Genomic DNA, 48,192 nt, shown 5'->3' on the forward strand with positions numbered 1-48,192 from the left:
CGAAAAACTTAGCGCCAGCGTCGGGGCGCCAGGACCACACGACTTCGCCGTCCGCTGATGTCACGCTCGTCAGTCGCGACACCCGCGTCCACCGCATCTCACCGCAACGTTCGTGACGATCGCGACCCGCCCCTCATTCGCGCTGAGACGCGCGGAGTTAAATCACTGATTTGCCCGACGGCGAAAGCGGTTTATTTTTCGCTGCAAGGATGGACAGACTTTTGCTGATTTGCCCGACGGGTTGTTATGTCGCACCCAAAGCATCCAGATCGTCATTGCGAGCCAACGGGTCGCGCGAACGCGCGCGCGATGACAGGCTCCGCGAAGCAATCCATAGCGCCGCAAGCGGAGGCATAGATTGCTTCGCTCCGCTCGCAATGACGGGGGGTGTCATTCCGGGGCGTCCGAAGGACGAGCCCGGAATCCATTTCGCCGCTTGCGCCCGTGGATAAATGGATTCCGGGCTCGCGCCAAAAGGCGCGCCCCGGAATGACGGAGAGGTTGGCGGGCTCACGCCGGGAGGCGATCCCTGGAATGACGACCGGGGTGAGTGGCGAAATTACTAGTGGCTTGTGCGCAACGATGGGTTACTGGCAAGCTCCTGAGAAAATGAAGCGGACATGAACGAAACGGACGTCGTCATCATCGGTGCGGGGCACAATGGCCTCACCTGCGCGGCCTATCTCGCGATGGCGGGATTGCGCGTGAAAGTGGTCGAGCGCCGCAAGGTGGTTGGCGGTGCTGCGGTGACGGAGGAATTCCATCCCGGGTTCCGCAACTCGGTCGCGGCCTATACGGTGAGCCTGCTCAACCCCAAGGTCATTGCCGATCTCAGGCTCGCCGGGCACGGCCTGCGAATCGTCGAACGCCGCGCGCAGAATTTTCTGCCCTCCCCCGACGGCAGCCATCTCCTCACCGGCGAAGGCCGCACCACGCAATCCGTCGCCAGGCTCAGCGCGCATGATGCGGAGGAGATCGGCATCTTCTCGCGCCAACTCGAGGCGATCGCCGATGTGCTGCGCCAGTTCGTGCTGCGCGCGCCGCCGAACATCGTCGAGGGGTTTGGCGCGGACGCGCTCCGCGAGGCCTTCAACGCGCTCGGATCCGCCAACCTCTTGCGCAAGCTTTCGCTGGAGCAGCAGCGCGACCTGCTCGACCTCTTCACCCGCTCGGCCGGCGAGATGCTGGACGAGCGGTTCGAGAACGATTTGGTGAAAGCGCTGTTCGGCTTTGACGCCATCGTCGGCAATTATGCGAGCCCCTATGCCGCGGGCTCAGCTTACGTGATGCTGCACCACGCCTTCGGTGAGGTGAATGGCAAGAAGGGCGTCTGGGGCCACGCAGTCGGCGGCATGGGCGCGATCACGCAGGCGATGGCGGCCGCGGCACGCGCGCATGGCGCCGAGATCGAACTGGATGCCGGCGTGCGCGAGGTGATGGTCGAGAACGCCCGCGCCGCCGGTGTCGTGCTCGACAACGGCACCACCATCCGCGCCAGATATGTCGCCGCCAACGTCAATCCGAAACTGCTCTACACGCGGCTGATGCCGGCGGGCGCGCTGGCGCCGGAATTCTTGCAGCGCATGTCGCGCTGGCGCAACGGCTCCGGCACCTTTCGCATGAATGTCGCGTTGAGCGCCCTGCCCTCCTTCACCGCGTTGCCGGGCGCAGGCGACCACCTCACCGCCGGCATCATCATCGCGCCGAGCCTCTCCTATATGGACCGCGCGTGGCTTGATGCGCGCAGCTTTGGCTGGAGCCGCGAGCCGATCGTCGAAATGCTGATCCCCTCGACGCTGGACGACTCGCTGGCGCCGGCTGGGCAGCATGTCGCGAGCCTGTTCTGCCAGCACGTCGCGCCGGAACTGCCCGACGGCAAATCCTGGGACGACCATCGCGATGAGGTCGCCGACCTCATGATCGCGACTGTCGACAGATACGCCCCCGGCTTTGCCGCAAGCGTGATCGGCCGGCAGGTGCTCTCCCCGCTCGACCTGGAGCGGCAATTCGGCCTATTGGGCGGCGATATCTTCCACGGCGCACTGACGCTGAACCAGCTCTTCTCCGCCCGTCCGATGCTCGGCCATGCCGACTACCGCGGCCCCGTGAGGGGGCTCTATCACTGCGGCTCCGGCGCCCATCCCGGCGGCGGCGTCACCGGCGCACCCGGTCACAACGCCGCGCAGGCAATCCTGGGCGATCATCGCTCCCTGTTCGCAAGGCGTTGAAAAGCCTGTGGACGGCCTGTGGATATCAGGTGGAAGCCGATGTGCATCCACCACCCGGTCAGGCTGCCGCGGGCCGCGACATGTCGCGATCGCCGGCAAACAGTGTTTCGAGCAGCCTCACAAGCTGCTCCCGCGCGTGGCCCCCTTGGCTCGGCTGCTCCAGGAATTCCGCGAGCTCGACCTCGTCGGTCTCAATGGCATACCCGGCACCGCGGAAGTCACCCCGCTTCTTTTCGTGCTCGACGAACAGCCGGCGGGTTTCGGTATCGAATGCCAGGCGCCAGCGGTCCTCGTCGACACCTTCAGAGCGCTGATAGAGCGGCCGTCTTAACAGGGACATGGGACCCTCCTTTTTTTGGCAGCCTATCACGACGTCGCTTGCTTCACCTCCTCCCGCTTGCTTGCGAGAGATGGAGCGCAGCATCCATCGCGGCAGCATTTCAACCTGATCGGATCATGCTCTAAGTCTAGGTGGAGAACCCTGTTGAAAACCCCGGTATTCTCGGCTGGCAACTTCTCCATGACGGCCGTGCGACGCTCCAGAAAGCAAAAGCGTCGCGAACTGCGATGACCGATCTGGTTTAGCGCCGCTTGCGGCCGGGGCGATCGATGAGGAAATCGTCCAGCTTGGAGCCGGCACCAAGTCGCTTTGTCAGCCATAGAGGACGTTTGCCGCGACCCGACCACGTCTCTCCAGGGTTTTTCGGGTTCCGATATTTGGGGAGGACTTTTGGATAAGGACGGCGGCTGCGATCGGGTTTCGCAGCTTCGTCAGACGACCGAAGCTTGCGTAGCCGGTCCTCAAGCGTGGCTTTCTCGCTGACTATTCGTTGCGTCAGCTCAGCCGCTACTTGTTCATGGAGCGCCCACAATTGGTCTGTGGACATGGATCGGAAGCCGTTACGTTTCATCGAGTCGCGCCCAGGAATAAATACAGAGCGCACTTACCAATCACGCCGGACGCAAACAAGCGTCTCGGTACCATTTGGCGCATCACTTACAGGGAGAAGTTCCGCTTCCGGTTCTCAAGACATCGGACTCGCGCATTCAAGCGGCTACGATGAAGTCCTGTCCTGATGCTTCGAGGCCGTCCGGACGATGTTTGCCGTCGCCTGGCAAGCGCCCTCGCTTCCGCCTCTCGCACCTGTCGTCGAAGATCGTGAAGTTCAGCAATGCGTTGCGCCATCAGCTTCAAGGTCTTGCGAAGAATTTCGGCCCACGTCCTTTTGCAACCACTCATGATCACTCCCGGACAAAACTACTATAAATTTAATTAAAACAACGGGTTACGATCATGCATTGTTTGGGTGAACTTTCAATTACGGGACAAATACGGAGTTTTGGGCGCACAGGCCCGCCCGCGCAGCCATCTCGGGCCCTTCCGCTCAAGCCGCGGCTGCGCCAATGGAGGTTCGCCTTTTCAGCCGCCCGCGGCTGAGCCGAGCAGAGAGTTCCTCGAAGTTTCGGCTCCCTGCTGATAATGCGATCGTGGTTAATGCTGATGTTCCAGATGAAGTCGAAACGGTCACCCTAAATGCTTCCGAAACCCACCCATCGCGCGAGCCTCGCGCTTCCCGACGAGCAGACCGCCAGGCGGCTGGTCGACGCGCTGACCGAGATATTCTTCGAGGGCGAGACAGCGATTGCCGCGTTCGAGCGGCCGGACGGGCGCTGGGAGGTCACCGCGCATTTTGCCGATGCGCCCGATCAGGCGCTGATGCGCGAGCTCGTCGCCAATGCGGCCGGCGATGACCTTGCCAAGACCATCGCCTTCGACACCGTCGAGGCCAAGGACTGGGTCAAGGCCAGCCTCGAGGACCTCGTCCCCGTCCCCGCCGGGCGCTTCGTCGTGCACGGCCAGCACGACCGCACCCGCGTGCCGCCGAACAAACTCGGCATCGAGATCGAGGCGGCGCTGGCCTTCGGCACCGGCCACCACGGCACCACGCGCGGCTGCCTGCTGCTGCTCGATCACGTGCTGAAGACGCACCATCCGCGCCGCGTGCTCGACCTCGGCACCGGCACCGGTGTGCTGGCGATCGCCGCGGCGAAGGCGCTGCACGGCGCCGTGCTGGCAAGCGACATCGATCCGCCATCGGTCAACGTTGCGCGCGAGAATGCCGAGTTGAACGAGACCGGCCACCTCGTGACGATGATCCGCGCCACCGGCTTCTCGGCGCCGCAATTTTCCGAGCACGGTCCGTTCGACCTCGTGCTCGCAAACATCCTCGCCAATCCGCTGCGGCAATTGGCGGGCCCGATGGCGCGGCATCTCGCGCCTTCCGCGCGCGTGATCCTGTCGGGGCTTTTGACGCATCAGGCGCCAAGCGTGATCGCCGCCTACCGCGCGCGCGGGCTGGTGCCGTTACGGCACCTGAGAATCGAGGGATGGAGCAGCCTGCTGCTGCGCTCGGTTAAGTGAGCCCTCTGGCAAGGGAATGCGGCGATTGCACGCTTTGCTGCAAGGTCATGGCGATCGAGATGCTCGCGAAGCCGGCAGGAGCGTGGTGCCCCGAATGCAAGCCTGGGCGCGGATGCCAGAGCTATGAGAACCGACCGGCCGAGTGCCGATCCTTCAATTGCCTGTGGCTGATCGATCAACGATTCGGACCGCACTGGAAACCGAACAAGTCGAAGCTTGTGCTGACGACCTCGCAGGACGGGATCGAAATCCGGTGCGATCCTGGCTTTCCTGACGCTTGGCGACGGGAGCCGATCCGAAGCGAGATCACAAGGCTCGCTGTTTCCGGCGAGGAGCATGACGTCACGGTGCTGGTTATCATCGGAGCGAAGATGATGCTCGTAGCGCCCGATCGCGAGTTCGATCTGGGTGTCGTCGGACCGCACCAGAGGATCGTTCGGGAACTGGAAGGAAAGCGGGTGATCGGCGCAACCGTGGTGACGGCTTCCGATCTGGACGAACGGATGTGAAATGAACCTCGCGGTCGGTCGCAACAAACGCCTATTCGGCTGCCTTGTTCTTGCCGAGGGCGGTCTCGCTCTTCTCCGCCTTCAGCCGGCGCCTGACGCGCCGTTCGACAAAGCGATCCAGGATCTGGACGATGACACCGCGCTGCTTCTGTTCGATGGGAGCAATCGGGCCGCGGCGGACCGGCGGCGAAATCTTCTCAAAGCTGAAAGCAGGCATCGTGTATCCCCTCGCCGTTGAGTTGAGACACTCCTGGAAGCCTCCCGACATCGTTGTCGAACGGCTTGCCTTGAAAACCGTTCCGTCTTTTCTAGAGCTTCGGTTCTGATTGAATCAGAACCGAAGCTCTAGATTCTTGTTTTGACCCGTTTTCTTCACGCGAACCGGTACCCACTTCGCTCGAAAACGCTCTAAACCTGCATGACGGTATTGAAGCATAACTTATGCCAAATTGTGGCGATATCCGCTTACATTGCGGACCTGTCCACGCAATCATAAAGTGACCAACGATGTCCGAGGCCCATTTCCAGACGTTCGAAGAACCCGAAGGCGGCGTGGCGCTGACGGCGCGGCTGGCCGCGTTCCGCGAGGAATTGGCGCGGCGGAAGCTGACCGGCTTCGTCATTCCCCGCGCCGACCAGCAGCAGAATGAATATGTTGCGCCATCCGAGGAGCGGCTGGCGTGGCTGACCGGTTTTACCGGATCGGCGGGACTTGCGATCGTGCTGATGCAGGAAGCCGCCCTCTTCGTGGATGGACGCTACACGCTGCAGGCGGGCAAGCAGGTCGACCAGAAGGCCTGGCAAATCCAGCCGCTGGTCGATCCGCCGCCGGAACACTGGCTGACAAAACATCTTTCCGCCGGCGACCGCCTAGGATTTGACCCGTGGCTGCACACTTCTGCGGCAGCCGAGCGTCTCGCGGCGGCGTGCGCCAAGGCCGGCGCCGATCTGGTTGCGGTCGACAGCAACCCCGTCGATGCGATCTGGACCGAGCGCCCGCGCCCGCCACTCGGGCCGGTCACCATCCACGGCCTGCGATTCGCCGGCGAGGCCGAGGCCATAAAGCTGGAGCGGATCAGGGACGAGATCAACAAGCTCGGCGTCGACGCGCTGGTGCTGTCGGACAGCCACGCAGTGGCCTGGACGTTCAATATCCGCGGCGCCGACGTCTCGCATACGCCGCTGCCGCTCTCCTACGCGCTGGTGCCGAGAGAGGGCCGGCCGACGGTGTTCATCGATCACCGCAAGCTTTCGAACCTCACGCGCGACCATCTCGAGCAATCCGCCGATGTCGACGAGCCGGACCGGCTCACCATGAAGCTGACCGAGCTCGCGCAGCGCGGCGCCGCGATCGCGCTCGACAATGCTACCGCGGCCGAGGCGCTGAACCGCCTGATCACCACCGCGGGCGGCAAGCCGGTGCGCGGCAGCGATCCGGTGAGCCTGTTGAAGGCCGTGAAGAACGCCGCGGAGATCCAGGGCACGCGAACTGCGCATCAGCGCGACGCGGTGGCGCTGGCGCGCTTCCTGGCCTGGATCGACCGCGAGGCGCCCTCGGGCGGGCTCACCGAGATCGACACCGTCGAGGCGCTGGAGACCTTCCGCCGCGAGACCGGCGCGCTGAAGGATGTTTCATTCCCGACCATCGCCGGCACCGGGCCGAACGGCGCCATCGTGCACTACCGCGTCACCCGCAAGAGCAACCGCCGGATCGCATCCGGCGATCTGCTCTTGATCGATTCCGGCGCGCAATACGAGGACGGCACCACTGACGTCACCCGCACCATCGCGATCGGTGAGCCGACAGCGGAGATGCGCGACCGCTTCACCCGTGTGCTGCGCGGCCATATCGCGATTGCGCGCGCGGCGTTCCCCGACGGCACCACCGGCGCGCAGCTCGACACGCTGGCGCGGCAATATCTCTGGCAGGCCGGCATCGATTTCGAGCACGGCACCGGCCATGGCGTCGGCAGCTATCTTTCCGTGCATGAGGGGCCGGCGAGAATCTCAAAGCTCGGCACCACGCCGCTGAAGCGCGGCATGATCCTCTCCAACGAGCCCGGCTACTACAAGACCGATGCCTACGGCATCCGGATCGAGAACCTCGAGCTCGTGATCGGCATCGACATATCAGGCGCCGAAAAGCCGATGAACGCATTCGAAACGCTGACGCTGGCGCCGATCGACCGCCGGCTGATCGACGTGACGTTGCTGGGCGAGGCCGAGCTGAAATGGCTCAACGACTACCATGCCCGCGTCAAGGCCGAGGTACGCCCGCAGCTCGGCGATGACGCCACGCAACAGTGGCTCGACCGGGCAACAGCGCCGCTGACGTAAGCGCCCGCTATCTTCCCCGTCATTCCCCGCCTTCGGCGAGTCCGATGACAGGCTCCGGCAGGGAATCCAGTACGCCGCGGCGTCGCGGGTCTAATTTCAATCTCCGAAATACTGCATCATTCGCCTTCACGGATGATGACAGTGGAGGCAGGTGCTTGCAGCAAAGGCACCGCTTCATCACCGCCTCCCGGAATCGGCATAGCCGCATGCCGAAACATCCGTATTCGCATCTGCGCATCTCGTTACATTCGCCCCACGAAAGGATGCGTAGCTGAATGCATGGCGTGATGGGCAAGCCGCCCGACGCGGCAACGAAGGACATCGCGACATCGAAGCTCATGCTGCTGTTGCTCGTCGCGATGACGGGCGTGGCGCCGATCTCGCTCTATATGCTGGTGCCGGCGCTGCCGGTGCTGGCGACGACGTTCGGCCGCGACATTTCGATCGCGCAGATGACGGTGTCGCTATTCATGGTCGGCATCGCCTGCTCGCAGCTCATCATGGGCCCGCTGTCGGACAAGTTCGGGCGGCGGCCGGTGCTGCTTGCCGGCCTCGGCCTGATGGTGGTGGCTGGTATCGGAAGCATTTTCGCGGAAACCCTCCCGCAACTGATCGCGGCACGCTTCTTCCAGGCGCTCGGCGGCGCCAGCGGCATGGTGGTGAGCCGCGCCATCATCCGCGATCTCTATAGCCGCGACCGCGTCGGCGCCATGATCAGCCTGGTGATCGCGGTGATGATGATCGCGCAGATGCTGAGCCCCTTGACCGGCGGCCTCTTGGAGACTGCGTTCGGCTGGCGTGCGATCTTCTATGCCATCACCGCGGGCGCGCTGAGCGTTGCCGTCGGCATCGCGCTGGCGCTGCCGGAGACGCGCCGCGTCCGCAGCGACGACAGCAACTTCCGCCGCGATGTCGGCAGCCTGATCAAGAGCCGCGCCTTCATCGGCTATGTGCTGTGCCAGGTGCTGGCCTCGCAGATCATCTTCACCTTCGCCGGCGGCGGCCCCTACATCGTGGTGACCCAGATGGGACGCACCAGCGCCGAATATGGCGCGTGGTTCGCGACCACGGGCTTTGCTTATCTCGTCGGCAATTTGCTCTGCGTGCGCTTCGCGCCGCGTCACTCGCTGGAACAACTGATCTGGTTCGGGCTTGCGCTGCAGCTCGGCGGCAGCCTCCTGAACCTCATCTTTAGCTTCACCGGGGTCAACCAGGCCCCGCTCTGGCTGTTCGGCACCCAGATGATCGTGATGGCCGGCAACGCCTTCGTGATGGCGAACTCGGCGGCCGGCGCGATCAGCGTCCGCCCCGAAGCCGCCGGCACCGCCTCCGGCGCGATGGGATTCCTGCAGCGGGGCGTCGGCTCGCTGGTATCGCAGTTCGGCGCCTATCTCGGTGGCCATTCCACCACCACGCTGCCGCTGACGACCGCGATCCTCATCATCTCGATCGCCTGCGCATCGAGCATGATTTTTCTCGTGCCGAAGCGGAACGTGGTGGTGACCGAGGCACTGATCGAGCGGGCGGAGGAGGACGAAGCGGGGATGATGTAGCCTGGGCGCCCGCCTCAATCACCGCTCGTCATACCCGCGCAGGCGGGTATCCAGTACGCTGCGGCCTCTCCGTATCCCACCGCCTTCTCTGGAATACTGGGTCACCCGCCTTCGCGGGTGACGACGGCAGTGCGTGCGGACCGGGCCTACTCCCCGATCAGCTTCAGCCACTCGTCTTCGGTCAGCACGGCCACGCCGTGCTTCTTCGCTTCCGCGAGCTTCGATCCCGCGCCGGGACCTGCGACCACGTAGTCCGTCTTCTTCGACACTGAGCTTGCCGCCTTCGCGCCCAATCGCTCGGCGGTCGCCTTGGCCTCGTCGCGCGTCATCTTCTCCAGCGAGCCGGTGAACACGACGGTCTTGCCGGCGACCGCCGAATTGCTCTTCGGCTTTTCGGTATCGATGATCTCGTCGAGCTCCTTGACCAGCCGCTCGACGATGCCGCGGTTGTGGCTCTCGCCGAAATAGGCGGCGACGCTCTTGATCACGGTGTCGCCGATCTGGTCGAGCGCATCCATCTCCGCGATCGCTTCCTCGTCACCCTTCGCAACCCGCAGGCAGGCATCGTGGAACGCCTCCCATGAGCCGTAGCCGCGCGCCAGCGCCAGCGCCGTGGTCTCGCCGACATGGCGCATGCCGAGCGCGTAGATGAAGCGCTCCAGCGCGATCCGGCGCCGGCTCTCGATCGCTGCGAACAGGTTGCGCACCGAGGTTTCGCCGTAACCCTCGATCTCTTCGAGCTTGAGCTTCTGGTTGCGCTTGGGCAGCGTGAAGATATCGGCGGGCTCCCGCACCCATTCCTTATCGAAGAAGAATTCGAGCTGCTTCTCGCCGAGCCCATCGATGTCGAAGGCACGGCGCGAGACGAACAGTTTCAGGTGCTCGATCTTCTGGAACGGACAGGCGAACTCGCCGGTGCAGCGGGCGCGCGCACCCTCCTCGCCGGTCGCGGTCTCCTCGCGCACGACGTCGGTATGCAGCGGGCACGGGCACTTCTTCGGGAAGTGAAACTCTTTGGCGTTCTTCGGCCGCTTGTCGATGACGACGTCGACCACTTGCGGGATCACGTCGCCGGCGCGCTGGACCACGACTGTATCGCCGATCCGGATGTCGCGCCCCTCGCGCAACTGCTCGCCGTGACCGCCGATGCCCTTGATGTAATCCTCGTTGTGCAGCGTGACGTTCTGCACGATGACGCCGCCGACGCCGACCGGCTCGAGCTTGCCGACCGGCGTGAACGAGCCGGTGCGCCCGACCTGGATCTCGATATCGCGCAGCACGGTCATCGCCCGTTCGGCCGGGAATTTATGCGCGATCGCCCAGCGCGGCGTGCGCGAGATAAAACCGAGCCGCTCCTCCCAGTCGATGCGGTCGACCTTGTAGACAACGCCATCAATATCGTAGTCGAGCTCGGCGCGCTGCTCCTCGATCTTGTGATGGAAGGCAAGCAGCTCATCGACCGAGTGACAGAGCTTGGTCAGCGGATTGGTCTTGAAGCCGCAGCGCTCGAACCAATGGATCATGCCGGTCTGCGTGTCCTCCGGCATCGCGCTCATCTGGCCCCAGGCATAGGCGAAGAAGCCGAGCGGCCGCGAAGCGGTGATGCCAGGGTCCTTCTGACGCAACGAGCCCGCGGCCGAATTACGCGGATTGGCGAAGACGGTATCGCCGGCGGCCTTCTGGCGTTCGTTGAGCGCAAGGAAGGCCTTCTTGGTCATGTAGACTTCGCCGCGCACCTCGCAGATCTCGGGCACGTTGCGGCCCTTCAGCCTCTCGGGGACATCCTCGAGCGTCCGGATGTTGGCGGTGACGTCTTCGCCCTCGGCGCCATCGCCGCGGGTCGCGGCTGTGACGAGCTCGCCGCCCTCATAGCGCAGCGACATCGACAATCCGTCGATCTTCGGTTCGGCGGAGAAATCGATCTTGTCGTCACCGAGCCGCAGGAAGCGCACGATACGATCGACGAAGTCGCGCACGTCGCTCTCGGCAAAGGCGTTGTCGAGCGACAGCATCGGCAGCGAATGCCGCACTTTCTTGAAGCGTCCCGACGGTGCGGCGCCGACCTTCTGCGATGGCGAATCAGGGGTGACGAAGTCGGGAAAGCGTTTCTCGATCGCGTTGTAGCGCTGGCGCAGCGCGTCATACTCGGCGTCGGTGACGGTGGGCGCGTCTTCCTGGTAATAGCGCCGGTCGTGCGCCTCCAGTTCGAGCGCGAGCCGCGTATGCTCGACCTTGGCCTGCGCCTTGGTGAGCTTGTCGACGTCGGGAAGTGCGCGCGCTTTTGCTGCCTTGGCCATGGCGCGAGATCAGGCGGTGGCCGCGCGCAACAGGCGCTCCGCGGCCGCGCGCGCTTCGGCGGTGATCTCGGCGCCGGCGAGCATGCGGGCGATTTCCTCGCGGCGGTGGTCGGCGGCGAGCGCGTTGACGCGGGTGGCGACGCGCTTGCCCTTGTCGAGCGCGTCCTTGGAAATGAGCAAATGCTGGCTGGCGCGGGCTGCGACCTGCGGCGCATGCGTGACCGCCATCACCTGCACCTTGTCGGCCAGCCGCGACAGCCGCCCACCGATCGCATCCGCCACAGCGCCGCCAACGCCGGTGTCGATCTCGTCGAACACCAGCGTCGGCGCCGAGCCACGGTCGGACAGCACGACCTTCAGCGCCAACAGGAAGCGCGACAGCTCGCCGCCGGAAGCGACCTTCATCAGCGGCCCCGGCTTTGTCCCCGGATTGGTCTGGACCCAGAACTCGACGCGGTCGATGCCTTCCGGCCCGGGCGAGGCCGCATCGGTCTCGACCTGCGTCATGAACTTCGCGCGCTCGAGCTTCAGCGGCGCCAGTTCGGCGTTAACGGCCTTGTTGAGCTTTTCGGCGGATTTGGTCCGCGCCATCGACAGTTTGGCTGCCGCGGCAGCATAGCGCTTGTCGGTCTCTTCAGCCGCGGCCTCGAGCTTCTTCAACCGATCGGCGCCGGCATCGATCAGCGCAATGTCGGCGGCATATTTGCTGGCGAGTGCGGCCAATCCATCGACCGGCGTCGCATATTTGCGCGAGGCGGCGCGCAGCGCGAACAGGCGCTCTTCGATGCGCTCGAGCTCGGCCGGATCGAAGTCGGCCGCCGCAAGCGCAGCGTTGAGGTGCTGATCGGCCTCTTCGAGCGCGTTGATGGCGGCATCGATCGCCTTCACCGCGGGCTCGACCAGTGACGGCGAGCTGCCAGCGCGGCGCTCAAGGCGGCGCACAGCGGCCGACAGCGCGGCCACCGGCGAATGAGGGCCCGAGATCGCCTCCTGCGCTTCGCGCAGATCGGTAGCGATCTTCTCGCCCTGCATCATGGTGGTGCGGCGGTTGGCGAGCTCGGTCTCCTCACCGTCCTTCGGCGCCAGCGTCTTCAGTTCCTGCGAGGCGTGGCGCAGATAATCGGCCTCGCGCGCGGCGCGTTCCATGCCGGCGCGATGCTCCTCCAGCGCGGCGTTGGCGCTGCGCCGTGCCTCCCACAGCGATTCCAGCGCCGCCACATCCTTCTCGAGCCCCGCAAAGGCGTCAAGCAGCCGCCGGTGGGTCGAGGCATCGACCAGGGCGCGCTCGTCATGCTGGCCGTGAATCTCGACCAGCGCGGCGCCCACCGCCTTCAGGGTCTGCACAGAGATCGCCTGGTCGTTGATGAAGGCGCGGGTGCGGCCATCGGCGAGCTGCACGCGGCGCAGGATCATCTCGCCGTTGTCGTCGAGCCCGTTATCGGCCAGCAGCTTTGCCGCCGGGTGATTCTTCGGCACGTCGAAGGTCGCCGTCACCTGCCCCTGCTCGGCGCCGTGCCGCACCAGCCCGGCATCGCCGCGGCCGCCAAGGGCCAGCGCAAATGCATCGAGCAGGATCGATTTGCCCGCGCCGGTTTCGCCGGTCAGCACCGCCAAACCACGGGAGAATTCGATATCGAGCCGTTCGATCAGGACGATGTCACGGATCGACAGACGCGCCAGCATGTGAGGACTATTCCAGGCCTATAATATCTTCTTGAAGGTCCTGCTGATCCAGGAACCCTGATTCTCGCTCGGCTCGAGACCGCCGGACTTTACTAGATTATAGGCGTCCTTGTACCAGCGGCTGTCAGGAAAATTGTGCCCAAGCACAGCGGCGGCGGTCTGCGCCTCGCTCGGGATGCCGATCGCCATATAGGCCTCGGTGAGCCGCGCCAAGGCCTCCTCGACATGCCGCGTGGTCTGATACTGCGTGACCACGGTCTTGAAGCGATTGATCGCGGCAGTGAAGTCCCGCCGCTCCATGTAATAGCGACCGACATTCATCTCGCGGCCAGCGAGCTGGTCGCGCGCGCCCTCGAGCTTGGCCTTGGCGGAGGTCGCATATTCCGAGGTCGGATATTTGCGAATCACCTCTTCCAGCGCCGCGATCGCCTTCTCGGTGCGGGTCTGGTCGCGGGTGATGTCCGGGATCTGGTCGTAATGCGAGGCCGCGATCAGGTATTGCGCGTAGGCCGCGTCCGGACTGCCGGGATGCAAGGTGACGTAACGTGTCGCCGACCCGATGCAGGTATCGTAGTCGCCCTGCTGGTAGGAGGAATAGGCCGACATCAGGAGCGATTTGCGCGCCCAATCGGAATAGGGATGCTGACGGTCCACCTCCTCGAACTTCTTCGAGGCCGCACGAGGATCCTTGCGCTGGTTCATCAGGTACAAGCCCTCATTGTAGAGCTTGTCCGCGGGCTCCTCGTTGAAGGTGTCGTCCTTGGCCAGGAACTTGTCCCACAGCGGACCGGTGCCGCAACCACCCAACGGCAGCGCCAGCACGATCAGGCCCGCGGCCAGCCGCAACAATGATGCCCCTCCGGCGCGGCCGGCTGATGAGGTGCATGATTCGTGCGTGCTACGCGATAACGGCATGAATGTGAGAACCCGGCGCCTTGGAAGCGATTGATGGCGATCTGTCCACGAACGAGGCCATGGACGGAAATTTTCCCCGCGCCTGTGCTGCCCCGTGCAACCGCAGGCCTGTCTAGCCGAAAAACGACCCTCGACCAACCGAATACGGAGCCATTTCGCCCGGATTAAGGCGGCCCCAAGACGGTCACTATCGGCTGTGGTTACTATGGAAATTGCGAGAGCATTTTCGGTTCTGATGGAATCAGAACCGAAGCTCTAGATTCTTGTTTTGACCCGTTTTCTTCATGCGAACCGGTGCCCACTTCGCTCGAAAACGCTCTAGAAAACGCTAACGGAAAGCGGTGTTTAGGACACGTCCGGGCCATAGGCCGGGGCGATCAGGCCGCCGACAGTGGCACTCCCGGCCTCGGCAACGGTGCGGGAACGGCGCGCGGTTTCCGATTCGACCACCCGCCACGCGCTGCGATCGGAAAGCAGCGCGGTCAGCGCGGCATGGTTCAGCTTGTGGCCGCCGCGAACCGAGCGATAGGCGCCCAGGATCGGCAGGCCGGCCAGCGCGAGATCGCCGACCACGTCCAGCACCTTGTGGCGGACGCATTCGTCGCGGAAGCGCAGGCCTTCGGCGTTGAGCAGGCGGGTCTCGTCGAACACCACCGAGTTCTCGAAAGAGGCGCCGAGCGCGAAACCTGCGCTCCACAGCCGCGCCACGTCATTCATGCAGCCGAAGGTGCGGGCACGCGAAATCTCGCGGCGGAAGCTCTCAGCGGAAAGATCGAAACAGTAGCTCTGGCGGCCGATCAAGGGATTGGCAAAGTCGATCTCGACTTCGGCACGGAAGCCGCCGGCAAAGGGACGGAACTCACCGAAGCAGTCGCCGATCGCGACCTGCACCGGCTTCAGCACCTGGAGAACGCGGCGGGCGGCGGATTGGGTGACAATACCGGCCTGATCGACCGCGGCGACGAAGGCCGAAGCGCTGCCGTCCATGATCGGCACTTCCGGACCGTCGATTTCGATCGTGGCGTTGTCGACGCCCATGCCGCGCAGCGCAGCCAGCACGTGTTCGGCGGTCGATACCAGCGGCCCCTCGCGGTCGCCCAGGACGGTCGCGAACTCGGTCGCGATCACGGCATCAGCGGCGGCGTGAACTTCGCGGTCGGCCCCGTCGAGACCCGTCCGGATAAAAGTATAGCCCGCGTCAACGGGAGCAGGTCCAATGGTAAGGCTGACCGGTAAACCGGAGTGAACGCCGACGCCCGTCACGGTGGCCTGCGACCGAAGCGTTGTTTGACGGCTTAATTTCATCCGATATGCGCCCACACTACCCGACGTAACCTAAGACGAGGCGGCCTTACTTCCCCAACCGACTCGCTTAGGCATCCCCAAAGTTGGACAGACCATAGTCACCGCCCGAGAGCGTACAACTCACGCTTCTTTACCGATTGTTACCCCATCTCCGCCGCAATCGCGCCAAGGCTTAACCAAATTACGGAGCGGCCGGACACCCTTTCGGCACCATGACCAAGTCATGGAATACCTGATTAATCATTTAATTTCAGTTACTTGTTTGCCGGGCTATGACCACGGAGACGGTTAAAGAAAAGAGCCCCGGCGGGTTCCGCCGGGGCTCTTTGAATGATCAGGATTGTAACAAAGCTCAGTTTGCCTGCCGGCGCAGGAAGGCCGGGATATCAAGATGGTCATCTCCCTGTGGCGTCGGCGCAACAGGTGCCGGCCGGCCGTGGGGATCCAAACCTTGCGGCGCGGGACGCTTCGCATACTCAGATACCGGGTCGTGCGCCGCGATCTGCTGCGCCACGTTACGCTGCGGCTTGCGCTCGGGTAGCGGCGGCATGGCCGGACCGGAGGCGCGGGCCGCGACCGGGGGCTCGCTCTCCTCCTCGCGGCGGCCGAGGCCGACATTGGCGAGCCGCTGCAAGAGCGACAGGCGGGTCTTCTGCGGATGTTCCTCCTCGGCCTCGCCACGGGCCTGGCGAATCTCGGCCTGGGCCGGCATCGGCAGGTCCTCGAACTTCGGCATCCGCGGCGTGCGCACCGGCGGCCGCTCGGCGGTCGGCGGAATGAAGTTTTCCGGCGTCGCCGGCTCGTGGGCTTCGACCCTGGTCGCTTCCGGATCGGGGAACAGGGTCGGCTTCTGCGCGATCGGGCGGACGGTGACGTCGCCATAGGACGCCGGTTGCATCGGCGCGGCCTGCTGTTCCGGCGACACGGCGGCGGCGATGGCGGCGAGCGCGGCACGCTCGACGCTGCCCTGCTGGCGCAGCGGCGGCGGCGCGGCAGGTGCCGGCGCGGCCATCGGAGCGCCGCCGGCTTCCAGCTTATGGGCACGTTCGGCCAGGCGCTGGTTGTCGGCGCGCAGCCGGGCGGTCAGGTCGGCGAGCCGGCTCTCGGGCGAACCGTTGCCGGCCGGCGCAGGCGCAGCGGGAGCCGCGGCGGCGGCGTTGCGGGCGATCGCGGCCTGCTCGATGCCGGTCGCAACCACGGATACGCGGATGATGCCGTCGAGCGTCTCGTCGAAGGTGGCGCCGACGATGATGTTGGCGTCGGGGTCGACCTCCTCACGGATGCGGGTGGCGGCCTCGTCTACTTCGAACAGGGTGAGATCCTTGCCGCCGGTGATCGAGATCAGGAGGCCCCTGGCACCCTTCATCGAGGAGTCGTCGATCAGCGGATTGGCAATCGCGGCCTCGGCGGCGGTGAGCGCGCGCTTCTCACCGGTCGCCTCGCCCGTGCCCATCATCGCCTTACCCATCTCGCGCATCACGGCGCGGACGTCGGCGAAGTCGAGGTTGATCAGGCCTTCCTTGACCATCAGGTCGGTGATGCAGGCAACGCCCGAGTAGAGCACCTGGTCGGCCATCGCAAAAGCGTCGGCGAAGGTGGTCTTCTCGTTGGCGACCCGGAACAGGTTCTGGTTCGGGATGATCAGCAGGGTGTCGACCACCTTGTGCAGCTCGGAGATGCCGTTCTCGGCGGTGCGCATGCGGCGCTGGCCTTCAAAGTGGAACGGCTTGGTCACCACACCGACGGTGAGGATGCCCATCTCGCGAGCGGTCTTGGCGATCACGGGAGCGGCGCCGGTGCCGGTGCCGCCGCCCATGCCGGCGGTGACGAACACCATGTTGGCGCCGGTGAGGTGATCACGGAGTTCGTCGATGACCTCCTGCGCGGCGGCTGCGCCGACATCCGGCTGCGAGCCGGCGCCGAGGCCCTGGGTCACCTGCGTGCCCATCTGGATGATGCGTTGCGCCTTCGACATGGTCAGCGCCTGCGCGTCCGTGTTGGCGACGACGAAATCGACGCCCTGCAGCCCGGCGGTGATCATGTTGTTGACGGCATTGCCGCCCGCGCCACCGACGCCGAAGACGGTGATCCGCGGTTTCAGCTCGCTGATGTCAGGAGGGGTCAGATTGAGTGCCATGGTTGCCTCTCGATTACGCGCGCGCGTAGGTTCGCCCCGGCCTGCGGCCGCGGGAGCTGGTGAAAATCCTGTGGGCCTTATGAGTGGTCATCAGAAGCCCTCGCGAAGCCATCGTCCGACCTTTCCGAAATAACCGTCAGTCCCTGTCTTGAGCTGCCGCGTGTGCCGCGGTTCGACATGTTCAAGGTGAGCGTATTGCGGATAGACCAGAAGCCCGGTGGGCACCGCGAACGACGGACCCTTGGCCTCGTTGGGCAGACGGCCGAAGCCGAGCGGACGGCCGATCCGCACCGGCCGATTGAGAATGCGGGTGGCGAGTTCGATCATGCCGGTGAGCTGCGAGGCGCCGCCGCTCAGCACGACCCGCGCCCTCGGCTCTGCCGCAAACGGGGAAGCCTTGAGCCGGTCCCGGACCATCTCAAAAATCTCCTCGGCGCGATGCCGGACGATGTTCGCAATCGTGGCGCGGGAGACGATCTGCGGCGTGTCGCGTTCGTCGCCGGCGGTCGGGACCGACATCAGCTCGCGCGCATCCGAGCCGCCGGTCAGCACGGTGCCGTATAAAGTCTTGATTCGCTCGGCATCCGCAATGCATGCGCCGATGCCGCGCGCAAGATCCATCGTGATGTGTTGCCCGCCGAGCGCAAATCCCGACGCGTGCACGAAGCGTCCCCCCGAATAGGTCGCGATCGTGGTCGAGCCGGCGCCCATCTCGACCACGGCGGCGCCGAGATCGGCTTCATCATCGGTGAGCACCGAGAGGCCGGCGACATAGGAGCTCGCCGCCATCGCCTCGACGTTGAGGTGGCAACGCTCGACCACGAGCATCAGGTTCTTGGCGACGGTGGCGTCGGCCGTGACGACATTCATGTCGACGCCGAACTGACTCGCCACCATGCCGCGCGGGTCGCGGATGCCCTTGACGCCGTCGAGTGCGTAGCCGACTGGCAGCGCGTGCAGCACGGTCCGCCCGTGGGCGGTCGCGTGGATCATGCCGGCCGTGGTGACGCGGCTGATATCGGCTTCCGTCACCGAGCCGCCGCGAATGTCGGCGGCAGCCTCGACGAGCTGGCCGGCGGGCCGGCCGCCGGCGACCGGCAGCAGCACGGATTCGACTCGGACCTTGGCCATGCGCTCGGCCAGCGCCACCGCATGACGCACCGCCTTCTCGCATTCGGCAAGATCGACCACCGCGCCGGCCTTGACGCCGCGCGACTGGATCTGGCTGTAGCCGATCAATTCCACCGCATGGGTGCGGCCGCGCAGGGCTTCGCTCGGCGGCGACGGCTTCAGCCGCGCGATCATGCAGGCGATCTTGCTGGTGCCGATATCGAGCGAAGCCACCAGCGCAGTGCGCTTGTGGGCCATCGGGCGCGTCTTCGGCGTCAGATTGCGATCCAGGACGGTCATGCGTCACCGCCCTTCTTCTTGGACTTCTTGTCCTTGAACAGCTCTTCGCGCGCCTTTGCCGCTTCCTCGGCCAGTTGCACCGTCAGCCGGTCAGGCAGGCGCATGTCGACGGCGACGATGTCGCGCGAGAACAGCCGGTCTTCCTTGTCGAGCTTGGAGAGCGCGGCGAGCGCATTGCCGACGTCGTTCTCGGGCAGGCGGATGTCGAGCCCATCCTTGAGCCGCAGATTCCAGCGCCGTTCGCCAACGAAGATCGCGGCCTTGGTCACCGAACGCACCTGCGGATAGCGGTCGAGCAGCGCCAGGAAGTCCTTGGCCCTGGTCTCGGCCCCCTTGCCGACCACGAGCGGCAACGTGAGGAAGCGGCGCGACACGTAGGGCTCGAGGACCGCGCCATCATCCGCGACTACGGACAGGCGCCCATCCTGCTGCCACAGCGCGAAAGCCTTGCGCTCGACGATGTCGATCTGGAGCTGGCCCGGATACAGCTTCAGGATCGTCGCGTCGGCGATCCAGGGATTGGCCTTCAGCCGATCGCGCACGGTCGCGGCATCCAGGAACAGCAGCGAGGAGCGACCGTTGACGCCGCCGATCGCCAGCACCTCGTCCTGGCTCAACTGCTTGCGGCCGTTGATGGCCACCGTGGTGATTCGGAAGCCCGCCGAGTTGGCGAGCGCATTGCGCGCATCCGAAAGCCCTGTGACGAATTCGTCGACATGGCCGCCCTTGACGATGCCGAGGCCGGCGCTGCCGAGCAGGATGAAGACGGTGGCGGCAAGACCGACGCGGCGCGGCAGATAGCGCTCGACCAGAAGGATGAAGCGGCTCGGCGGATCGCGATCGATCACCGGCGGGGCGCGGCGGGTACGACGACGGGCACGACGGTGGGCAAAATACTCGCGCAGCAGCACCGCCGCTCCAATAGCGGCTGCTTTCAGGTCAGCTTCGGGCCTCAGCGATCGCAGTGATCGAGTGAGGCGGCCTGCACCATCCATTGCACGAGCTCGTCAAACCTTCTGCCCGCAACACGTTTGCGGGTCCTGGCGCACACAACGTCTCGGTGATGCCGGCCTGGGTGTCGAAGCCAGTAAGAAAGGCCCCCTGTCCCTCGTTACGCGTGTCGAAGTGAAAGTTCCCGCGACAGCTCACGCCCGGCAGCCAAGCGCTACATGCGCCGCCGGCGTTAACCTTCGGACTTCCTGGTAAACAAAAGGTAAAAGCGGTTAACGCGGAACGCGTTTTGATGAGCAATGTGCGTAGTTTGCCACGCAATCCTTAGGATTTTAGCAATCGCCCGGGGTTCCCGATTCGGCACGGAACCAGTTCCGGGTGCTTTTAGACGCGCGGGATACTCCCCCGTCATTCCGAGGCGATGCGAAGCATCGAGCCCGGAATCCATTTCGCCGCTTGCGCCCGTAGCCCGATGGATTCCGGGTTCGCGCTACGCGCGCCCCGGAATGACGGAAGGACTTGTCCGCCGCCTGGCCAATTCGATCTGCTCTTGCAGGAAATCGACGAACTCGATGCCCTGCGCCTTGAGCGCCTTCGGATAGAGCGAGGCCTTGGTCAGCCCCGGCAGCGTATTGGTCTCAAGATAGATCGGGCCCTTGGCGGAGACGATGAAGTCGGTGCGGGAATAGCCGGCGCAGGACAACGCCCGGTGGGCGCGGAGCGCGAGGTCCATGATCGCGGCGCTGATATCAGGCGAAAAGCGCCCGGGGCAGATCTCCTGGGTCGATTTGAGCAGGTATTTTGCGGTGTAGTCGAACGCGCCCTCCGCCGGCACGATCTCGATCGGCGGCAGCGAGAAGATTGCGCCGTCGGACCGCTCCAGCACGCCGCAGGTTGCCTCCACGCCCGCAACGAACGGCTCGATCAGATATTCCTCCGTCGCGGCGGCGTTGCGGACGGCGACGATGTCCTGCTTCGCGTTGACGAAGATCAGGCCGTAGCTTGATCCGTCGCGCGCAGGCTTGGCGATCAGCCTGCCGTATTCGGCGAAGGCAGCGTCGATCTCGTCGAGGGCGATGCCGCTCGGCGCCGGCACGCCCGCAATCGCCGCGAATCGCTTCGCCGCGACCTTGTCGAAGGCGAGATGCGAGGACGCCGAGCTGGAGCCGGTGAAGGGGATGCCGCGCATCTCGCACATCGCCTGCAATTCGCCGTTCTCCGCGCTGCCACCGTGCAGGCCAAGCACCAGCACGCGATCCTCGCGGGCGGCCTGGTCGAGCGCCTGCGCGAGCGGGATGCCGCGCGTGCCGGGCCTGAACTCGTCCTGGAAGGGCCTCACATGTTCGAGAAGCTGCTCGGACCGCACGACATGGACATTGTCAGCCACGTCCCAGAACCAGAGATCGGCCTCCGGCAAAGCCTGGTGCAGCGCCTGCGCGCTTGCCACCGAGACGAGGCGTTCCTTGTTGCTGCCGCCGAAGAGAATGGTCGTTCGCATCGCTGTTGCCTTCAGTCATTCCGGGATGGTCCGACAGGACCAGACCCGGAATCTTCTCTCCGTATAAGCTCTGGATTCCGGGTTCGCGCTTCGCGCGCCCGGGAATGACTACGGAATCCCGATTCGCTTGATTTCCCAGTGTAACTCGATTCCCGACGTCTCTTTCACCCGCTGCCGCACGGTTTCGCCGAGCGTCTCGATATCGCGTCCGGTGGCATTGCCGGTGTTGATCAGGAAATTGCAGTGCATCTCCGAGACCTGGGCGCCGCCGACGCGCAAGCCGCGGCAGCCGGCGGCATCGATCAATTTCCAGGCGCTGTTGCCCGGCGGGTTCTTGAACGTCGAGCCGCCGGTCTTCTCGCGAATCGGCTGCGCGGTCTCGCGGTGGGCCTGCACCTCGTTCATGCGCGCGCGGATCGCCTCGGGCGCAGTGATCCTGCCGCGAAAGCGCGCGGAGGTGAAGATGATCGAGGGATCGACGCCGCTGCTGCGATAGACGAATTTCATGTCGGAATTGGTGAACACATGCTTGTTGCCGTCGCGGCCGATTCCGGTGGCATCCAGCAGCACATCCTTGGTCTCGCCGCCGTTGGCGCCCGCATTCATGCGCAGCGCACCGCCGACGGTGCCGGGGATGCCGAAGAAAAACTCCATGCCGCCGATATCAGCCGCAGCCGCCGTCTCCGCCACGCGCTTGTCGAGCGCTGCGGCGCCGGCGCTCACGATGTCGCCTTCGGCCCTGGTCTCGCCGAATGCGCGCGGCGCGAGGCGAATCACGACGCCCGGCATGCCGCCGTCGCGCACGATCAGGTTCGAGCCGACGCCGACGACATAGACAGGCAACTCCTGCGGCAAGCGCGCCTGGAAATAAGCAAGGTCGTCTTCGTCCGCCGGCGTGAACAGCACCTGCGCCGGTCCGCCGACGCGAAACCAGGTCAATTCCGCCAGCGACTGGTTCGCCAGCAGCCGCCCGCGCAGTTCCGGCATCGCGGCTTTCAGCTCTGGCGTGATGTCGGGGAAACCGGCCACGCTAGCCCAACGCCTTCAATTCGCCGGGCAATGCGTAAGCCCATTGCGTGATGTTGCCGGCGCCGAGGCACACGACGAGATCGCCGGGCTTGGCAAGGTCGCGAACGATTTTCGCAAGCTCGCCGGCATTCGGCAGCGGGATCACGTCGCGATGGCCGTGTGCGCGCAGGCCGAGCACGAAATGATCGCGGTCGATGCCCGGGATCGGCGCCTCGCCCGCCGGATAGACCTCGGCGACGACGACCGCATCGGCATCGTTGAAGCAGGTGCAGAATTCCTCAAACAGCGACTGCAGGCGGGTGAAACGATGCGGCTGCACCACGGCGATGATCCTGCCGCTGTAGGACTCGCGCGCCGCCTTCAAGACCGCAGCGATCTCGACGGGATGGTGGCCGTAATCGTCGATCACGATGACGCCGCTCCATTCGCCGGTCTTGGCGAAGCGCCGCTTCACGCCGCCGAAGCCTGCGATGGCCTTGCGGATCGCTTCGTCGGAAATGCCGAGCTCATGCGCAACCGCAATCGCCGCGGTGGCATTCAACGCGTTGTGGCGGCCGGGCATCGGCAGCACGATATCCGAGATCTCGTGCACCACGTCGGTTTTGCGGTTGCGGAAGGAGACCTTGAACTTCGAGCCGCCGGGAATCGGCTGCAGGTCGACCAGCCGCGCATCGGCCTGCGGATTTTCGCCATAGGTGATGATGCGACGGTCCTCTATGCGGCCGACGATCGTCTGCACCACCGGGTGGTCGATGCACATCACCGCGAAGCCATAGAACGGCACGTTCTCGACGAAGGCGCGGAACGCATCCTGCACGGCCTCGAAGGTCTTGAAGTGGTCAAGATGCTCGGGGTCGACATTGGTGACGATGGCGACATCCGTCGGCAGTTTCAGGAACGTGCCGTCGCTTTCGTCGGCTTCCACCACCATCCAGTCGCCTGCGCCCAATCGCGCATTGGTGCCATAGGCATTGATGATGCCGCCATTGATCACGGTCGGATCGAAATCGCCGGCATCGAGCAGCGCTGCGACCATCGAGGTGGTCGTGGTCTTGCCATGGGTGCCGGCGATGGCGACGCAGCTCTTCAGCCGCATCAATTCGGCGAGCATCTCGGCACGGCGCACCACGGGAATGCGCTGCGCGCGCGCCGCCATCAGTTCCGGATTGTCGCGCTTGATCGCGGTCGAGACCACGACGACGTCGGCGCCGTTGATGTTCTCGGCCTTGTGGCCGACCGAAACCTTGACTCCCTTCTCGCGCAGCCGCGCGACATTGCCGCTCTCGGACGCGTCAGAGCCCTGCACGGTGTAACCGAGATTGCAGAGCACCTCGGCAATGCCGCTCATGCCGATGCCGCCGATCCCGATGAAGTGGATAGGTCCGATCTCGCGCGGCAGTCTCATGGTTCGTTTCCCTCGTCATGCCCGGCGCTTGCCCGGTCACCCACGAATCTCCTGCCCTTCATGCAAGACGCGGATGGCCGGGACAAGACCGGCCATGACGCCGGAACACGGAAATTCGCGGTTTTTCGTCATTCCGGGGCGCTCGCGGCGCGAGCGAACCCGGAATCTCGAGATTCCGGATCAGTCCGCTTCGCGGCCTGTCCGGAATGACTCCTGGTCAAATTCCAGCCACTTTCACCACCAGATCGGCCAGCCGTTCGGCGGCGTCGAGCCGGCCGGCGCCGCGCGCGGCTGCCGCCATCGCCGTCAATTTCTCAGGTTCGGCCGCGAAAGCAGAGATTTCGGCCGCCAACCGGCCTTGCGTGAATTCCGCCTGCGCAATCCGCAGCGCGCCGCCGGCCTGCGACAGCACGCCGGCATTGGCGAACTGGTCCTGGTCGATCGCGCCGGGCAGCGGCACCAGGATCGAGGGCCGGCCGATCGCGGCGAGCTCGGCGACGGTGCCGGCACCGGAGCGCGAGATCACGAGATGGCTGGCGGCGAGTCTTGCCGGCAGGTCGGCGAAGAACGGCGCGAGCTCGGCATTGATCTTGAGGTTGTCATAGACCGCGCGCACCCGCGCCATGTCCTCCTCCCGCACCTGCTGGGTGAGGATCAGGCGGCTCCACAGCGCGGGCTCGAGCTTTTCGATCGCGCCGGGCACGATATCACTCATCACCCGCGCGCCCTGGCTGCCGCCGACCACGAGCAGACGCAGCGGGCCGTTCGGCTCCGGCGTGGCAAACGGCACCGCGGCAGCCGCGAGGACCGCGGGCCGCATCGGCGTGCCGACGGTGGTGGTCTTGCCGGCCAGCGCCGGATCGCGATCGAGCACGCCGGGCAGCGAGGTCGCAATCGCATTGACGCGGCTGGAGAGGAAGCGATTGGCGCGGCCGAGCACCGCGTTGGCGTCATGGATGATGCCGGGCACGCCGAGCAGCCGTGCGGCGAGCAGCGGCGGCACCGTGGGATAGCCGCCGAAGCCGACCACCGCGGCCGGCTTCAGACGGCGCACCAGATTGGCGGCAACCACGATACCGTAGCCGAGCGTGATCGCGGTGCGGGCGAGCGTGATTGGATTGCGTCCGCGCACCGTCTCGCTCGGCACCACATCGATATTTTCCTTGGAGAACAGTCCGCTGTAGCGCAGCGCGCGGGCGTCGGTCGCGAGCCGCACGCGCAGGCCGCGCTTGATCAGTTCCACGCCGAGCGCTTCGGCGGGGAACAAATGGCCGCCGGTGCCGCCGGCCGCAAGCAGGATGAGGGGCGCGTTGTCCATGGCCTCAAATAGCCGACGGCGCTAGTCAGGCATAGCCCTGCACAGCGCCGGCCGCGTTCACGGATTCAATCTCGGTGCGTGGGCGCTGCCGGGTCAGCGCCAGCATCATGCCGACGCCGTAGGCCAGCGAGACGATCGAGGAGCCGCCATAGGAGATGAACGGCAGCGTCATGCCCTTGGCGGGGATCAATTGCAGATTGACCGCCATGTTGATCGCAGCCTGCACGCCGAACAGGATCGCAAGCCCCGACGCCGCAAAGCGGGCGAACATGTCCTCGGTCGCATAGGCGCGTGAGAGCGTGCGGATCACCACGAAGGCGAACAGCGCCAGCAGCGCGAGGCAGAGGATGATGCCGAATTCTTCCGCGGCGACCGCGAAGACGAAGTCGGTATGGCTGTCCGGCAGGCTGCGTTTTGCAATGCCCTCGCCCGGCCCGAGCCCGAACCAGCCGCCGTTCCAGAATGCCTCCATCGCCATGTCGACCTGGAAGGTGTCACCGGAGGCCGGATTCATGAAGCGCTTGATGCGGCCGGCGACATGCGGGACGAACAGATAGGCGCTGAACAGGCCGAGGCCGGCGGCGCCCGCAAGCCCCGCGACCCAGATCATCCGCATGCCTGCGATGAAGAACAGCGCGCCCCACACCATCAGGATCAGCATGGTCTGGCCGAAATCGGGCTCCATCACCAGCAGCGAGACCAGCGTCAACAGCAGCACCAGCGCCATCGAGGTCGCCGGCATTTCCGGACGCCTGGTCGATTCCGCAAACAGCCAGGCCGCGAGGATCACGAAGGCCGGCTTTGCCGATTCGGAAGCCTGGATGTTGACGCCGACCAGCGTGATCCAGCGCCGCGAGCCCTTCACCTCCGGGCCGACCAGCAAAGTCATCACGATCAGCGCGATGCTGACGAAGAACACCACCACCGCGGCGCGCCGGATCTGGCGCGGCGACAGGAAGGAGACCGTGATCAGCACGATGAAGGACGGCAGCAGGAACATCACGTGCCGGCTGAAGAAATGGAAGGGGTCGAGCCCGATCCGGGTCGCGACCGGCGGGCTCGCCGCCAGCGACAGGATGACACCGCCGAACATCAGCGCGATGACCGCCGCCAGCAGCGGCTTGTCAATGGTCCACCACCAGTCGGAGAACGGGGTGCGTTGATCACGGGCGAGCATGGGCGTCCCCAGAATGCCGAGGTAACGGCCATTGGTGGACGAGGATGGTTTCCGAAGGGTTAATGGAGTGAGCAACTTTGGAGATAGAGCGAACCTCTCTCCCCTCGTCATGCCCGGCCTTGTGCCGGGCATCCACGTCTTTGCCGCCGCAACGAAGGGAAGACGTGGATGGCCGGGACAAGCCCGGCCATGACGGGCTACATCACCACCGGCTTGACGCCGGGCAGCGCTGTCACGAGGTCGCGGAAGGCGGCGCCGCGGATTTCGAAATTGCGGTACTGGTCGAACGAGGCGCAGGCCGGCGACAGCAGGACAACCGGGTCAGTGAGCCCAGAGGCTTCCGCGTCACGCGCGGCGTTGGCGACTGCTACATCCAGCGTCTGCGAAATCTCGTGCGGCACGGCCTCGCCGAGCGTGCCGGCGAATTCCTGCGCGGCCTCGCCGATCAGATAGGCTTTGCGGATGCGCGGGAAATAGCCAGTCAGGCTGGTGATGCCGCCGGCCTTGGGCTTGCCGCCGGCAATCCAGAAGATATCGGAGAAAGACGACAGGGCATGGGCGGCTGCATCCGCGTTGGTGCCCTTGGAGTCATTGACGAACAGCACGTTGCCGCGGCGGCCGACCTGCTCCATGCGGTGGGCGAGGCCGGGAAAGCTGCGCAGGCCGTTCTGCAGCACATCCGTCGAGATGCCCATCGCCAGCGTGCAGGCTGCGGCGCACGCCGCGTTCTGCGCGTTGTGCAGGCCGCGGAGCGAGCCGATGCCGCCCAGCCGTGCGATCTCACTGCGCGCGGCGCCAGATGCAAGCACGATGGTCTCGCGCTCGACATAGATGCCGTCCGGCAGCGGGTTCTTCACGGACACCCGCACCACGCGCTTGCCCGCCCGATCGAGCCGATCGGCGATGTTGCGGCAGAAGATGTCGTCGACGCCGACGATCGAGGTGCCATCCGGCTGCACGCCGGCCACCAGCCGCTCCTTCACCGCAGCGTAATTCTCCAGCGTGCCGTGGCGATCGATGTGGTCCTCGCTGACATTGAGCAGGATGCCGACGGACGGATCGAGCGAAGGCGTGAGGTCGATCTGGTAGGACGACATCTCGATCACGTGCACACGCCCCATCCGCGGCGGCTCCAGCGACAGGATCGCGGTGCCGATATTGCCGCCCATCTGGGTGTCGTAGCCGGCGACCTTCATCAGATGGGCGATCAGCGCTGTTGTGGTCGACTTGCCGTTGGTGCCGGTGATGGCAACGAAAGGCGCTTGCGGCGCGTGCCGCCGTCGCTCGCGGCAGAACAGTTCGATGTCGCCGATCACCTCGACGCCGGCCTGGCGCGCCAGCAGCACGCTCCAATGCGGCGCCGGATGAGTCAGTGGCGCGCCGGGGGTCAGGATCAGCGCGGCGAAATTCGTCCAGGAGACCGAGCGCAGATCCGCGGTGACGAAACCGGCCTGCGCGGCCTTGGTGACGTTGTCGGAATTGTCGTCGCCGGCGATCACCTCCGCCCCACCCGCCCTTAGCGCGTGGCAGCTCGCAAGCCCCGAACCGCCGAGCCCGAACACGGCGACCGTCTTGCCCGCGAAAGAGGTGACAGGGATCATCGCAGCTTCAGCGTGGACAGGCCGGCGAGCGCCAGCATCACGGCGATGATCCAGAAGCGGATCACGATCTGCGGCTCGGTCCAGCCCTTCTGCTCGAAATGATGGTGCAGCGGCGCCATCCGGAACACGCGCTTGCCGGTGAGCTTGAACGAGGCCACCTGCACGATCACCGAAACCGCCTCCAGCACGAACAGGCCGCCGATCACCGCCAGCACGATCTCGTGCTTCACCGCGACCGCCGTCGCCCCGAGCATGCCGCCGAGCGCGAGCGAGCCGGTGTCGCCCATGAAGATCGACGCCGGCGGCGCGTTGAACCACAGAAACCCAAGACCTGCGCCCAGCACGGCGCCGCAGAGCACCGCGAGCTCGCCGGTGCCGGCGACGTAGTTGATCTGCAGGTAGTCGGAGAACACCGCGTTGCCGGTGAGATAGGAAATCATGCCGAAGCTGGCAGCCGCGATCATCACCGGAACGATGGCGAGACCGTCGAGGCCGTCGGTCAGGTTCACCGCGTTGCCCGCGCCGACCATGACGAAGGCGCCGAAGATCACGAAGAACCAGCCGAAATTGAACACCAGATCCTTGAAGAAGGGAATCGCGAGCGAGGTCGAGGACACGTCGCGCCCGAGCCGCACCAGCGCGTAACAGGCGGCGAGCGCGATGATCGCCTCGATCGCGAGGCGCAGCTTGCCGGCAAAGCCGCTGTGGCTCTGCTTGGTGACCTTCAGATAATCGTCATAGAAGCCGACGAAGCCGAAACCCAGCGTCACCGCCAGCACGATCCAGACATAGGGATTGATCGGGTTGGCCCAGAGCAGCGTCGCCACGACGACGCCGGACAGGATCATCAGGCCGCCCATGGTCGGCGTGCCCTTCTTCGTAATCAGGTGCGATTGCGGGCCGTCGGTACGGATCGGCTGGCCCTTGCCCTGGCGCAGCCGCAGATGATCGATGATCCAGGGCCCGAACAGAAACACGAACAGCGCGCCCGTCACCATCGCCCCGCCGGTGCGGAAGGTGATGTAGCGGAACACGTTGAGCGCCCCCCGGAACACCCCGAAGCCGGGCACCGTGTTGGAAAGGTCGATCAGCCAATAAAACATTCAATAAGCCTATACCGCTTCTTCACGCGCGGCTTTGCCGGGAAAGCGCTTTTCCAGCGCGTTGACGATCCGCTTCATCTTCGAACCCAGCGATCCCTTGACCATGACGGCGTCGCCGGGGCGGATGGCCGCGACCGCCTGGGTCTCCAGACTCGCCGAGTTATCCGCATAGCCTCCCCGCCTTCCCGTGGAAAGAGCGTCCCAGAGGTTGCGCATCAGCGGACCACAACAATAAACGAGGTCGATATTGTTGGCGTTGACAGCCTCGGCCAAACCGCGATGCAGCGCAGGCCCGGTCGGCCCGAGCTCGAGCATGTCGCCGAGTACCGCGATGCGGCGGCCCTGCGGACCGATATGGGCCCGCCCGAGCACGTTCAGCGCGGCCGCCATCGACGCCGGATTGGCGTTATAACTCTCATCAATCAGCGTTGCCTCACCGGCCCCGACATCGAGGGTGCGCCGCGCACCGCGGCCCGCGGGCGCCTCAAGCTGCGACAGCGACAATGCGGCGCGCGCAAGGTCCGCCCCGATCAGCGACGCGCCGGCGAGCACGGCGAGCGAGTTCATCGCCATATGGCGGCCGGGCATGCTGATCTTGTAGGTGACGTCGTGGCCGAGGATGTCGGCGTGCACGGCGGAACAGGTCGCGTGGAGCGACACATCGATCAGCCGCGCATCGGATTGCGCATCCGTGCCGAAGGAGACGATGCGTGAAATGCCGAGTTCCTTCGCGCACGCTTGCAGCCTTGCGAATTGCGCATTGTCGCGGTTGAGCACGACGGCGCCATCAGGCTCAAGACCTTGAAAGATCTCCGCCTTGGCGTCCGCGATCTCTTCGATGCCGGAGAAGAATTCCAGATGCACCGGCTCGACGGTGGTGATGACGGCAACATGCGGCCGCACCAGCTTCACCAGCGGCGTAATCTCGCCGACATGGTTCATGCCGATCTCGAACACCGCAAAGCGCGCCGATGCCGGACAGCGCGCCAGCGACAGCGGCACTCCCCAATGATTGTTGAAGGAAGCAACGGAGGCGTGCGTCTCGCCTTGCGCCGAGAGCACATGCCGGAGCGCTTCCTTGGTCGAGGTCTTGCCGACCGAGCCGGTGACCGCGATGATCCTCGCGTCGAGCCGCGCGCGAGAGGCATGGGCGAGATCGACCAGCCCTGCAAGCACATCGTCGACGACGAGCAGCGGCGCATCGGCGGGGAACTTCTCGCGCTGGGCGCTTTCGACCACCGCGAGCGCGGCGCCCGCCTTCAATGCGGCCTCGACAAAACTGTGGCCGTCATGCACGTCGCCCTTGATGGCAAAATAGGCCTCGCCCGGCCGCAGCGTGCGGCTGTCGATGGAAAGGCCGGTGACGGCGGAGGGCAAGCGCCCCTGGGTCGCGGCGCGCATCGCGTCCGCCATTGCCGCCGATGTCCACAGTGGTGTGCTCATGCGCCCCTCGCTTCCAGCGCCGCGGCCACGGCCTCATGATCGCTGAACGGCAGCGTCTTGTTGCCGATGATCTGTCCGATCTCATGCCCCTTGCCGGCGATCAGGAGCGCATCGCCCGGCTGCAATGCAGCAATGCCGGCCCTGATCGCTTCCGCGCGATCGCCGATTTCGCTCGCGCCCTTCGCCGCTGCGAGGATGGCGGCACGGATCGTCGCCGGATTCTCGCTGCGCGGATTGTCATCGGTGACGATGACGCTGTCCGCATTGTCAGCGGCAATCGCGCCCATCAGCGGACGCTTGCCCGCATCGCGGTCGCCGCCAGCGCCAAGGACGACGATCAGCTTGCGCTTGGCATAGGGCCGCAGCGCCTGCAGCGCCTTGGCAAGCGCATCCGGCTTGTGCGCGTAGTCGATGAAAATCGGCGCGCCGTTGCGCTCGCCGACGCGTTCGAGCCGGCCCTTGGCGCCCTCGAGATGTTCGAGGCTCGCGAAGACGGCATCGGCGTCGTTCCCGGTCCCGATCGCAAGGCCGGCAGCCACCAGCGCATTCTCGATCTGGAATTCACCGACCAGCGGCAAATGGATGGTGCGCTTCCGGCCGCGATGCTCGACCATAAGCTTTTGCGCAAAACCTTCGATCGACGCGGCGAGCAGGCGAATATCATCACCGCCATCGGCCTTGCGGCCAACCGCGATGATCCTGAGCCTGCGCGCACGCGCCGCATCGATCACCTCAGGCGAACAATCATGATCGGCGGAAATCACGGCCGCCCCGCCATCCATCACGAGATCGCGGAACAGCCGCAGCTTCGCGTTGAGATAGTGCGCCACATCGGGGTGATAATCCATGTGATCGCGCGACAGGTTGGTGAAGCCGCCGGCGGCGACGCGCACGCCGTCAAGGCGGTACTGGTCGAGCCCGTGCGAGGACGCCTCGAATGCGAGATGCGTGACGCCATCGCGGGCGATCTCGTCGAGCTGGCGATGCAGCTCGATCGGATCAGGCGTGGTCAGCGAGCCATAGACCGTACGCTTCGGCGACACCAGGCCGATGGTGCCGATGCTCGCGGCATCGTGCCCCAGTCGCTGCCAGATCTGGCGCGTGAAAGCCGCCACCGATGTCTTGCCGCTGGTGCCGGTCACCGCCGCAATCGTCTCGGGCTGGCGCGGGAAAAATTTCGCCGCAGCCAGCGCCAATGCGCGGCGTGGATTCGGCGTCACGACAAAAGGCACACGCAACCCGCCTTGCGGCCGGTGCTCGCTCGCAACAGCGGCTGCGCCCGCGGCAATCGCGGCATCGATGAAGCGCGCCCCGTCGGTCTTGTAGCCCGCGAGTGCGAAGAACAGATCGCCCGGCTTCACCGTGCGGCTATCAGCCGTCACCCCTCCGATCTCGACGGCTTCCGCCTGCGGATCGATCGTGGCATCAGCACTGAAAAGGTCGCGAAGTCTCATGATCTTCCAGTCCGGCCGGCTGCTCACGCTCAAACGTGACGGCGCATGATCCTCTCGGAAACCCCGCATCCACTTTTCCGGATCATGCCCTGCCCCCACGCCTTACTGGGTTGTCCTCGATGCCGCAAGAATAAGGCGGTCGGACGGCGGCAGGTCAAACCGCGGCTCGAGGCCCAAAAGCGGCGCAATACGGGCGATCACCTTGCCGCCGGTCGGCACCGCGTTCCAGCCCGAGGTGATGAAACCATGGGTCTCCGGCAGCGCCTTCGGCTCGTCCAGCATCACCAGGAGCTGGTACTTCGGATTATCGGCCGGGAGGATGGCGGTGAAGGAGTTCAGCACCTGTTTCTTGGAGTAGCGGCCGTTGACCACCTTTTCCGCAGTGCCGGTCTTGCCGCCGATATAATAACCCTTCACGTCGGCCGACTTGGCGGTCCCGATTTCGGCATTAAGTCGCATCAGATAACGGATCTTGTCCGACGTCTCAGGCTTCACCACCCGCTTGGCCATCGCCTTGGCGTCTTCCTCCGTGCGCTTGAGGAAGGTCGGCGGAATCAGATAGCCGCCATTGACCATCGCATTGATGCCCATCACCGCCTGCAGCGGCGCAACCGCGATGCCATGGCCGAAGGAGATGGTGATCGTGTTCAATTCGCCCCAGCGCTTCGGCACGATCGGCGATGCGCTCTCCGGCAATTCGGTGCGCAGCCGGTCGAGCTGGCCAACCTTCTTCAGGAACGCCTTGTGCGCCTCGACTCCTTGCGCAAGCGCGATGCGCGCCGCGCCGACATTGGAGGAGAAGGTGAACACTTCCGACAGCGAGATCGCCCGGCCGAGCGGATGGCTGTCGTGGATCGCGAACTTGCCATAGTGTAGCGCGCCGCGCGCATCATACATGGTGTGGAGCGTGGCCTTGCCGGAATCCAGCGCCATCGCCAGCGTCAGCGTCTTGAAGGTCGAGCCCATCTCGAACACGCCCGTGGTCAGGCGGTTGATGCGATCGGGATCGTGCGCTTCCTTCGGATTGTTGGGATCGAAATCGGGCAGTGAGACCAGCGCGACGATCTCGCCGGTCCGGACATTGGAGACGAGGCCCGATGCCGCCTTGGCCTTGTACTTCTCCTTGGCCTTCAGGAGCTCGTCGCGCAGCGCGTGCTCGACACGCAGATCGATCGACAGTTCCACCGGCTTCTGCAAGCGGTCGGTGGCAAAACCCGCGCGATGCAGATCGGCCAGACCATTATTGTCCAGCCACTTCTCCATGCCGGCGATGCCCTGGTTGTCGATATTGACGAGGCCGATCAAGTGGGCAACGGTCGCGCCGGTCGGATAGATGCGCCTGTTCTCGCGCAGGAAGCCGATGCCGGGAACGCCGAGGCGATGGATATCCTGCTGCTGTTGCGGCGTGATCTCGCGCTTCAGCCAGACGAAACCTTTTCGCGAGGACAGACGATCGCGCACTTCGGCGGTATCGAGATCAGGCAGCGTCGCGGTCAGAAGCTCGATCGCCTCGTCTTTGTCGATGATGCGGCGCGGCTCGCCGAACAGGCTCGGCGCTTTGACGTCGGTCGCGAGGATTGCGCCATTGCGGTCGATGATATCGGGGCGCGCGGTCGCGATCGCATCCTGCGAGGCGGTGCGGCGCGCGCCGTGGCTGTCGGCGCCGATCGCGAACATCACGAGCCGCCCGGCAATGATGGCGTAGACGGCGGCAAACGCGATGATCGCAAAGCCGACGCGGGCGCGTGCCTTCACTGCGCGGTCGACATTCCGCCCGTAGAGCAGGCCGCGGATCAGCCGCTGCCGCCACGGCTCGGCCGGCTTTGTGCTTGGCGCGCGGTCGGTCATTGCTGATCTCCCTGCTGCGCCGGCTCTCGTACCGATCCGGTCACGCTCTCCTGGTCGGCGGCGGCCTCGATGGTGTTGATCATCGCGCCAATCGGATCGGGCGCGCCCGGTCGCGCGAAGTTCGGCGGACGTTCGGGCAAGTTCTTCAGCGAGTCATATTGACTGGCGATGAGCGGCTTCAATGCGAGATGACGCTCGGCCAGCCCCTGCAGCCGAAGCGGCGAGTCGAGCTTGGCCCATTCAGCGCGCAGGGTCGCGATCGCGTCGCGCTGCTCGCGGATTTCCGCGTTCAGCCGCAGCACGCGCTCGGTACGGGCCGTCGATTCCATCTTGATGCGGTAGACATAGGCCGCACAAACCACGAGGAAACCGATCACGAGGAAATGGAGGATGCGCATGCGCTAGCCTCCCCTCATCACGCGTTCGAGCGTCGGCCATGACGGCGGTGCACCCTCGGCATGAGCCAGTGCTTCCGTACGCTCGGCGGCGCGCAGCTTGGCCGACCGGGCGCGAGGATTGGCCGCGATCTCGTCCTCGGACGGCGTCAGCGGACGTTTTGTCAGTATCTTGAAGCTGGGCGCCATCTGCGCCACTTCGGGCAGATGCCGTGAGCCGCTGGAAACCTTACCGCGCTCAGCCAGGAAATTCTTGACGATGCGGTCTTCCAGCGAATGGAACGAAACAACCACGAGCCGCCCGCCCGGCTTCAGCACGCGCTCTGCGGCGGTGAGCGCGCGATGCAATTCGTCGAGCTCTTCGTTGACGAAGATGCGCAGCGCCTGGAACGTCCGCGTCGCCGGATGGATCTCGTTCGGCTTGGACCGGACGACCCTGGCGACGATGTCGGCCAGCGCTTGCGTCCTCGTGATCGGCGCTTCCTTGCGCGCGGCCACGATGGCGCGCGCCACGCCGCGCGAGTGCCGCTCCTCGCCGAAGAGATAGATGATGTCGGCAAGATCGCGCTCGGACGCGGTTGCGATCACATCCGCCGCGGTCGGCCCCGCATGCCCCATCCGCATGTCGAGCGGGCCCGCCAGGCGGAACGAGAAGCCGCGCGCGGCCTGGTCGAGCTGCATCGAGGAGACCCCGATGTCCATCACCACGCCGTCAATGACCTCGACGCCTTGAGCGGCGCAGACCTCGGCGAGATTGGAGAAGCGGTCCTCGACCAGCGTCAATCGGCCATCGGCGCGATCGACCAGATCGAAACCGCCCGTGATCGCCGAGCGGTCGCGGTCGATGCCGATGACGCGGGTTCCAGGCATGTCGAGAATCAGGCGGCTATAGCCGCCGGCGCCGAAAGTGGCGTCGATATAGATGCCGCCGTCCCGCGGATCCAGCATCTCGACCGCCTCGCGGCCGAGCACCGAAATATGCGGCGCAGCAGCGGTCATGCGCCGACTCCGAGCGTTGTCCGGCGTAGGGGATCGAAACTGGACACGGACCAGCCCATGGCGCCTCGAATGGTTGCGCGTCACACCGCGGTTCCGTCCGAGCAGCCGCGGCACGGAGCACACGCCGGTTCCCAGATCAGGCCGCAAATCCTGATTTCCGACCGGAGTTTGCTGGGCTGCCATGGGATTTCGCGCGCAAGCGGGCCTCGGCCGTCCCTCAAAAACCGGTTCGGCAATTCACCACTTAGTAACGGCACTTAGCGTTAAGAAAGCGTTGCCGAATCCTTCACGGTTTCTTTTGCTTTTTAACCACACCTGGAACCCGCTGATGCGCACCATCCACAGGCGGGTCTAAAATTCGCGGGATGTGCGCGCCATGTGATTGCGCCCGCGGCAGGGTAAAGGAATAGTAAATTGCAGGCTGTCCGGAAATTGCAGGGCTGCCGTTCCGCCGCCGGGTTTGAGATTTGGGATGCCATCTGGTTCGTTCACGTCCGCTGATTCGAAACGTCAACGCGCCCTTCCCGTTCCGAGGGCCATCGCCGACATGAAAACCTTTACCCCGGACTCCTCGATCGTCTCCGACGTCATCCCTTCGGTGAATTTCGGCGAACGCGCCAACGACCGGCGGCCCGACATGATCGTGCTGCACTACACCGGCATGCCCGACGTCGAGGGCGCCATCGCCCAGCTCTGCACCGCCGGCACCGAGGTCTCCGCACATTACATTGTGCTGGAGGATGGCCGCATCGTGCAATGCGTGCCGGAGAGCAAGCGCGCCTGGCACGCCGGCGTGTCCTGCTGGGCAGGCGAAGAGGACATCAATTCCTGCTCGATCGGCATCGAGATCATCAACCGCGGCCACGACTGGGGCTACCCGGATTATCCGCTGCGCCAGATCGCAGCAGTGATCGCGCTGTGCCGCGGCATCATGCTTCGCCGCAACGTGCCTTCGTATCGCGTGCTCGCCCATTCCGACGTCGCGCCGGCGCGCAAGAAGGATCCCGGCGAAAAGTTCCCGTGGCATTCGCTCGCCAATTCCGGCGTCGGGCATTGGGTTCAGCCGGCGCCGATCGTGCGCGGGGAGACGCTGCAGCTCGGCGCGATCAACGACAACGTCACCAACATGCAGAAGGCATTCGCCCGTTACGGCTACAACATCCCGACCAACGGCAAGTTCGACGGCCCCACCATGGAAGTCGTCACCGCCTTCCAGCGCCATTTCCGCCAGGCGCGCGTCGACGGCATCGTCGATCGTTCGACCATGACCACCCTGCACGCGCTGCTGGAGAGCCTGCCGGAGGCGGCGACAGAGGTTGCGGCGAAGTAGGCAGGTCTTTCGTCATTGCGAGCGCAGCGAAGCAATCCATCCCTCCGCACACGAGGAGAGATGGATGCTTCGTCGCTACGCTCCTCGCAATGACGGACGGGACTCCATCTCCGCGATGCGCCGCGCATAGAGCCGGCGCAGCGGCTCCAGTTGCGTCGCGGCGGTTGCCGCCAGATAGGCTTCGCGCGCGGCGTCCGTGCGGCCGAGGCGGCGCAAGAGATCGGCGCGGACGGCCGGCAGCAATTCGTAACCCTTGAGGCTGCCGCGCGCTTCGAGCGCGTCGATCAGGTGAAGCGCGCGCGCCGGGCCGTCGACCATCGACACCGCCGCGGCATGGTTCAGCTCGATCACCGGCGACGGGCTGATGCGAAGCAGCACTTCATAGAGGCCGGCGATCTGCGGCCAGTCGGTGTCTTTATAGCTTGGCGCACGGGCATGCAGCGCCGCGATCGCGGCCTGCACGGCGTAGGATTGCGGCCGGCCGGGCATGCGCAGCGCTTCCTCCACCAAACGCAAACCTTCGGCGATCTGGCTGATGTCCCACAGCGAGCGGTCCTGCTCCTCCAATAGCACGATGTCGCCGCCCGCGGTCTCGCGACCGGCGCGGCGGGCGTCGTGCAGCAGCATCAATGCCAAGAGCCCCTTGATCTCGCCGCGGGCGGGCATCAGCGCATCGATCAGCCGCGCCAGGCGGATCGCCTCGCGCGCGAGATCCGGGTGCATCAGATCCTCGCCGGAGGTCGCTGCATAGCCTTCGGTGAAGACGAGATAGATCACCGCGAGCACACCGCGGAGCCGCGGCTCCAGCGCCTCGCGCTCCGGCACTTCATAGGGAATGCCGGCGAGGCGAATCTTCTGCTTCGCGCGGAGCAGCCGCTGCGCCATCGCATCCTCGCTGACGAGGAAGGCGCGCGCGACCTGGGCCGTCGAGAGGCCGCAAACGGTGCGCAGCGTCAGCGCGACCTGCACCTCATCGGCAAAGGACGGATGGCAGCAGGTGAAGATCAACCGCAGCATGTCGTCGTCGAGCGTGGCATCGACGATCTCGCAAGGCGACGACGCATCGAGCAGGAGTTCGTGCGTCAGCTCCTGCTGCTTGCCGCGGAACACGGCATTGCGGCGGATGCGATCGATCGCCTTGTTGCGGCCGACATTGACGAGCCACGCCCGCGGGTTTTGCGGCAGTTCGCCCGCATACCAGCGCTCCAGCGCCACCGCGAATGCCTCCTGCAGCGCGTCCTCCGCAAGATCGAAATCACCGACGAGGCGGATCAGCGTCGCCAGCGCCCGGCTCGCCTCGTCGCGGAAGATCTTTTCGATCTGGGTCGGAGTCATGCGGTCTGTCAATCATCATTCCGGGATTGCGCCAAATGGCGCATCCCGGAATGACGGTGCGGCATCAGTTGTTGTCGTAGATCATGATCGGCCTGACTTCGATCGAGCCGGTCTTGGCGCCGGGAATCCGCGCGGCGACGCCGAGAGCGGTGTCGAGGTCCTTGGCGTCGATCAGGTAATAGCCGCCGAGCTGTTCGTGCGTTTCCGCGAATGGACCGTCCGTCGTCAATATCTTGCCGTCGCGAACCCGCACCGTCGTCGCAGTCGTTGAGGGTTGCAGCCCGTCGCCAGCCTTGAAATGGCCGCTCTGGATGATGGACTGGGTGAATGCACCGTATTCCGCCGTTAGTTTCTTGCGGTCATCGGCGGTCATGCGGCCTAACTCTGCTTCCTTTCGATAGATCAACAGCAGGTACTGCATCTGAAAATCTCCTCTTGATCGGCTGGATCGCCGACATCCAGTCGAACGGGCGACAGGCAAAACGACACCTTCAGGATAGATTATTTTGGCGCGCTTCGCGGGCGTTATCCGCTTGACGGAACCGGCTGGAACCCCCATGCCTATGGGCGTCAGTCGGCCGGACGGCCGCTCCCGCAAGCGCCGAAAGGCCGCGGGGGAGGAAAGTCCGGGCTCCATCGACATGCGGTGCCGGATAACGTCCGGCGGGGGCAACCCCAGGGAAAGTGCCACAGAGAACGAACCGCCCGCCTTCGCCCTTCGGGGCTTCGGCGCGGCAAGGGTGAAAAGGTGCGGTAAGAGCGCACCGCGTTTCCGGCAACGGAGACGGCATGGCAAACCCCACCGGGAGCAAAACCGAATAGGGACGGCAACGCAGGCTGTTCGCGCAAGCGATAACGCTGCAGGGCGATGTCAGGCCCGCCGTCCGGGTAGGTTGCTCGAGGCCGTCTGCAAAGACGGTCCCAGAGGAATGGCCGTCACGTACCATTCGCGAGAATGGTGCCCTACAGAACCCGGCTTACAGGCCGGCTGATGTTCTTGGAAATGAGGGGTTCGGCGCAAACACGCTGGACCCCTCGCCATTTTTGCAGACCGTCATTCCGGGGCGCATCGAAGATGCGAACCCGGAATCTGGAGATTGCGGCGCGAGATTCCGGGTTCGCGCTCGCGCGCGCCCCGGAATGACGTCGTCGCGCAACGATCCGAAGCAGCGGATTTGCGATAGTGCCTGCCGGGCTCGTCGTGTAGACGTCAGGCCAATGACAATGAGAACAAGACGATGATGGGCGGATTCGCCCTGACGGTGCTGTTCGTCGGCGCGCTCGCCGGGGGCTTCGTATCCGGCCTTGCTGGCTTCGGCACCGCGCTGATGGCGCTGGGGATCTGGCTTTACGTCGCGCCGCCCGCGGTTGCCGTGCCTCTGGTCCTGATCAGCTCTGTCGTCGGTCAAGTCACCACCCTGCCCTCGATCTGGCGCTCGATCGATTTCAGGCTGGTCTGGCCGTTCGTGCTCGGCGGGCTCGCCGGCGTACCGCTCGGCACGCTGCTGATCGCGCATGCCGATCCAAACACCTTCAAGCTGACCATCGGCGTGTTTCTGCTGGTGTTTCCCACCGCGCTCTATTTTCAATGCAAGCCGATGGCGATCAAGTTTGGCGGCAAGCCGTTCGACGGCGCCATCGGATTTGCCGGCGGCATCCTCGGCGGCCTCGCCGGCCTTTCCGGCCCCTTGCCGATTCTTTGGGCCAGCGTGCGCGGCTGGACCAAGGAGCAGCGGCGCGGGATTTTCCAGACCTTCAACTTCACGGTGCTGGCGACTGCGCTGTTGCTGCAGGCGTTCGCCGGGTTCGTCACGAGGGACGTCCTCGCGCTCGCTGTCGTGACCTTTCCGGCGACGGTGGCCGGCGCCTGGCTCGGCGCGCGAATCTATCATGCGCTGAGCGACCGGAATTTCACGAACATCGTGCTTGGGCTGTTGTTTCTGTCCGGCATCGGACTGGTGTGCAGCGGAATTGCTCCGAGATAGCGCGCGCATGGCTGCCATATGCACCGAGTAGATTGCTGTACGCGGAACCGCAAAGCCGATAACCACCTGTCTCATGTCCTCGTCCTCCTCGCGCGAACGTCTCGGCCTGTTGCTGGGCTTCATCGGCATGGCGATCTTCGGCGGCACGCTACCGGCGACGCGGCTTGCCGTTGCGGAAATTGATCCGATTGCCCTGACCGCGATCCGCACGGCAATCGCCGGTCTATGCTCGCTCGCGCTTCTGATTGTGTTGCGGCGGCCGCTGCCGCGGAGGGAGCTGTGGCCGCAGCTTGCGCTGGTGATGCTGTGTGTCGCCATCCTGTTTCCGCTGCTGATGGCCGAGGGCATGCAGCGCGTTGACGCCTCCCATGGCGGCGTCGTGCTCGGCGTGCTGCCGATCGCGACCGCGCTGGTGGCGGTGACCATCACCCACGAGCGGCCGCGGCCCTTGTTCTGGGTCGCCGCTGTCGTCGGCGCCGCGCTGGTGATCGCCTTTGCGCTGCGCGATGGCGGCGGCACGCTGTCGACGGGCGACCTCTTCCTGTTCGCCTCTGTTGCGGTTTCCGCCGTTGGCTATGGCTTTTCGGGACGGCTCACCGCGGAGATGCCGGGCTGGGAAGTCATCAGTTGGGTGCTGGTGATTGCGTTGCCGTTCGCGCTGCCGGCGGCGGCGCTGACGATGCCGGCCGATCCCCTGCACATTTCGCTTAAACCCTGGCTTGGTCTGCTCTACGTCGCACTGTTCTCGCAATGGATCGGCTTCTTCGCCTGGAATGCCGGCATGGCGATGGGCGGGATCGCGCGGGTGTCGCAGGTCCAGTTGCTGCAGCCCTTCGTCACCTTCGTGCTCGCCTCGGTCTTCAATGGCGAGACGATCACCCCGCAGGTCGTGCTGTTCGCCGCCGCCGTGGTGGCGACGGTCGCGATCAGCGCGCGCACGCGGGGTCGAACGCGTGTCGTTCCGGAGCAACGCGCAGCGCTCGCGCTGACGCGCGCCCCGGAATGACGGCGGCTACTCCGCCGCGACCCGGCCGAACTCCGTCGCCTGCCTCTCGAACAGGCTGCGATAGATGCCGCCCGGTCGCGCGGTCAGCGCGGCATGGGTGCCCTGCTCGACGATCTCGCCGCGATCGAACACCAGGATGCGGTCGAGGCCGCGCACCGTCGACAGCCGGTGCGCGATCACGATCGAGGTGCGGCCCTTCATCAACCGCTCCATCGCCTCTTGGATCAGCGCCTCCGATTCCGAGTCGAGGCTCGAGGTCGCCTCGTCCAGGATCAGGATCGGCGCATCGGCAAGGAACGCGCGCGCCAGCGCGACGCGCTGCCGCTCGCCGCCGGACAGTTTGACGCCGCGCTCGCCGACCAGCGTGCCGTAGCCCTTCGGCAATCGCATGATGAAGTCATGCGCATTGGCAAGCCGCGCCGCCTGCTCGATCGCCGCCATGCTGGCGCCGGGCCGGCCATAGGCGACGTTCTCCGCCAGCGAACGGTGGAACAGGATCGGCTCCTGCTGCACGATCGCGATCTGGCTGCGCAGCGACTGCTGCGTCGCGTGAGCGATATTCTGACCGTCGATCAGGATGCGGCCGTCGGAGACGTCATAGAGGCGCTGCACCAGTTTCACGAACGTGGTCTTGCCCGAGCCGGACCGACCGACCAGCCCGACACGTTCGCCGGCGCGGATATCGATCGACAGTGCGTCATAGAGCGGCGTGCGATGCCCGCCATAGAGGAAGGTGACGTTGTCGAACGTGATCCTTCCGCCCTGGACGTCGATCGACTTTGCGTCAGGCGCATCGACGATGCCGAGCGGCTCGCCATGGATGGTGACGAGCTCCTCCATGTCGTTGACCGAACGCTGCAGATTGTTGATGTGCATGCCGACGTCGCGCAAGTAGGCGTGGATGACGTAATAGCTCGTCAGCACATAGGTGACGTCGCCCGGCGAGGCGCGGCCGGCAAGCCACAGCAGGATGGCGCCGCCGATCACCGACGCGCGGAAGCACAAGAGCACCGCGAGTTGCGCCATGTTGGTCGCATTGTACCGCAGCCAGGTGCGCAGCACCCGCCTGCGCCAGCGGGCGATGACGCCGGCGAGCCGCGTATCTTCGCGCGCCTCCGCCCCGAACGATTTCACCACTGCGTTGCAGGTGAGCGCATCCGCCAGCGTGCCGCCGACCTTGGTGTCCCAGGCGTTGGAGACGCGCGCGGCCGGTGCGATATAATTCACCGAGAGCACGACGGTCATCGCGACATAGATCACCGCGCCGATGCCGATCACGGCGCCGAGCACGGGCCAGTGCAATCCGAGCAGGACCATCGAACCGACCAGCACCATCAACGACGGCAACAGCGCCATCAGGACGGTGTCGTTGAGCAGGTCGATCGCCCACATGCCGCGGGTGATCTTGCGCACGGTCGAGCCGGCAAACGAATTGGCGTGCCAGTCGGTCGAGAACCGCTGCACCCGCGCGAACGCCTCCTGCGCCACATCCGACATCGTCGTCAGCGTGAAGGGCACGATCGCCTGCAGCCCCACAAACCGCAGGATGATCGACAACAGGCCAAGCGCGACGATGCCGCCGAACGCAACCATCGCCGCATGTCGCGCCGCCAGGTCCGAGGTGCCGAGCGTCAGGGCGTCGACCAGATGGCCGGAGTAAACCGGCATGAACAGGTCGGCGACGGTGGCGCCGAGAAAGCCGACCAACACGGTCGTGGCGCGGGTGGGCTGCTTCAGCCAATGGCGGAATGTAAACGGGATCACGACGCGGATCGCGGCGGGACGTTTGTCAGTTTGAATGGTCATGGCGCAATCCGGCCGCGCTCGCCGCGCGGGCCGACTCCATCTGAATTGACGCGCGACGGCGCGAAAGCGCGCGACGCGGACGTCGTTGAAAGATCGGTAAGTTGTTGGAAGGTTTGAGGGACCGGGACGTCAGCCCCGGTCAGAACTGGTGGTCAACGGCGCGACCGCATACCCAGTACAAGCATCGAACGGGAGCGCGCGATCTGCGAATAAGCCGAAATCATGCAAATCCTCCCCGGTTCGAGCTACAACGCGTTGCTTATAAATGCGTCACGCCTGATTTGCAAGATGACAAAGCCGTGAGCTCACGTCTTCGCGCTAGCCCTTTTCCTTCGCCGGCAGAACGGAGCGGACGCCGCCGAGGAACGTCGCCACCTTCGCATCAATGATCGAATTGACGTCCGTTTCGAGCGGCATCGAATAGATGAACTGGCGTACTCCGAGATAGAAGATCGCCGCATGAAGCCCCCACACCATCTCGATTTCGAGAACGGTAACCGGGAGTTCGCGGGTGGAGGGACGCCCGTATTCGAGCCTGATCTCCTCGATCACCTTTTCGAACGCGCGTTCGCGCAGCATTCTGAGATAGCGGGCGTTCAATCCTAGGTCCTTCAGGCCCGCGAACATGAACAGGCGGATCCACTCATAGGTGAGAATGACCTCGGCGTACTCGCGATAGAACTGGATCAGCCTGGTCTTAAGGGGGACCGAACGATCGGTGATGATTTTCTCCCACGACGGCTTCCAGCGCTCGACGAAAACCTCCTGATAGACCCGCTCGATGAGGGCTTCCTTGCTCGGAAAATAGCGATAGAGCAGGGGCTGGGTGATACGCAGGCGCCTCGCGAGTTCGCGGGTCTGTCCTTCGAACCCGTGCTCGGCGAAGAACGAGACCGCTTCTCGCGCGATAATGGCCTCCCGCTCGGACGGGTCCAGCCTCTGCTGCTCTCGGATAGGCGTTCTGGGACGCGCTCTGTTCGGCTTCTTCACACCTGATTCGTGGGCTTGAGTGCGGTTCTGCAACTTCATACACCGATTTCCCGTCCTGTCCGATCCCGCCAGCCGGTTCGTCACTTTTTGTTTATCGATCGATAAATAGTCATTGACTCAAGTCAATGCCGCCTCGATAATTGATCAAACGATAAATAGCGGCCCGACAACTCCCGTCCGACCGCACCGCAAGGGAGGCTGCTCATGACGAACGATGGCTGGACGGGCAAAACGCGGCCGAAGGCACTGGTGATCGGCGGATCCATGGCCGGACTGTTCGCGGCATTGCTGCTGCGCCGGGAAGGTTGGAAGGTCGACGTATACGAACGTATCGGCGCCGAACTGGCAGGCCGAGGCGCGGGAATCGTCACTCATCGCGAGTTGTTCGAGGTATTGGGGAGAGCTGGCATCGACACGGAAGCGGCCGCAGTCGGGGTCGCCGTCCCGGGGCGGCGCGTGCTCGATGGCAGCGGCCACATCGAGGGCGAGCTCAAGTTGCGTCAGGTCCTCACCTCGTGGGGGCACCTCTATGGGCTTCTGAGGGCAGCCTTTCCGGCGGAGAACTACCATCACCGCAAGAACCTTGTGGAGGTTGCGGAGGTTGACGACCGCGTGGCGGCGCGGTTTTCCGACGGCTCCGAAGCTTCGGGAGATCTGCTGATCGGCGCGGACGGCATTTTTTCGTGCGTCAGGGCGCAGCTCGCTGCGGATGTCTATCCCAGATATGCCGGCTACGTCGCGTGGCGCGGCCTCGTCGAGGAACGAAAACTATCGCCGAGGACCCGCGCGGAGCTGTGCGACTGGTTCGCTTTCAGCCTCCCTCCCGGGGAGCAGATGCTCGGCTATCCCGTCGCCGGCGCCAACGAAGAGATGGATGTCGGCGAACGTCGCTTCAATTTCGTTTGGTACCGTCCGGCCGACTCCGGCCATGGGTTGGCCGATCTCCTGACGGACATCGACGGCGTCCGGCACGAACTGTCGATTCCGCCGATCCGGATACGCCCCGACGTGATCGCCTCGATGCGTCGGGACGCGGAGCGACTGCTTGCGCCGCAGTTCGCCGAGGTCGTCCGCCTCACGGACCAGCCGTTCATACAGGCCATCCTGGATCTCGAGACGTCGCGAATGGTCCTCGGACCCCGAACGGTGATCCTGGGCGATGCGGCTTTCGTGGCTAGGCCGCACGTCGGAATGGGAGTGACGAAAGCTGCGGGAGATGCGGCCGCTCTGGTCGACGTATTGCGGGCCCATCCGCGCGATCTGCCCGCCGCGCTCGCGAAATTCGAGTCGACCCGGCTTCCGTTCGGAGCCGCGGTCGTCCGCCGCGCCCGCGATCTCGGCGCCTACATGCAGGCGCAGATTGCCACTGCCGAAGAACGGGCGATGGCGGAACGCCACCGCACCCCCGAGGCGGTGATGGCGGAGACCGCTGTCACGACGGGAATCGCTGCGTGACCGAATTCAAAAAAGGAGGAGGGGACCAACCAATGGACCTACAGGCCATTCAGAATAGTCCCGCGTTCAGACAGCTCGCGAGCGAGCGCGCGCGCCTCGGCGTCGGCATGTCGATCGTCATGACGGTCGCGTATTTCGCCTACATTCTGACCGTCGCATTCTGGCCCCGTTTGCTCGGGCATCCGCTGTGGAGCGGCACCGTGATGACCTGGGGCGTGCTGATCGGCGTCGGTCTGATCGCCTTCGGATTCCTGCTGACCGCTCTCTATGTCCGGCGGGCGAATTCCCGTTTCGATCGGCTCAGTCAGCTCCTGCTGGAGGATTTTCGATGATTGCGCGCTCGGGCTACGCAGCCTTTACCGCAACCGCAGTCGCACTTGCTTCTGAGCCTGCGGCGGCGGACGCGCTGACTTCCGCGGGCGGCGCTCGGCAATCGCTGAACGCAACGGCGATTGTCATGTTCCTCGGCTTCGTCGCGGTCAGTCTCGCCATCACACTATGGGCGGCGAGACGGGGCACGAACACGGCAAAGGATTTCTATGCTGCGGGTGCCGGTCTCAAAGGCGTCCAGAACGGGCTCGCAATTGCCGGCGATTACACCTCGGCCGCAACGTTCCTGGGTGTCACGGCGCTCGTCTACACCTCGGGCTACGACGGCATGATCTACGCGATCGGCTTTCTCGTTGGCTTTCCGATGATCCTGTTCCTGATTGCGGAGCCGCTGCGCAACCTCGGCCGCTATACGTTCGCCGACGTCGCGGCGTATCGGCTCTCCGAAGTGCCGGTTAGGGCAGTTGCCGGCGTCAATACCCTGGTCATCGTGGTCTTCTATCTGATCGCGCAGTTGGTCGGGGCCGGAAAGCTCATCCAGCTATTGTTCGGACTTCCGTACATCTACGCGGTCGGCATCGTGGGCGTACTGATGATGGTCTACGTGACTGTCGGAGGCATGCTGGCGACGACTTGGGTGCAGATCATCAAGGCCGTGCTGTTGATGTCGGGCTCGGTATTGATGTCGGTTCTGATTCTCGGACATTTCGGCTTCAGTCTGGAGGCTCTGTTCCGGGAAGCCGTCGCCTTGCATCCAAAAGCCGACGCAATCATGGCCCCCGGCGGTCTCGTCAAGGATCCGGTGTCGGCGATCTCTCTCGGATTGGCCCTGATCTTCGGTACGGCCGGACTGCCGCACATCCTCATGCGCTTCTTCACCGTCAGCGACGCTCGTGAGGCTCGCACGTCGGTGCTGGTCGCAACGGGATTCATCTCCGTCTTCTACAGTCTGCTTTTCGTGCTCGGCTTCGGCGCCATCGCGATCGTTTCGGCGAATCCCCAGTTTCGGGATGCGTCGGGCGGGCTGCTCGGGGGCGTCAACATGGTGGCCCTGCATCTGGCGGATGCCGTCGGCGGATCGCTGCTGCTCGGGTTCATCTCCGCGGTGGCATTTGCCACCATTCTCGCCGTCGTGTCGGGGCTGACGCTCGCGGGCGCTTCGGCGGCGAGCCACGATCTTTACGCGCGCGTGATCCGCAGAGGTCGTGCGAGCGAGCAGGAGGAAGTGCTCGTATCGAAGGCGGCCGCAGTCGCAATCAGCGTGCTTTCGATGGGCCTGGGCGTCCTGTTCGAGAATCAGAACATCGCGTTCATGGTCGGACTGGTGTTCGCGATCGCCGCGAGCGCGAACTTCCCGGTCATACTGCTCTCGATCGTCTGGCCCGACCTCACTACGCGGGGAGCAGTGAGCGGATCGCTCGCCGGCTTACTGGCATCAGTCGGGCTGGTCGCTCTCAGCCCGGGCGTATGGACCGCCACGTTCAAGCTCGGGCCCGCGCCGTTTCCTTACGACAATCCGGCCCTCGTCTCGGTTCCGCTGGCCTTCGCCGTGTCCTGGGCGGTGTCGGTGCTCGATCGCAGTGCGGCGGCTGCCTCGGTCCGCGCATCGTTTGGCGCGCAGCATGTTCGCGCGCAGACGGGCCTGGCCGTCGAATGATGCTTCTCGGAGAACCCAACTCAAGGAGAAACCAAAATGAACGCTAATGTGGTCGAAAAGGGCTGGGCCTCTTGGCCCGATGTCATTCGCAAGGAGTTCGACGCCAATCAATTCAACGGCCGGGTCGGCACGCGGCTCTTGTCGGAAACGGACCGCGTACGCGTCTGGGAAATTCGGCTTGCTCCGGGCGAGCGCATTGGATTCCATCGCCATGTACTGGACTATTTTTGGACTGCAGTGACGCCGGGGAGGGCGCAGTCGCATGCGGAGGATGGGACGATCGTCGAGGCGGTCTATTCGGCTGGCGAGACCCGTCACTTCGTCTATGGAAAAGGCGAATACAAGATCCACGACCTCGAAAACGTCGGAGATGCGGATTTGTGGTTTACGACGGTTGAGTTCCTCGACAGCGCCAACAAGCCTTTGGAACTTGGCCGCTAAGTCCATCGCGAAGCGTGAGGAGTGTCGCGCAATCTACCTCGCGACAGAAAGCCATCGATCAGAATTCGAATCCATAGGCCGAGCGTTCAGTAATGGCCGCTCAATAGGGACTGCCGTTGCAGAACGATGGAGCGAGCAATGGCAAGCGATTTCGTAGAAAGGGTCGCTATAGTCGCCAAGCGGACGTTTGAGCTGATGGCCATGTAGGCGCAAGGCCAAAAGCCACCATGAGGACTGCTTTGGCCTCAAAAATTCGGTGTCGGTAGCGGAAAGCGCGGATTGCTTACTCGCGGGGAATGAGACGGAGCAACAGCTTAGGTTTCGAGGTGCATGGATAGTCCAGAGCAAAGACAGTGCAATATGATCGTGCGACGAACGCCCATTTTCGGCTGGATAAGCCCAGGGGTGCGACCGGCAAGTCATTGATTGTTCTCAACCCGGAGCTGACTCTTAATCAGCGGGTCCCAGGTTCGAGCGCTGGTGCGCCCACCAAGCTTTTCAATAGCTTAGGTATCTTGCGAGGCGGCCATTCCGACAAGCGGTCAGCGGCTATTCCGACAAACCAGCTGCTTTTGTTCGCTCCTCGCGACGCTTCTTAGTGCCTGAGATCAGTTGCTTGCGTGTGCGTTTTGCGTAAGTCGGCAATTGCCGCGCCGATCGATGACGGCCCGCCGCGCGCAATTCAGCGTCCGTGAGATCGCTATCGGCCGTTTTCATCAATTGAGAGGGCTGATCTCCGAAGTACGCTACGACGCGTTTATCGCCGCGCTAGGCCGTGTGGACAGTTACCTTATCCAGAGCAGAGTGGCGGCAATGGCGACGACGGCGAAGTAGTTTCGC

General features: G+C 64.7%; 38 protein-coding genes, 1 tRNA gene, 1 other RNA gene and 1 pseudogene. 14 read left to right on the forward strand and 27 right to left on the reverse strand.

Annotation, left to right across the window (positions count from 1 at the left end; translation table 11 throughout):
* Positions 1-620: 620 nt before the first annotated feature.
* On the forward strand, positions 621-2,228 hold the full coding sequence (locus AAFX91_RS08940) for a phytoene desaturase family protein (RefSeq protein WP_394566214.1): 1,608 nt from the start codon (positions 621-623) through the stop codon (positions 2,226-2,228).
* Between the two features lie 58 nt (positions 2,229-2,286).
* Here AAFX91_RS08940 and AAFX91_RS08945 read toward each other — a convergent pair whose 3' ends face one another.
* Both AAFX91_RS08945 and AAFX91_RS08950 read right to left on the reverse strand, forming a co-directional pair.
* Positions 2,287-2,568, reverse strand: coding sequence for a hypothetical protein (locus tag AAFX91_RS08945; RefSeq protein WP_394566215.1), 282 nt, complete (start codon positions 2,566-2,568; stop codon positions 2,287-2,289).
* Positions 2,569-2,809: 241 nt separating this feature from the next.
* Entirely contained in the window at positions 2,810-3,139 is a 330-nt protein-coding gene (locus AAFX91_RS08950; protein WP_245476605.1) for an H-NS family nucleoid-associated regulatory protein, read from the reverse strand.
* A 623-nt stretch (positions 3,140-3,762) separates the two neighbouring features.
* On the opposite strand from AAFX91_RS08950, the gene AAFX91_RS08955 reads away from it, so the two are divergent.
* Together AAFX91_RS08955 and AAFX91_RS08960 are read left to right on the forward strand one after the other, a co-directional pair.
* Entirely contained in the window at positions 3,763-4,650 is an 888-nt protein-coding gene (locus AAFX91_RS08955; RefSeq protein ID WP_394566216.1) for a 50S ribosomal protein L11 methyltransferase, read from the forward strand.
* A gap of 47 nt (positions 4,651-4,697) precedes the next feature.
* Positions 4,698-5,159 carry a hypothetical protein gene (locus AAFX91_RS08960; RefSeq protein WP_394566217.1) on the forward strand — a complete coding sequence of 154 codons (462 nt, stop codon included), beginning with the start codon at positions 4,698-4,700 and terminating at the stop codon, positions 5,157-5,159.
* Positions 5,160-5,190: 31 nt separating this feature from the next.
* Here AAFX91_RS08960 and AAFX91_RS08965 read toward each other — a convergent pair whose 3' ends face one another.
* Positions 5,191-5,376 (reverse strand): hypothetical protein, encoded by a 186-nt coding sequence (locus tag AAFX91_RS08965; RefSeq protein WP_130581634.1) that lies wholly within the window; start codon positions 5,374-5,376, stop codon positions 5,191-5,193.
* Between the two features lie 290 nt (positions 5,377-5,666).
* Between AAFX91_RS08965 and AAFX91_RS08970 the strand changes: the two genes are divergently transcribed.
* Both AAFX91_RS08970 and AAFX91_RS08975 read left to right on the forward strand, forming a co-directional pair.
* A complete protein-coding gene (locus AAFX91_RS08970) occupies positions 5,667-7,496 on the forward strand; it encodes an aminopeptidase P family protein (RefSeq protein ID WP_394566218.1) in 1,830 nt (609 codons plus the stop codon).
* Positions 7,497-7,771: 275 nt separating this feature from the next.
* Positions 7,772-9,049 (forward strand): multidrug effflux MFS transporter, encoded by a 1,278-nt coding sequence (locus AAFX91_RS08975; RefSeq protein WP_394566219.1) that lies wholly within the window; start codon positions 7,772-7,774, stop codon positions 9,047-9,049.
* A gap of 146 nt (positions 9,050-9,195) precedes the next feature.
* On the opposite strand, the gene ligA is transcribed toward AAFX91_RS08975, so the two are convergent.
* The 20 genes and pseudogenes from ligA to rsmH all read right to left on the reverse strand — a co-directional run bounded on the left by ligA (position 9,196) and on the right by rsmH (position 35,200).
* Positions 9,196-11,346, reverse strand: coding sequence for an NAD-dependent DNA ligase LigA (gene ligA / locus AAFX91_RS08980; protein WP_394566220.1), 2,151 nt, complete (start codon positions 11,344-11,346; stop codon positions 9,196-9,198).
* Positions 11,347-11,355: 9 nt separating this feature from the next.
* Positions 11,356-13,029 (reverse strand): DNA repair protein RecN, encoded by a 1,674-nt coding sequence (gene recN / locus AAFX91_RS08985; protein ID WP_130581629.1) that lies wholly within the window; start codon positions 13,027-13,029, stop codon positions 11,356-11,358.
* 18 nt (positions 13,030-13,047) lie between these two features.
* A complete protein-coding gene (locus AAFX91_RS08990) occupies positions 13,048-13,944 on the reverse strand; it encodes an outer membrane protein assembly factor BamD (RefSeq protein ID WP_130581628.1) in 897 nt (298 codons plus the stop codon).
* Positions 13,945-14,289: 345 nt separating this feature from the next.
* Entirely contained in the window at positions 14,290-15,249 is a 960-nt protein-coding gene (gene lpxC / locus AAFX91_RS08995) for a UDP-3-O-acyl-N-acetylglucosamine deacetylase (RefSeq protein ID WP_130581627.1), read from the reverse strand.
* Positions 15,250-15,601: 352 nt separating this feature from the next.
* Positions 15,602-17,386, reverse strand: coding sequence for a cell division protein FtsZ (gene ftsZ / locus AAFX91_RS09000; RefSeq protein WP_282532383.1), 1,785 nt, complete (start codon positions 17,384-17,386; stop codon positions 15,602-15,604).
* Positions 17,387-17,476: 90 nt separating this feature from the next.
* Positions 17,477-18,796 (reverse strand): cell division protein FtsA, encoded by a 1,320-nt coding sequence (gene ftsA / locus AAFX91_RS09005; RefSeq protein WP_130577523.1) that lies wholly within the window; start codon positions 18,794-18,796, stop codon positions 17,477-17,479.
* Positions 18,793-19,791 carry a cell division protein FtsQ/DivIB gene (locus tag AAFX91_RS09010; protein WP_130577524.1) on the reverse strand — a complete coding sequence of 333 codons (999 nt, stop codon included), beginning with the start codon at positions 19,789-19,791 and terminating at the stop codon, positions 18,793-18,795. Before AAFX91_RS09010 ends, ftsA begins: the two co-directional genes overlap by 4 nt.
* Positions 19,749-20,019: pseudogene (locus tag AAFX91_RS09015) on the reverse strand (D-alanine--D-alanine ligase); the annotation flags it as partial. The gene AAFX91_RS09010 and the pseudogene AAFX91_RS09015, both read right to left, overlap by 43 nt.
* 218 nt (positions 20,020-20,237) lie before the next feature.
* Entirely contained in the window at positions 20,238-21,245 is a 1,008-nt protein-coding gene (locus AAFX91_RS09020) for a D-alanine--D-alanine ligase (RefSeq protein WP_130577525.1), read from the reverse strand.
* A 108-nt stretch (positions 21,246-21,353) separates the two neighbouring features.
* Positions 21,354-22,274 carry a UDP-N-acetylmuramate dehydrogenase gene (murB, locus tag AAFX91_RS09025; protein ID WP_283813501.1) on the reverse strand — a complete coding sequence of 307 codons (921 nt, stop codon included), beginning with the start codon at positions 22,272-22,274 and terminating at the stop codon, positions 21,354-21,356.
* 1 nt (position 22,275) lies between these two features.
* Complete coding sequence (gene murC / locus AAFX91_RS09030; protein WP_394566221.1) at positions 22,276-23,679, reverse strand: UDP-N-acetylmuramate--L-alanine ligase; 1,404 nt, start codon at positions 23,677-23,679, stop codon at positions 22,276-22,278.
* Between the two features lie 217 nt (positions 23,680-23,896).
* Positions 23,897-24,997 (reverse strand): undecaprenyldiphospho-muramoylpentapeptide beta-N-acetylglucosaminyltransferase, encoded by a 1,101-nt coding sequence (murG, locus tag AAFX91_RS09035; protein WP_130577527.1) that lies wholly within the window; start codon positions 24,995-24,997, stop codon positions 23,897-23,899.
* 25 nt (positions 24,998-25,022) lie between these two features.
* Positions 25,023-26,174 carry a putative lipid II flippase FtsW gene (gene ftsW, locus AAFX91_RS09040; RefSeq protein WP_282530008.1) on the reverse strand — a complete coding sequence of 384 codons (1,152 nt, stop codon included), beginning with the start codon at positions 26,172-26,174 and terminating at the stop codon, positions 25,023-25,025.
* 197 nt (positions 26,175-26,371) lie between these two features.
* Positions 26,372-27,775, reverse strand: a complete 1,404-nt coding sequence (gene murD / locus AAFX91_RS09045) for a UDP-N-acetylmuramoyl-L-alanine--D-glutamate ligase (RefSeq protein WP_394566222.1) — start codon at positions 27,773-27,775, stop codon at positions 26,372-26,374.
* Complete coding sequence (gene mraY / locus AAFX91_RS09050) at positions 27,772-28,878, reverse strand: phospho-N-acetylmuramoyl-pentapeptide-transferase (RefSeq protein WP_282530010.1); 1,107 nt, start codon at positions 28,876-28,878, stop codon at positions 27,772-27,774. The genes murD and mraY overlap by 4 nt, the downstream gene beginning before the upstream one ends.
* 9 nt (positions 28,879-28,887) lie before the next feature.
* Positions 28,888-30,321 carry a UDP-N-acetylmuramoylalanyl-D-glutamyl-2,6-diaminopimelate--D-alanyl-D-alanine ligase gene (locus AAFX91_RS09055; RefSeq protein WP_394566223.1) on the reverse strand — a complete coding sequence of 478 codons (1,434 nt, stop codon included), beginning with the start codon at positions 30,319-30,321 and terminating at the stop codon, positions 28,888-28,890.
* Complete coding sequence (locus tag AAFX91_RS09060; protein ID WP_394566224.1) at positions 30,318-31,775, reverse strand: UDP-N-acetylmuramoyl-L-alanyl-D-glutamate--2,6-diaminopimelate ligase; 1,458 nt, start codon at positions 31,773-31,775, stop codon at positions 30,318-30,320. Before AAFX91_RS09060 ends, AAFX91_RS09055 begins: the two co-directional genes overlap by 4 nt.
* Positions 31,776-31,877: 102 nt before the next feature.
* Positions 31,878-33,623, reverse strand: a complete 1,746-nt coding sequence (locus tag AAFX91_RS09065; protein ID WP_394566225.1) for a peptidoglycan D,D-transpeptidase FtsI family protein — start codon at positions 33,621-33,623, stop codon at positions 31,878-31,880.
* On the reverse strand, positions 33,620-34,021 hold the full coding sequence (locus AAFX91_RS09070) for a hypothetical protein (RefSeq protein ID WP_394566226.1): 402 nt from the start codon (positions 34,019-34,021) through the stop codon (positions 33,620-33,622). The genes AAFX91_RS09065 and AAFX91_RS09070 overlap by 4 nt, the downstream gene beginning before the upstream one ends.
* 3 nt (positions 34,022-34,024) lie before the next feature.
* Positions 34,025-35,200: a 16S rRNA (cytosine(1402)-N(4))-methyltransferase RsmH gene (rsmH, locus tag AAFX91_RS09075; protein WP_394566227.1), complete on the reverse strand. Its 1,176-nt coding sequence runs from the start codon at positions 35,198-35,200 to the stop codon at positions 34,025-34,027.
* A 289-nt stretch (positions 35,201-35,489) separates the two neighbouring features.
* Between rsmH and AAFX91_RS09080 the strand changes: the two genes are divergently transcribed.
* On the forward strand, positions 35,490-36,347 hold the full coding sequence (locus tag AAFX91_RS09080) for an N-acetylmuramoyl-L-alanine amidase (RefSeq protein WP_394566228.1): 858 nt from the start codon (positions 35,490-35,492) through the stop codon (positions 36,345-36,347).
* Positions 36,348-36,422: 75 nt separating this feature from the next.
* Here the strand turns inward: AAFX91_RS09080 and AAFX91_RS09085 are convergent, their stop codons facing one another.
* Both AAFX91_RS09085 and AAFX91_RS09090 read right to left on the reverse strand, forming a co-directional pair.
* Complete coding sequence (locus AAFX91_RS09085; protein WP_394566229.1) at positions 36,423-37,682, reverse strand: RNA polymerase sigma factor; 1,260 nt, start codon at positions 37,680-37,682, stop codon at positions 36,423-36,425.
* 64 nt (positions 37,683-37,746) lie between these two features.
* Positions 37,747-38,103: a YciI family protein gene (locus AAFX91_RS09090; RefSeq protein WP_165421009.1), complete on the reverse strand. Its 357-nt coding sequence runs from the start codon at positions 38,101-38,103 to the stop codon at positions 37,747-37,749.
* Positions 38,104-38,252: 149 nt separating this feature from the next.
* On the opposite strand from AAFX91_RS09090, the gene rnpB reads away from it, so the two are divergent.
* The 3 genes from rnpB (at position 38,253) to AAFX91_RS09105 (ending at position 40,673) form a co-directional block, all read left to right on the forward strand.
* An RNA gene (gene rnpB / locus AAFX91_RS09095) (RNase P RNA component class A) lies at positions 38,253-38,678 on the forward strand.
* Positions 38,679-38,923: 245 nt separating this feature from the next.
* The gene (locus tag AAFX91_RS09100; protein WP_394566234.1) at positions 38,924-39,667 is read left to right on the forward strand and encodes a sulfite exporter TauE/SafE family protein; all 744 of its coding nucleotides are present in this window, start codon (positions 38,924-38,926) and stop codon (positions 39,665-39,667) included.
* A 73-nt stretch (positions 39,668-39,740) separates the two neighbouring features.
* Positions 39,741-40,673 (forward strand): DMT family transporter, encoded by a 933-nt coding sequence (locus AAFX91_RS09105; protein WP_394566230.1) that lies wholly within the window; start codon positions 39,741-39,743, stop codon positions 40,671-40,673.
* A gap of 6 nt (positions 40,674-40,679) precedes the next feature.
* On the opposite strand, the gene AAFX91_RS09110 is transcribed toward AAFX91_RS09105, so the two are convergent.
* Both AAFX91_RS09110 and AAFX91_RS09115 read right to left on the reverse strand, forming a co-directional pair.
* The gene (locus AAFX91_RS09110; protein ID WP_394566231.1) at positions 40,680-42,479 is read right to left on the reverse strand and encodes an ABC transporter ATP-binding protein; all 1,800 of its coding nucleotides are present in this window, start codon (positions 42,477-42,479) and stop codon (positions 40,680-40,682) included.
* A 318-nt stretch (positions 42,480-42,797) separates the two neighbouring features.
* Complete coding sequence (locus AAFX91_RS09115) at positions 42,798-43,508, reverse strand: TetR/AcrR family transcriptional regulator (protein ID WP_245476333.1); 711 nt, start codon at positions 43,506-43,508, stop codon at positions 42,798-42,800.
* A 165-nt stretch (positions 43,509-43,673) separates the two neighbouring features.
* On the opposite strand from AAFX91_RS09115, the gene AAFX91_RS09120 reads away from it, so the two are divergent.
* The 5 genes from AAFX91_RS09120 to AAFX91_RS09140 all read left to right on the forward strand — a co-directional run bounded on the left by AAFX91_RS09120 (position 43,674) and on the right by AAFX91_RS09140 (position 47,844).
* The gene (locus AAFX91_RS09120) at positions 43,674-44,924 is read left to right on the forward strand and encodes an FAD binding domain-containing protein (RefSeq protein ID WP_394566232.1); all 1,251 of its coding nucleotides are present in this window, start codon (positions 43,674-43,676) and stop codon (positions 44,922-44,924) included.
* A complete protein-coding gene (locus AAFX91_RS09125; RefSeq protein ID WP_394566233.1) occupies positions 44,921-45,256 on the forward strand; it encodes a DUF485 domain-containing protein in 336 nt (111 codons plus the stop codon). Before AAFX91_RS09120 ends, AAFX91_RS09125 begins: the two co-directional genes overlap by 4 nt.
* Positions 45,253-46,911, forward strand: a complete 1,659-nt coding sequence (gene actP / locus AAFX91_RS09130) for a cation/acetate symporter ActP (protein WP_130579862.1) — start codon at positions 45,253-45,255, stop codon at positions 46,909-46,911. Before AAFX91_RS09125 ends, actP begins: the two co-directional genes overlap by 4 nt.
* Positions 46,912-46,947: 36 nt before the next feature.
* Positions 46,948-47,352, forward strand: a complete 405-nt coding sequence (locus AAFX91_RS09135; protein WP_282532068.1) for a hypothetical protein — start codon at positions 46,948-46,950, stop codon at positions 47,350-47,352.
* A gap of 403 nt (positions 47,353-47,755) precedes the next feature.
* A tRNA-Lys gene (locus AAFX91_RS09140) sits at positions 47,756-47,844 on the forward strand.
* The last annotated feature ends 348 nt before the right edge of the window (positions 47,845-48,192 follow it).

It is taken from the genome of Bradyrhizobium sp. 31Argb (genome assembly GCF_043638955.1).
In the GTDB taxonomy this organism is placed as follows: Bacteria; Pseudomonadota; Alphaproteobacteria; order Rhizobiales; family Xanthobacteraceae; genus Bradyrhizobium.

Coding starts and splice junctions, on each gene's coding strand:
- AAFX91_RS08940 (WP_394566214.1), top strand. CDS start 621: ATGAACGAAACGGACGTCGTCATCATCGGTGCGGGGCACAATGGCCTC.
- AAFX91_RS08945 (WP_394566215.1), bottom strand. CDS start 2,568: ATGTCCCTGTTAAGACGGCCGCTCTATCAGCGCTCTGAAGGTGTCGAC.
- AAFX91_RS08950 (WP_245476605.1), bottom strand. CDS start 3,139: ATGAAACGTAACGGCTTCCGATCCATGTCCACAGACCAATTGTGGGCG.
- AAFX91_RS08955 (WP_394566216.1), top strand. CDS start 3,763: ATGCTTCCGAAACCCACCCATCGCGCGAGCCTCGCGCTTCCCGACGAG.
- AAFX91_RS08960 (WP_394566217.1), top strand. CDS start 4,698: ATGGCGATCGAGATGCTCGCGAAGCCGGCAGGAGCGTGGTGCCCCGAA.
- AAFX91_RS08965 (WP_130581634.1), bottom strand. CDS start 5,376: ATGCCTGCTTTCAGCTTTGAGAAGATTTCGCCGCCGGTCCGCCGCGGC.
- AAFX91_RS08970 (WP_394566218.1), top strand. CDS start 5,667: ATGTCCGAGGCCCATTTCCAGACGTTCGAAGAACCCGAAGGCGGCGTG.
- AAFX91_RS08975 (WP_394566219.1), top strand. CDS start 7,772: ATGCATGGCGTGATGGGCAAGCCGCCCGACGCGGCAACGAAGGACATC.
- ligA (WP_394566220.1), bottom strand. CDS start 11,346: ATGGCCAAGGCAGCAAAAGCGCGCGCACTTCCCGACGTCGACAAGCTC.
- recN (WP_130581629.1), bottom strand. CDS start 13,029: ATGCTGGCGCGTCTGTCGATCCGTGACATCGTCCTGATCGAACGGCTC.
- AAFX91_RS08990 (WP_130581628.1), bottom strand. CDS start 13,944: ATGCCGTTATCGCGTAGCACGCACGAATCATGCACCTCATCAGCCGGC.
- lpxC (WP_130581627.1), bottom strand. CDS start 15,249: ATGAAATTAAGCCGTCAAACAACGCTTCGGTCGCAGGCCACCGTGACG.
- ftsZ (WP_282532383.1), bottom strand. CDS start 17,386: ATGGCACTCAATCTGACCCCTCCTGACATCAGCGAGCTGAAACCGCGG.
- ftsA (WP_130577523.1), bottom strand. CDS start 18,796: ATGACCGTCCTGGATCGCAATCTGACGCCGAAGACGCGCCCGATGGCC.
- AAFX91_RS09010 (WP_130577524.1), bottom strand. CDS start 19,791: ATGGATGGTGCAGGCCGCCTCACTCGATCACTGCGATCGCTGAGGCCC.
- AAFX91_RS09020 (WP_130577525.1), bottom strand. CDS start 21,245: ATGCGAACGACCATTCTCTTCGGCGGCAGCAACAAGGAACGCCTCGTC.
- murC (WP_394566221.1), bottom strand. CDS start 23,679: ATGAGACTGCCGCGCGAGATCGGACCTATCCACTTCATCGGGATCGGC.
- murG (WP_130577527.1), bottom strand. CDS start 24,997: ATGGACAACGCGCCCCTCATCCTGCTTGCGGCCGGCGGCACCGGCGGC.
- ftsW (WP_282530008.1), bottom strand. CDS start 26,174: ATGCTCGCCCGTGATCAACGCACCCCGTTCTCCGACTGGTGGTGGACC.
- murD (WP_394566222.1), bottom strand. CDS start 27,775: ATGATCCCTGTCACCTCTTTCGCGGGCAAGACGGTCGCCGTGTTCGGG.
- mraY (WP_282530010.1), bottom strand. CDS start 28,878: ATGTTTTATTGGCTGATCGACCTTTCCAACACGGTGCCCGGCTTCGGG.
- AAFX91_RS09055 (WP_394566223.1), bottom strand. CDS start 30,321: ATGAGCACACCACTGTGGACATCGGCGGCAATGGCGGACGCGATGCGC.
- AAFX91_RS09060 (WP_394566224.1), bottom strand. CDS start 31,775: ATGAGACTTCGCGACCTTTTCAGTGCTGATGCCACGATCGATCCGCAG.
- AAFX91_RS09065 (WP_394566225.1), bottom strand. CDS start 33,623: ATGACCGACCGCGCGCCAAGCACAAAGCCGGCCGAGCCGTGGCGGCAG.
- AAFX91_RS09070 (WP_394566226.1), bottom strand. CDS start 34,021: ATGCGCATCCTCCATTTCCTCGTGATCGGTTTCCTCGTGGTTTGTGCG.
- rsmH (WP_394566227.1), bottom strand. CDS start 35,200: ATGGCAGCCCAGCAAACTCCGGTCGGAAATCAGGATTTGCGGCCTGAT.
- AAFX91_RS09080 (WP_394566228.1), top strand. CDS start 35,490: ATGCCATCTGGTTCGTTCACGTCCGCTGATTCGAAACGTCAACGCGCC.
- AAFX91_RS09085 (WP_394566229.1), bottom strand. CDS start 37,682: ATGACTCCGACCCAGATCGAAAAGATCTTCCGCGACGAGGCGAGCCGG.
- AAFX91_RS09090 (WP_165421009.1), bottom strand. CDS start 38,103: ATGCAGTACCTGCTGTTGATCTATCGAAAGGAAGCAGAGTTAGGCCGC.
- AAFX91_RS09100 (WP_394566234.1), top strand. CDS start 38,924: ATGGGCGGATTCGCCCTGACGGTGCTGTTCGTCGGCGCGCTCGCCGGG.
- AAFX91_RS09105 (WP_394566230.1), top strand. CDS start 39,741: ATGTCCTCGTCCTCCTCGCGCGAACGTCTCGGCCTGTTGCTGGGCTTC.
- AAFX91_RS09110 (WP_394566231.1), bottom strand. CDS start 42,479: ATGACCATTCAAACTGACAAACGTCCCGCCGCGATCCGCGTCGTGATC.
- AAFX91_RS09115 (WP_245476333.1), bottom strand. CDS start 43,508: ATGAAGTTGCAGAACCGCACTCAAGCCCACGAATCAGGTGTGAAGAAG.
- AAFX91_RS09120 (WP_394566232.1), top strand. CDS start 43,674: ATGACGAACGATGGCTGGACGGGCAAAACGCGGCCGAAGGCACTGGTG.
- actP (WP_130579862.1), top strand. CDS start 45,253: ATGATTGCGCGCTCGGGCTACGCAGCCTTTACCGCAACCGCAGTCGCA.
- AAFX91_RS09135 (WP_282532068.1), top strand. CDS start 46,948: ATGAACGCTAATGTGGTCGAAAAGGGCTGGGCCTCTTGGCCCGATGTC.